49 protein-coding genes, 1 tRNA gene and 1 pseudogene (1 of these 51 only partly in view) are annotated in these 56,922 nt (G+C 65.7%); 10 read left to right on the top strand and 41 right to left on the bottom strand.

Features of this window, described 5'->3' with window-relative positions:
* Both ABLE91_RS15885 and ABLE91_RS15880 read left to right on the top strand, forming a co-directional pair.
* On the top strand, window positions 1–317 hold the 3' portion of the coding sequence (locus ABLE91_RS15885) for a cytochrome C oxidase subunit IV family protein (RefSeq protein WP_348932183.1). The gene continues 40 nt to the left of window position 1, outside the view; the window shows 317 of its 357 coding nt (coding positions 41–357); its start codon lies beyond the left edge, outside the window; it ends in the stop codon at window positions 315–317.
* 42 nt (window positions 318–359) lie between these two features.
* The gene (locus ABLE91_RS15880; protein WP_348932182.1) at window positions 360–749 is read left to right on the top strand and encodes a c-type cytochrome; all 390 of its coding nucleotides are present in this window, start codon (window positions 360–362) and stop codon (window positions 747–749) included.
* Between the two features lie 42 nt (window positions 750–791).
* On the opposite strand, the gene ABLE91_RS15875 is transcribed toward ABLE91_RS15880, so the two are convergent.
* The 10 genes and pseudogenes from ABLE91_RS15875 to fdnG form a co-directional block, all read right to left on the bottom strand.
* On the bottom strand, window positions 792–1,229 hold the full coding sequence (locus ABLE91_RS15875) for a hypothetical protein (protein ID WP_348932180.1): 438 nt from the start codon (window positions 1,227–1,229) through the stop codon (window positions 792–794).
* A complete protein-coding gene (locus ABLE91_RS15870; RefSeq protein WP_348932178.1) occupies window positions 1,216–1,671 on the bottom strand; it encodes a hypothetical protein in 456 nt (151 codons plus the stop codon). The genes ABLE91_RS15875 and ABLE91_RS15870 overlap by 14 nt, the downstream gene beginning before the upstream one ends.
* Before the next feature lie 63 nt (window positions 1,672–1,734).
* Window positions 1,735–1,830, bottom strand: a tRNA-Sec gene (locus ABLE91_RS15865).
* A 153-nt stretch (window positions 1,831–1,983) separates the two neighbouring features.
* Window positions 1,984–3,804: pseudogene (gene selB, locus ABLE91_RS15860) on the bottom strand (selenocysteine-specific translation elongation factor); the annotation flags it as partial.
* Window positions 3,801–4,595 (bottom strand): tetratricopeptide repeat protein, encoded by a 795-nt coding sequence (locus ABLE91_RS15855; protein ID WP_348932176.1) that lies wholly within the window; start codon window positions 4,593–4,595, stop codon window positions 3,801–3,803. The pseudogene selB and the gene ABLE91_RS15855, both read right to left, overlap by 4 nt.
* A complete protein-coding gene (selA, locus tag ABLE91_RS15850; RefSeq protein WP_348932173.1) occupies window positions 4,582–6,006 on the bottom strand; it encodes an L-seryl-tRNA(Sec) selenium transferase in 1,425 nt (474 codons plus the stop codon). The genes ABLE91_RS15855 and selA overlap by 14 nt, the downstream gene beginning before the upstream one ends.
* 7 nt (window positions 6,007–6,013) lie before the next feature.
* Window positions 6,014–6,931, bottom strand: coding sequence for a formate dehydrogenase accessory protein FdhE (fdhE, locus tag ABLE91_RS15845; RefSeq protein ID WP_348932172.1), 918 nt, complete (start codon window positions 6,929–6,931; stop codon window positions 6,014–6,016).
* A gap of 139 nt (window positions 6,932–7,070) precedes the next feature.
* Window positions 7,071–7,760, bottom strand: a complete 690-nt coding sequence (locus tag ABLE91_RS15840) for a formate dehydrogenase subunit gamma (RefSeq protein ID WP_348932170.1) — start codon at window positions 7,758–7,760, stop codon at window positions 7,071–7,073.
* On the bottom strand, window positions 7,757–8,698 hold the full coding sequence (gene fdxH, locus ABLE91_RS15835; protein WP_348932167.1) for a formate dehydrogenase subunit beta: 942 nt from the start codon (window positions 8,696–8,698) through the stop codon (window positions 7,757–7,759). Before fdxH ends, ABLE91_RS15840 begins: the two co-directional genes overlap by 4 nt.
* Window positions 8,699–8,713: 15 nt before the next feature.
* Window positions 8,714–11,803 carry a formate dehydrogenase-N subunit alpha gene (gene fdnG / locus ABLE91_RS15830; protein WP_348932165.1) on the bottom strand — a complete coding sequence of 1,030 codons (3,090 nt, stop codon included), beginning with the start codon at window positions 11,801–11,803 and terminating at the stop codon, window positions 8,714–8,716.
* 454 nt (window positions 11,804–12,257) lie between these two features.
* On the opposite strand from fdnG, the gene ABLE91_RS15825 reads away from it, so the two are divergent.
* The 4 genes from ABLE91_RS15825 (at window position 12,258) to ABLE91_RS15810 (ending at window position 15,529) form a co-directional block, all read left to right on the top strand.
* The gene (locus tag ABLE91_RS15825) at window positions 12,258–12,815 is read left to right on the top strand and encodes a TlpA family protein disulfide reductase (protein WP_348932163.1); all 558 of its coding nucleotides are present in this window, start codon (window positions 12,258–12,260) and stop codon (window positions 12,813–12,815) included.
* A complete protein-coding gene (locus ABLE91_RS15820) occupies window positions 12,812–13,912 on the top strand; it encodes a transglutaminase-like domain-containing protein (RefSeq protein WP_348932161.1) in 1,101 nt (366 codons plus the stop codon). The genes ABLE91_RS15825 and ABLE91_RS15820 overlap by 4 nt, the downstream gene beginning before the upstream one ends.
* 172 nt (window positions 13,913–14,084) lie before the next feature.
* Window positions 14,085–15,134: a selenide, water dikinase SelD gene (gene selD, locus ABLE91_RS15815; RefSeq protein ID WP_348932159.1), complete on the top strand. Its 1,050-nt coding sequence runs from the start codon at window positions 14,085–14,087 to the stop codon at window positions 15,132–15,134.
* A 65-nt stretch (window positions 15,135–15,199) separates the two neighbouring features.
* Window positions 15,200–15,529, top strand: a complete 330-nt coding sequence (locus ABLE91_RS15810; protein WP_348932156.1) for a hypothetical protein — start codon at window positions 15,200–15,202, stop codon at window positions 15,527–15,529.
* Between the two features lie 3 nt (window positions 15,530–15,532).
* Here the strand turns inward: ABLE91_RS15810 and ABLE91_RS15805 are convergent, their stop codons facing one another.
* The 15 genes from ABLE91_RS15805 to ABLE91_RS15735 form a co-directional block, all read right to left on the bottom strand.
* Window positions 15,533–17,026: a carboxypeptidase M32 gene (locus ABLE91_RS15805; RefSeq protein WP_348932154.1), complete on the bottom strand. Its 1,494-nt coding sequence runs from the start codon at window positions 17,024–17,026 to the stop codon at window positions 15,533–15,535.
* Window positions 17,027–17,165: 139 nt separating this feature from the next.
* Window positions 17,166–17,528, bottom strand: a complete 363-nt coding sequence (locus ABLE91_RS15800; protein WP_348932152.1) for a hypothetical protein — start codon at window positions 17,526–17,528, stop codon at window positions 17,166–17,168.
* Between the two features lie 229 nt (window positions 17,529–17,757).
* A complete protein-coding gene (locus tag ABLE91_RS15795) occupies window positions 17,758–18,153 on the bottom strand; it encodes a hypothetical protein (protein WP_348932151.1) in 396 nt (131 codons plus the stop codon).
* Between the two features lie 345 nt (window positions 18,154–18,498).
* Window positions 18,499–18,795, bottom strand: coding sequence for an FmdB family zinc ribbon protein (locus ABLE91_RS15790; protein ID WP_348932148.1), 297 nt, complete (start codon window positions 18,793–18,795; stop codon window positions 18,499–18,501).
* Between the two features lie 33 nt (window positions 18,796–18,828).
* Window positions 18,829–19,353: an AmiS/UreI family transporter gene (locus ABLE91_RS15785; RefSeq protein WP_348932147.1), complete on the bottom strand. Its 525-nt coding sequence runs from the start codon at window positions 19,351–19,353 to the stop codon at window positions 18,829–18,831.
* Window positions 19,354–19,409: 56 nt separating this feature from the next.
* Complete coding sequence (gene fmdA, locus ABLE91_RS15780; RefSeq protein WP_348932145.1) at window positions 19,410–20,639, bottom strand: formamidase; 1,230 nt, start codon at window positions 20,637–20,639, stop codon at window positions 19,410–19,412.
* Window positions 20,640–20,841: 202 nt separating this feature from the next.
* Window positions 20,842–22,017: a helix-turn-helix transcriptional regulator gene (locus ABLE91_RS15775; RefSeq protein WP_348932143.1), complete on the bottom strand. Its 1,176-nt coding sequence runs from the start codon at window positions 22,015–22,017 to the stop codon at window positions 20,842–20,844.
* A gap of 568 nt (window positions 22,018–22,585) precedes the next feature.
* Window positions 22,586–22,927 carry a nitrile hydratase gene (locus tag ABLE91_RS15770; RefSeq protein ID WP_348932141.1) on the bottom strand — a complete coding sequence of 114 codons (342 nt, stop codon included), beginning with the start codon at window positions 22,925–22,927 and terminating at the stop codon, window positions 22,586–22,588.
* The gene (locus ABLE91_RS15765) at window positions 22,924–23,598 is read right to left on the bottom strand and encodes a nitrile hydratase subunit alpha (protein ID WP_348932139.1); all 675 of its coding nucleotides are present in this window, start codon (window positions 23,596–23,598) and stop codon (window positions 22,924–22,926) included. Before ABLE91_RS15765 ends, ABLE91_RS15770 begins: the two co-directional genes overlap by 4 nt.
* A 3-nt stretch (window positions 23,599–23,601) precedes the next feature.
* Window positions 23,602–23,949: an SH3-like domain-containing protein gene (locus ABLE91_RS15760; RefSeq protein WP_348932137.1), complete on the bottom strand. Its 348-nt coding sequence runs from the start codon at window positions 23,947–23,949 to the stop codon at window positions 23,602–23,604.
* Window positions 23,950–24,110: 161 nt separating this feature from the next.
* On the bottom strand, window positions 24,111–25,052 hold the full coding sequence (gene kdgD / locus ABLE91_RS15755; protein ID WP_348932135.1) for a 5-dehydro-4-deoxyglucarate dehydratase: 942 nt from the start codon (window positions 25,050–25,052) through the stop codon (window positions 24,111–24,113).
* Between the two features lie 111 nt (window positions 25,053–25,163).
* Window positions 25,164–26,054: a LysR family transcriptional regulator gene (locus ABLE91_RS15750; protein ID WP_348932984.1), complete on the bottom strand. Its 891-nt coding sequence runs from the start codon at window positions 26,052–26,054 to the stop codon at window positions 25,164–25,166.
* A 139-nt stretch (window positions 26,055–26,193) separates the two neighbouring features.
* The gene (locus ABLE91_RS15745; RefSeq protein WP_348932133.1) at window positions 26,194–27,696 is read right to left on the bottom strand and encodes a tripartite tricarboxylate transporter permease; all 1,503 of its coding nucleotides are present in this window, start codon (window positions 27,694–27,696) and stop codon (window positions 26,194–26,196) included.
* 7 nt (window positions 27,697–27,703) lie between these two features.
* On the bottom strand, window positions 27,704–28,153 hold the full coding sequence (locus ABLE91_RS15740) for a tripartite tricarboxylate transporter TctB family protein (RefSeq protein WP_348932131.1): 450 nt from the start codon (window positions 28,151–28,153) through the stop codon (window positions 27,704–27,706).
* A gap of 5 nt (window positions 28,154–28,158) precedes the next feature.
* A complete protein-coding gene (locus ABLE91_RS15735; protein WP_348932129.1) occupies window positions 28,159–29,142 on the bottom strand; it encodes a Bug family tripartite tricarboxylate transporter substrate binding protein in 984 nt (327 codons plus the stop codon).
* 343 nt (window positions 29,143–29,485) lie between these two features.
* Here ABLE91_RS15735 and ABLE91_RS15730 point away from each other — a divergent pair, with 343 nt between their 5' ends.
* Window positions 29,486–34,054 (top strand): response regulator, encoded by a 4,569-nt coding sequence (locus ABLE91_RS15730; RefSeq protein WP_348932127.1) that lies wholly within the window; start codon window positions 29,486–29,488, stop codon window positions 34,052–34,054.
* Window positions 34,055–34,067: 13 nt separating this feature from the next.
* Here the strand turns inward: ABLE91_RS15730 and ABLE91_RS15725 are convergent, their stop codons facing one another.
* From ABLE91_RS15725 to ABLE91_RS15675, 11 genes are all read right to left on the bottom strand, one after another.
* On the bottom strand, window positions 34,068–36,392 hold the full coding sequence (locus ABLE91_RS15725) for a PAS domain-containing hybrid sensor histidine kinase/response regulator (RefSeq protein ID WP_348932125.1): 2,325 nt from the start codon (window positions 36,390–36,392) through the stop codon (window positions 34,068–34,070).
* 4 nt (window positions 36,393–36,396) lie between these two features.
* Window positions 36,397–37,035, bottom strand: coding sequence for a chemotaxis protein CheX (locus tag ABLE91_RS15720; RefSeq protein ID WP_348932124.1), 639 nt, complete (start codon window positions 37,033–37,035; stop codon window positions 36,397–36,399).
* A complete protein-coding gene (locus ABLE91_RS15715) occupies window positions 37,035–37,418 on the bottom strand; it encodes a response regulator transcription factor (protein ID WP_348932123.1) in 384 nt (127 codons plus the stop codon). The genes ABLE91_RS15720 and ABLE91_RS15715 overlap by 1 nt, the downstream gene beginning before the upstream one ends.
* A gap of 79 nt (window positions 37,419–37,497) precedes the next feature.
* Window positions 37,498–37,746 carry a hypothetical protein gene (locus tag ABLE91_RS15710; protein ID WP_348932121.1) on the bottom strand — a complete coding sequence of 83 codons (249 nt, stop codon included), beginning with the start codon at window positions 37,744–37,746 and terminating at the stop codon, window positions 37,498–37,500.
* On the bottom strand, window positions 37,743–39,944 hold the full coding sequence (locus ABLE91_RS15705) for a chemotaxis protein CheA (protein WP_348932120.1): 2,202 nt from the start codon (window positions 39,942–39,944) through the stop codon (window positions 37,743–37,745). Before ABLE91_RS15705 ends, ABLE91_RS15710 begins: the two co-directional genes overlap by 4 nt.
* Window positions 39,941–40,330 carry a response regulator gene (locus ABLE91_RS15700; RefSeq protein WP_348932118.1) on the bottom strand — a complete coding sequence of 130 codons (390 nt, stop codon included), beginning with the start codon at window positions 40,328–40,330 and terminating at the stop codon, window positions 39,941–39,943. Before ABLE91_RS15700 ends, ABLE91_RS15705 begins: the two co-directional genes overlap by 4 nt.
* On the bottom strand, window positions 40,323–41,171 hold the full coding sequence (locus tag ABLE91_RS15695) for a CheR family methyltransferase (RefSeq protein WP_348932116.1): 849 nt from the start codon (window positions 41,169–41,171) through the stop codon (window positions 40,323–40,325). Before ABLE91_RS15695 ends, ABLE91_RS15700 begins: the two co-directional genes overlap by 8 nt.
* Window positions 41,164–41,778 (bottom strand): HEAT repeat domain-containing protein, encoded by a 615-nt coding sequence (locus ABLE91_RS15690; protein WP_348932114.1) that lies wholly within the window; start codon window positions 41,776–41,778, stop codon window positions 41,164–41,166. The genes ABLE91_RS15695 and ABLE91_RS15690 overlap by 8 nt, the downstream gene beginning before the upstream one ends.
* On the bottom strand, window positions 41,769–42,857 hold the full coding sequence (gene cheB, locus ABLE91_RS15685; RefSeq protein ID WP_348932112.1) for a chemotaxis-specific protein-glutamate methyltransferase CheB: 1,089 nt from the start codon (window positions 42,855–42,857) through the stop codon (window positions 41,769–41,771). Before cheB ends, ABLE91_RS15690 begins: the two co-directional genes overlap by 10 nt.
* A complete protein-coding gene (locus ABLE91_RS15680) occupies window positions 42,854–44,389 on the bottom strand; it encodes a chemotaxis protein CheW (protein ID WP_348932110.1) in 1,536 nt (511 codons plus the stop codon). The genes cheB and ABLE91_RS15680 overlap by 4 nt, the downstream gene beginning before the upstream one ends.
* On the bottom strand, window positions 44,382–46,088 hold the full coding sequence (locus ABLE91_RS15675) for a methyl-accepting chemotaxis protein (RefSeq protein ID WP_348932108.1): 1,707 nt from the start codon (window positions 46,086–46,088) through the stop codon (window positions 44,382–44,384). The genes ABLE91_RS15680 and ABLE91_RS15675 overlap by 8 nt, the downstream gene beginning before the upstream one ends.
* 499 nt (window positions 46,089–46,587) lie before the next feature.
* Here ABLE91_RS15675 and ABLE91_RS15670 point away from each other — a divergent pair, with 499 nt between their 5' ends.
* On the top strand, window positions 46,588–47,307 hold the full coding sequence (locus ABLE91_RS15670; RefSeq protein WP_348932105.1) for a transporter substrate-binding domain-containing protein: 720 nt from the start codon (window positions 46,588–46,590) through the stop codon (window positions 47,305–47,307).
* A 97-nt stretch (window positions 47,308–47,404) separates the two neighbouring features.
* On the opposite strand, the gene ABLE91_RS15665 is transcribed toward ABLE91_RS15670, so the two are convergent.
* The 3 genes from ABLE91_RS15665 to ABLE91_RS15655 form a co-directional block, all read right to left on the bottom strand.
* Window positions 47,405–50,281: a DUF4114 domain-containing protein gene (locus tag ABLE91_RS15665; protein WP_348932102.1), complete on the bottom strand. Its 2,877-nt coding sequence runs from the start codon at window positions 50,279–50,281 to the stop codon at window positions 47,405–47,407.
* 212 nt (window positions 50,282–50,493) lie between these two features.
* On the bottom strand, window positions 50,494–51,951 hold the full coding sequence (locus tag ABLE91_RS15660; RefSeq protein ID WP_348932099.1) for a DHA2 family efflux MFS transporter permease subunit: 1,458 nt from the start codon (window positions 51,949–51,951) through the stop codon (window positions 50,494–50,496).
* A 306-nt stretch (window positions 51,952–52,257) separates the two neighbouring features.
* The gene (locus ABLE91_RS15655; RefSeq protein WP_348932097.1) at window positions 52,258–52,455 is read right to left on the bottom strand and encodes a DUF4167 domain-containing protein; all 198 of its coding nucleotides are present in this window, start codon (window positions 52,453–52,455) and stop codon (window positions 52,258–52,260) included.
* Between the two features lie 738 nt (window positions 52,456–53,193).
* On the opposite strand from ABLE91_RS15655, the gene ABLE91_RS15650 reads away from it, so the two are divergent.
* Both ABLE91_RS15650 and ABLE91_RS15645 read left to right on the top strand, forming a co-directional pair.
* On the top strand, window positions 53,194–54,117 hold the full coding sequence (locus ABLE91_RS15650; RefSeq protein WP_348932096.1) for a tripartite tricarboxylate transporter substrate binding protein: 924 nt from the start codon (window positions 53,194–53,196) through the stop codon (window positions 54,115–54,117).
* Between the two features lie 38 nt (window positions 54,118–54,155).
* Window positions 54,156–54,833 (top strand): hypothetical protein, encoded by a 678-nt coding sequence (locus tag ABLE91_RS15645; RefSeq protein WP_348932094.1) that lies wholly within the window; start codon window positions 54,156–54,158, stop codon window positions 54,831–54,833.
* A gap of 410 nt (window positions 54,834–55,243) precedes the next feature.
* On the opposite strand, the gene ABLE91_RS15640 is transcribed toward ABLE91_RS15645, so the two are convergent.
* Both ABLE91_RS15640 and ABLE91_RS15635 read right to left on the bottom strand, forming a co-directional pair.
* The gene (locus tag ABLE91_RS15640) at window positions 55,244–56,371 is read right to left on the bottom strand and encodes a CRISPR-associated endonuclease Cas3'' (protein ID WP_348932093.1); all 1,128 of its coding nucleotides are present in this window, start codon (window positions 56,369–56,371) and stop codon (window positions 55,244–55,246) included.
* 454 nt (window positions 56,372–56,825) lie between these two features.
* Window positions 56,826–56,922 (bottom strand): IS3 family transposase (locus tag ABLE91_RS15635; protein WP_348930610.1); only part of this gene is annotated, 97 nt, incomplete at its 5' end.

Raw genomic sequence — 56,922 nt, 5'->3', positions numbered from 1 at the left:
AGGCGCATACACAGCAGCATCCCATCAAGCTCTACATCGTAGTGTGGATCCTGCTGTTCGTCCTGAGCACGTTTTCCTATCTGGTCGACTATTTCAGCCTTCAGGGGGGCCTGAGATACGGGCTTATCCTGTTGTTCATGATGCTGAAGGCCGGATTGATCGTCGCCGTCTTCATGCATCTGGCCTGGGAGCGGTTGGCCTTGAGCTATGCCATCCTTGTTCCTTTGGGCGCGGTGCTGGTGTTCGTCGCGATCATGGTGTTCGAGGCCGACTATACCTTCCTCAACCGCATCCTCTATTTCAGCCCGCCGGCATAGGAGTGCCCGGAAATGCCCGCTCTTCACCTCAGGGGATTTGCGATGCGCACGATCTCCCTCATCGTCCTTCTGTTCCTCCCCTCCTTGCTGGCGCCGCCTGCTGAGGCCCAGGACGTCGCCGCCGGCGAGCGCGTCTGGAACAAGTGCAAGCCGTGCCATCAGGTGGGCGAGAACGCCAAGAATATGGTCGGCCCCGTACTGAATGGGCTGTTCGGGCGCCACTCCGGCAGCATCCCGAGCTTCAGCTATACGGATGCCAACAAGAATTCGGGGATCGTCTGGGACGAGGCCGTATTCGCGGAATACATCAAGGACCCCAAGGCGAAGATCCCCGGCACCAAGATGACTTTCGTGGGGCTGAAGAGCGACCAGGAAATCAAGGATGTGACGGCTTTCCTGAAGCAGTACGGAGCGGACGGGAAGAAGCAGTAGGCGCTCCAATCCCACTCGTCCCGCGCTGGCGCGGCCTTGGCATCACATGGGCGTCGCCGCTTCCACCTTCAGCCGGCGGCCCCAGGCATCGAAGAATTCGCCATCATTCAGCGTCAGCCGGTTCTCCTGCACGCGGGTTTCAAGTGCGCGAAGGCGGGCGCGGGCCTCTGCGTTCAGAAGCAGGCCGCCCGCATCCAGCACGGGGAAGAAAGCCGCCCCGTCCCACGCCTTTCCCGAGCCCGCGAACAGGCCGACAATCTCCGCCCACCGCACCTCGTCGCCGATGATGTTGAGGAAAGTGGAGGCCAGCGGCGTCACTTCCAGCGCGCCGATGCGCACCAGCACCACCAAGGCAGTGAAGGCGCCTTCCGCGGCGAAGGTTTCCGAGAGCCAGGCGTCGAACTCCACGCCCGCTCCGGGCCCGCCGGCCTTGTCCTTCTTGAACCGGGGCTTGTCCGGCTTGCGCTTAGAAGTCGACAAGCGGCGTCTCCCGCATGTAGTGCTCAAACAGGTACCAGAACGAGCTTTCCCGCGTCTGCGCGTACCAGTCCTCGAAGGTCGCCATGGCGGCGGGGGCATCCTCGGTGCCTTCGGGCGGCTCGCCCTCCGCCAGGGCGAAATGGATCGCCAGCGCCACCGGTGCGAAGCGGGTCAGCACCTCCTCGCGCGCAGGCGTCGTCTCGTCCCAGCCCAGCCGGGTGCGCAGATAGGCTTGCGCATGGAGAACGGCCACGTCCGGGCTCTCCGCGCCGCCCACCATCTCCGCCAGCGGCCGCAGGAAATTGATGCGCCGGTAAGCCTCCGACCGCGCGGCGGCGAGCGCCTTGGTGCGTGCCTCGGCCTCCGTGCGGAAGGCGCGTTCCGCGGCTTCGGCGGCCTCCGCCGCCTGCTGGAGTGATGAGAGATAGGTGGCAAGGCTCATGTCAGCGTCTCCTCACCTTCGGCCGCTTTTCGGCGCGGCTTTCTTATCGGGGGCGTGGGAGCGTGGCGGAAGAGAGTGGGAGTCGAACCCACCAAGGACCGGCTCGCGGCCCCTCCCGGATTTGAAGTCCGGACGCCCCACCAGGGACGCTTCTCTTCCTTTGGCGTCAGCCGGCGGAACCGCGCCGGCAGATTCTTGTGTCGGCGCATCATCCGCTGGCGGGCGGAACAGGTCTAGCCTGTGCGGGTTCACGCGCCGCAGGTCTCCCCGGCGCAAGGTGACCCCGTGGCGGTCGAAGAATTCCAGGATCTGGATGGCCACTTTCCGCCCGTTCTCCACCTCGTCGCGGAACTGGGCGGCGGCGAACTGGGTGTGGGCGGCGCCGAGCCTCACGAGGATGGCCACCATCTCCGCCACGGTGCCGCGCAGGAAGAAATGGTCGTGCGCCACCTCGTCCACGCGGCCCATGCGCCCTAACAGCTTCATCATGCGGCGGATGTCGGGCTCCGGCTCCCCCAGCACGCCGGCAATGTCGCGCACGCGGGGCGGGCGGAAGCGCTCGGTGCCGCCGATGAGCGGGCGGGCGCGGGACCAGAGCGCCTCGTCGCGCTCCGTGAGGCGCACCGAGAAGCCGGCGCGGCGTACCCAGGCGCCGTCCAGCGCGATCTCCCCCTCGCGCGCCAGATGGTGGAGCGCAGCGGCGAAGACGGGGGCGGGTAGGCGGGGCTCGGACTGAAGGCGCAGCCGCTCGATGCCGAGGCCCGGAAGGTCGGGATTCTCCACATGGAAGGTATCGAGGCGGGCGAGGAGCGCCGCATGGAAGGCCTGCCAACGGACTGCGGAGAGCACATGGAGCGCGTCTCCCACCGGCAGGCGCGCGAGGCCGAGCCGTTCCGCGATCCCGTCCGCCTCCTCCGCAGCCAGGGCGCGGTCGCGCACGAAGGCGGTGAGGTTGAGGACGAAGGGGCTGGTTTCGAGCAGGCCGGCGACGGCGGCCTCGGGCTGGGCCTCGGTGCAGGCCGCGAGCTGGGCGAGGCGCTCCGGCGTGCGGCGCTTGCGGGCGGGGGCGCGCAGGTCCAAGAGCCGGCCGCCGCCAATGGTGCGCCGGGCCGAGGTGTCGCGCACCACATAGCGGTCGCCCGCCGCCGCCGCGATGGGCCCTTCCAGCACCAGTTGCACGAGCCCCGAGCCGCCCGGCGCGATGGGATCGCCCAGGAGCACCACGCGCGCACCCACCTCGCAGGAGGCGGTATGGAAGCGCACCGGAAGCCATTGGGCGATGGCCTTGCGCTCGCCGGGAAGCACGTTCAGCGTGGCATCGATGCGGTCGGTGGGGGCGTGAAGCGCCGGGTCCAGCACCACGTCGCCCCGCGCGATGGCGTCCTTGGAGATGGCCTCGCCCGCAAGGTTCAGGCCGCAGCGGTCACCCGCCTTGCCGATCTCGGCCGGCGTGTCCTGGGCGCGGATGGAGCGCACGCGGGCCTGGAGCCCGGCGGGGCTCACCATGACCCGGTCACCCGCCCGGACGGTGCCGGAGAGCACGGTGCCCGTGACCACCGTGCCGGCGCCGGACAGGGTGAAGGAGCGGTCCACCGCGAGGCGCAAGCGCCCCGTGGCGGCGCGGGAGGCGAGGGTAAGGGATGCCTCGATGAGCCGTGCCCGGACCTCGTCGATGCCCAGGCCCGTGGCGCTGGAGACGGGGATGATGGGCGCGCCGTCCAGCGCCGTCCCGGCGAGGGTGGCGGCGATCTCCGCGGTCACAGCCTCCAGCCGGGCTTCGTCCACCAGATCCGCCTTGGTGAGCGCGATAAGGCCGTGGGAGATGCCGAGCAGATCGATGATGGCGAGGTGCTCGCGGGTCTGGGGCATCACGCCGTCATCGGCCGCCACCACCAGCAGCGCGAAATCGATGCCGCTGGCGCCCGCCAGCATAGTGTGCACGAATTTCTCATGCCCCGGCACGTCGATGAAGCCCAGCGTCTCGCCGCTTTCCTGGGGCAGGTAGGCGAAGCCGAGATCGATGGAGATGCCGCGCGCCTTCTCCTCCTTCAGCCGGTCGGTATCGACGCCGGTGAGCGCGCGCACCAGGGAGGTCTTGCCATGGTCGATATGCCCGGCCGTGCCGATGATCATGGCGCCGGCTCCGGCAAGGGCGCCTTCGCGCGGCGCTCGGCGTCCGCCAGTTCCTCCGCCGAGAGCGCGGCACGCACCGGCTCCAGGAACGGCGTGGCGAGGCCGCTGCCACCTTCATAGCCGCGCAGCAGCCATTCATAGGCAGCGGGCGGATCGCGCGGCACGCCGGAGCCGAGATGGAGCGCGGCGCCCAGCATGGCCTGGCCGTCCGCATCGCCCCGCTCCGCGCCGCGCCGCCACCAGCGGGCTGCCTCGGCCGGGTCGCGCTCCACCCCGAGCGCATTGTGGTGGAGCATGCCGAGGCGCGTCATGGAGGAGGCGATGCCATGCCCGGCGGCGGCCAGCGCCCAATGGCGGGCTTCGATCACGTCGGTGGCGATCACCTCGCCTTCCAGCAGCATCCAGCTCAGCATGTCCTGGGCCGGCCCGTCATCCTGCTCGGCGGCGGCACGGTAGAGCTCGGCGGCGTGGACATAATCCTGCGGCGCGCCTTCGCCCTTGAAATAGAGCGCGGCGAGGTTGCGCTGGCCCACGGGATCGCCCGCCTGGGCCGCCGCCGACAGCCAGCGCTGCGCCAGAGCGGGATCCCGCTCGACGCCGATGCCCTCGGCGAAGCAGGCACCGATATTGTTCTGCGCCCGGGCATTGCCCTGCCGGGCCAGCTTCTCCCAGAGGTTGAGGGCGGTGTCGTAGTCGCCTGCCTGCGCGGCGGAGAGCGCCTGCGCCATGGCGGCGGCTTCATCGCGGGGCTGCGGGGACGGCGTCCGCCGCAGGCGGTCAAGCCAGCCCATCGGGAAGCTCCAGGGCAGCGAAGGCGGCGAGGAAACCGGCCTCGTCCTCCAGGCAGCGCAGGTCCAGCACCAGCGCGCCATCCTCCATGCGGCCGATCACCGGCACCGGCAAAGCGCGCAACGCGCGGGCGAGGGCATCCAGCGCATGGCCGCCGCCTTCGGGGCGCAGTGCGAGGCCGAAGCTCTCCAGCGTCGCGGTGGGCAGCGCCCCGGAGCCGATCTGGCTGCGGCAGGGGCGGGGGGTCACTGTTACGTGGGGGCCGAGCTTCGCCTGGAGGGGCGGGGCGAGGCGGCCGGCTGCGGCCTCCATTTCCCCGGCCTTACGGGCGAGCAGGCGCAGCGTGGGCAGGCGCGCGGCGAGCCGGTCGGGGTCGCCATAGAGCTTCAGGGTGGCTTCCAGCGCGGCGAGGCGAATCTTGTCCACCCTGAGCGCCCGCTTCATGGGGTTCTTGTTGATGGCGGCGAGGAGGTCGCGGCGCCCCACGATGAAGCCGGTCTGCGGGCCGCCTAGCAGCTTGTCGCCGGAGAAGGTGACGATGTCCGCCCCGTCCGCCACCGTCTCGCGCACGGTGGGCTCATGGACGAGGCCGTAGCGGGCGAGGTCGCACAGCGTTCCGGAGCCGAGATCGTGGAACAGCGGCACGCCTTTCTCGCGCGCGATGGCGGCCAGTTCGCGGGGCTCCACTTCCTTGGTGAAGCCCTCGATGCGGTAATTGGAGGTGTGGACCTTCACCACGAGGCCCGTGTCCGGCCCGATGGCGCCCAGATAATCCTTGGGATGGGTGCGGTTGGTGGTGCCCACTTCCACCAGCTTCGTGCCGGCGCGCGCCATGATATTAGGCATGCGGAAGGCGCCGCCGATCTCGATCAGTTCGCCGCGCGAGACGATGGATTCCTTGCCCAGCGCCAGTGTGTTCAGCACCAGCAGCACCGCGGCGGCATTGTTGTTGACCACGGTGGCATCTTCCGCGCCGGTCAATTCACAGAGCAGGCCGCGCACATGGTCGTCCCGCTCGCCCCGTCCGCCTTCCGCGATGTCATATTCCAGCGTCACCGCCTGCCGCATGGCGGCGAGCGCCGCCTCCGCGGCCTCCTCGGCCAGGATCGCGCGGCCGAGATTGGTGTGGAGCACCGTGCCGGTGAGGTTGAAGACCGGGCGCAGGCTCGGTGCGGCATCGATTTCCAGCTTCGAGAGCGCGGCCTCCGCAATGTCGTCCGCGCCGGAGGGATGGCCTGCGCCCGCGCGCACCGCCGCGCGAGCCTCGTCCAGCACCCTGCGGACGGTCGCGGTGAAAGGCTCGCGCCCGTGCCGGTCGATGCCGGCGCGGGCGGTGGCGCTCTTCAGCACCTGATCCACCGAGGGCAGGGCGCGGAGCGCCGCGGTTGGCGCTTGGGGCTCTGGCGCGGACATGGCTGTCTCAATAGCCGAGCAGGAAGGGATTGAAGGCGGCGCGGCGGTATGGCCCTGGCCGCATCAGCAGGTCGAGCGCCAGGGAGGCGACGTCGTCCGCCATGGGCTCCACGCCTGTATCCTTCGCCTGGTAGAGCACCTTCACATAGGAATGGCACTCGTCGCAGGTCTCCGCCTTCACCGCGCCGGAGCTGCCTTCCACCTCCTGCAGGCCGATGCCCTTGGTGGAGCCGCACACCACGCAGCGCACGCGCACATGGTTCCAGAGCGTGCCGCAGAGCGCGCAGGCGCAATAGCGGGCGCCGGGAGCGGTGGGCCAGTCCACCACGAGGCTCGCCAAAGGCGGGCCGCCGCAGCAGGGGCAGACCCCCTCGGCGATGCGGGCGAGGCGACCGACATCGAGCCCGGCTGCAAGGCGGGCGAAATGGACCTGGAGGGCGGCGGCCACATAAAGGTGCTCCGCCAGCGCCTCCATGGGCAGGGAATCGGCGAGCACGTTGCGCACCATGGCATCGCGCGCGGCGGGGCCGGCGGTGATGACGCGCTCCAGCGCCTCCTCGGCGAGGGCGGGCTTGTCCACGCTCCGCGCCCCGTTCAGCAGCCGTTCCAGCGTGGCGTCGAAAGCGGCGTCAAGCGTGAAGCGGCCCCGGTCGAGCGGCGGCATGGCGAATTCGGCGGCGCGGGCAAGGCTTTCCGCGTCCGGCCCCTCGGCGGGGGGCAGATCGTCGAGGATGCGATGCTGCACCTCCACCAGGGCGGAGAGGAAGACGAGATACGGCTTCAGCTCGCTGCCCTCGGCGAGCGCCGCGAGGCGCCGGGCCCGCGTCTCGAATAAAGTGGAGGGATCGGGGAGCTTGGCATAAGGCGGCTGGGCGATGCCGCCGATCATGCTGGGATCGGGCTGGATTTCAGAGGGACGCGACATGGCTTCCTCACGAACCCCACGGGTCACGTGGTGCGATGGCCGCCGTGCCAGCCAGCCGGCACGGCGGAACGATTAAACCACACTCCAACGCGGGAATGCGGAGCGAGAAAGGCGGAGGCTTGCCTCCTCCACGCCGCGCCTATTCCGCGGGCGTACCTTTGGTGCGCTTTCCAACCAGTTCGCGCAGCCATTTGCGGTGGTGGCGCCAGGCCCAGCCGCCGGTCACCTGGCCCTTGGTCATGGCGCCGATGGTGCCGCGCACCCAGATGGCCGCATAGACGTGGATGATCCACACGCAGATGATCGCGACCGCAGCCATGGCGTGCACCAGGATCGCCACGCGCTTCTGCGGAATGGTGGTGAACTGGTAGAAATACTGATCCCACACGGCAAAGCCCGAGCAGATCAGCACGATGATGAGGAAGGACATGCCCCAGAAGACGAACTTCTGGCCGGCATTGTACTTGCCCAGCTCCGGCAGCCTTTCCTCATGGCCCGCCAGCACGTCGCGGATGCGGCGCAGCCACGTGCCGTCCTCGCTCTTCCAGAGATTGGCCTTCCAGAAGCGCAGGAACAGCCCGGCGAAGGAGAAGAACAGCACCACGCCGATCCAGGGGTGGATGGCGCGCGTCGCCTGTCCCCCGCCGAACAGGACGGTGAGGAAGAACAGCTTGGGGTGGAACAGCGCCATGCCCGAGAGCGCCAGCAGGATCAGGCTGATGGCCGTGATCCAGTGGTTGATGCGCGCCGCCAACGTGTAGCGGTCCACCGTGACGGGGTGGCCCTTATGGACCCCGTCACCCTTCTCGATGTCATACGGTGTCGTCATGACCGGTCGCTCCCGGTCAGCTTCTCGGCATTCGCCTCATCCTCCGCGCTGACCCTGTTGGCGCCGGCCACGAGGTGGTGGAGGACGCCGGCAACGGCCGCGAGGCCGATGAACCCGAAGCCGACATATTTGGTGACGCCCTTCCAGATCTCCACCACCGGGCTGATGCGGGGATTGTTGGGAAGGCCGGCATAGATCTCCGGCTTGTCGGCATGCTGGAGCACGTACATCACGTGCGTGCCGCCGACGCCTGGAGGATCATAGAGCCCCGCATTCTTGTAGCCGCGGGACTTCAGGTCGGTGATGCGGCCCTCGGCCCATTTCGTCATCTCGGCCTTGGTGCCGAATGCGATGGCCTGGGTGGGGCATGCCTTGGCACAGGCGGGCCACTGGCCCACCGCCACGCGGTCGGAGCACAGCGTGCACTTGTAGGCCTTGTTGTCGACCTTCGAGATGCGCGGGATGTTGAACGGGCAGCCCTTGATGCAATAGCCGCAGCCGATGCAGTTCTCGTGGACGAAATCCACGATGCCGTTGGAATATTGCACGATGGCACCGGGCGCCGGGCAGGCCTTGAGGCAGCCCGGATCCTCGCAATGCATGCAGCCGTCCTTGCGGATCAGCCATTCCAGATTGTCGGTCTCGGGGTTCACCCATTCGGTGAACCGCATCAGCGTGAAGCTCGCCGGAGTGAGGTCCGGCGGGTTGGTGTAGGTGCCGTTGAAGGTGCCGATCTCCTCATGGAGATTGTTCCATTCAAGGCACGCCGCCTGGCAGGCCTTGCAGCCGATGCATTTGGACACATCGATCAGCTTGGCCACTTCCGTCTGGCGCGGGGACGCCGGCGTGATGGTGGACGCCGAGCGCCGGATCAGGTCCTTGTCCCCGAACTTTGCCTGGGTCGGGGCGACCGGGGGATTTGGGGCTGGGGGAAACATTTTATCTCACCTCCCTCATGCCACCGCAGGCCCGGTCGAGGCCTCGATGTTGACGCAGAACGCCTTGTATTCAGGCGTCTCGATGTTCGCGTCGCCCACGAAAGGCGTCAGAACATTCGCTCCGAAGCCCTTCTTGGCCGCGCCGACAAAGCCCCAATGGATGGGGATGCCGACGATGTGGACGGTCTTCCCGTCCACGGTCATCGGGCGGATGCGCTTCGTCGCATAGGCCTTGGCGAGGACCGAGCCGCGCTTCGACCAGACGCGCACCCAGCCGCCGTTCGTGATGCCCTTCTCCTTGGCCAGCTCCTCCGAGATCTCCACGAAGAATTCCGGCTGCAGGACCGAGTTCACATGGTTGTTCTTGGTCCAGTAGTGGAAATGCTCCGTGAGGCGGTAGGAGGTCGCCGCATAGGGGAAGTCGGGCGAGGCGACTTCCGCAAACTGGGCGAAGTCGTCCTTGAACACCCGGGCCACGGGATTGCCCCGCACCTTGGGCGCGATGGCGTTCGCCACCGGGCTTTCGAACGGCTCGTAGTGAACCGGGAAGGGGCCTTCACGCATCATGCCCCGGGCGAACAGGCGCGAGACGCCTTCCGGGTTCATGATGAAGGGGCCCACATCCTGCGGCTTCGACGCCGGCGCGATGTCCGGGATGTCGTAGCCGGTCCACTTGGCGCCGTCCCACCACAGGAGCTTGCGGGTGTCATCCCACGGCTTGCCGTTTATGTCCGCCGAGGCGCGGTTGTAGAGGATGCGCCGGTTGGCGGGCCAGGAGAACGACCAGTTGGAATAGGCGCCGGTATCGCCCGGGTCGGAATTGTCCCGGCGCGCCATCATGTTGCCGGCCTCGGTGAAGGAGCCGGAATAGATCCAGTTCCCACACGCCGTGGAGCCGTCATCCCGCAGCACGCCGAAGCCGGACAGCTGCTTTCCGGCCTCCAGCAGCTTCTTGGTCGGATCGTTGGGATCCGCCACGTCGCTCACGACATAGCCGTTCATTTCCTTCGCGAGCTCCGAAGGGGTGGGCTCGTTCGGGTCCTTGTAGTTCCAGGTCAGGTTGAGGATGGGGTCGGGGAACGCCCCGCCTTCCTTCTGGTAGAGCGCCCTCAGCCGCAGGGTGATCTGCGACATGATCCACACGTCGGACTTGGCCTCGCCCGGAGGCGAGCCGCCCGGCCAGTGCCATTGCAGCCAGCGGCCGGAATTCACCAGCGCGCCCTCGTCCTCCGCAAAGCAGGTGGAGGGCAGCTGGATCACTTCGGTCTGGATCTTGGCGGGATCGGCCTCGTTGTAGATGCCGTGGTTCTCCCAGAACCGCGCCGTCTCCGTCTCCAGCGGATCCATGATGACCAGCAGCTTCAGCTTGCCGAGGGCTTCCGCGAGCTTGGCCTTGTTGGGGAAGGCCTGGAGCGGGTTGAAGCCCTGGCAGAAATAGGCCGTCATCTTGCCCTGCTTCATGAGCTCGAAGGCCCGCAGGATGTCGTAGGATGGCACATCCATCTTCGGCAGCCAGTCATAGGCGAAGCTGTTCTCCGCCGTCGCTGCCGGGCCGAACATGGCTTTCTGGAAGCTGACGAAGAACTTCTTGTAGTTCTGCCAGTAGCTCATCTGGTTCGGCCGCAACGGCTTGAAGCCGCGGGTCGACATGTAGGTGGCGAGGTCGGGTTCCCGTTCCGTGGCCAGGGTGAGGTAGCCGGGGATCAGGTTGGACATGAGCCCGATGTCGGTCAGCCCCTGGATGTTGGAGTGACCGCGCAACGCATTCATGCCGCCGCCGCGCACGCCGATATTGCCCAGGATGAGCTGGAGCATCGCCATGGTGCGGATATTCTGGGAGCCCTTGGAGTGCTGCGTCCAGCCCAGCGCGTACATGGAGGTCATCGTCTTGGTGGGCGATGAGCACTCGCCGATCATCTCGCACACCTTCAGGAACTTGTCCTTGGGCGTGCCGGTGATGCGGGAGACCATGTCCGGCGTGTAGATGGAGACGTGCTCTTTCAGCAAGTTCCAGACGCACCGCGGATTCTGGAGCGTATCGTCCACCATGGCATAGCCATCGGGGCCGATCTGGTAGTCCCAGGTCGAGCGGTTGTAGTCGCGCTTTTCCGCGTCATAGCCCGTGAACAGGCCGTCCTGGTAAGTGAAGCCATCCTTCACCAGATAATTGGCGTTGGTGAAGTTCTTCACATACTCCCACTGCACCTTGTTGTTCTGGATGCAGTAATTGATCACGCCGTTGAGGAAGGCGATGTCGGAGCCCTGGCGGACCGGCGCGTAATAGTCCGCGACCGCCGCCGACCGCGTGAAGCGCGGATCGACCACGACAAGCTTCGCTCCACGGGTGGCTTTCGCCTCCGTGACCCATTTGAAACCACACGGGTGCGCTTCGGCGGCATTGCCGCCCATGATGACCACAAGATCCGTGTTCTTGATGTCAGTCCACGAATTGGTCATCGCACCACGGCCAAAAGTCGGGCCCAAACTGGACACCGTGGGGCCGTGTCAAACCCGCGCTTGGTTGTCGAACACCAGCATGCCGGTGGAGCGTACAGCCTTGTACGTACACCATGCGGTTTCGTTGGTGGTCGCCGAGGCGGCGAGGAAACCGGTGGTGATCCAGCGGTTCACCGTCACGCCGTCATTGTTCTTGGCGATGAAGTTCTTGTCGCGATCGTCCTTCATGACGCGCGCGATCTTGTCCAGCGCCACGTCCCAGCTCACCCGCTCGAACTTGTCGGAGCCGGCCTTGCGGAGCATGGGATACTGGAGGCGCGTCTTGGAATGGACGATGTCGAGAAGGGCCGCGCCCTTCGGGCACAGGGTGCCGCGATTTGTGGGGTGGTCGACGTCACCCTCGATATGGGTGATTTCGGCCTTCTCGCCCTTCTTCAGGTCACCCTTGGAGAAGATGAGAATGCCGCACGCCACCGAGCAATAGGTGCAGGTGTTGCGCACCTCGGTTGTGTTGGTCAGCCTGAATGGTCGGATCGCGTCCGCGTAGGCTTCTTCCACGCCGCCGAAGCCGAACGCTCCAAGCGATGTCCCCGCGATCCCCGCACCCGCCGTTCTCAGGAACTGGCGCCGCGAGAGTTCCATATTCATCGAAGATGGCCTCCGATAGAACGCCCCCACCGGGGGACTTTTTGAAAGGCATCAATGCCTTTTGCCGGGATTCCGACGAGCTATCGACGGTATTCTGGAAATGGAATCATGTCAAACTGGCAACGAGCAAAAGCACGTGTTCAACAAGGCTTTGCTCTCATACTTTCGGATCATTTTCCGATGTCTTTGCATATTCCGCTGCGGAAGCGAACGGGTAGTCATGATTTTTGCTGCGAGTGCGAAATAAAACGCAACGTATAGCCGGCTGAACCAGCCGGGTTTGTATTTCAGCGCGGCACCGATTGACCGTTTCGATGCCGCGGCGCAAAGTCATTGCGTGAGCCGAGACAATGCTCCCGGGGTCCGGGGCGTGCCACGCTTGAGGTCAGCCTTTTACGGCCTGCTGCATCAACGCCGCGCCGCCGCACGGGGATCCATGGGCGCGGGCGGGGGCATGCTTTTCGGGGCGATGGTCTCGGCCTGGGCGACCGCCGTCATGGGCGCCCCCGTCGCGCTCCAGCCCTATGAAGGGCCTGCACCGGACTTCACCCTGGACAGGCTGGCGGCGGAACAGGCGCCCCCGGAAAAGATACAACTCGCGGACCTGCGCGGGCGCATCGTGCTGGTGCATTTCTTTGCAACCTGGTGCGAACCCTGCCGCGAGGAATTGCCCGCCCTCGCGCGTTTTGCCGAGCGCTTCGCCGGCCGCCCCGTCGTGATCATCGCCGTGGATGTGGAGGAGGTGGATGCCCGGGTGCGCCGCTTCCTTGCCGAGACGCCGGTGCCGTTCGCCGTGCTGATGGACCGGGACCGCGCGGTCACCAAGGCGTGGCAGGTCTCGGCGCTGCCGAGCACCGTGGTGCTCGATGCGGATTTGCGCCCCCGCTTCATGGCGGAAGGGGATGTGGACTGGGATCGCCGGGAGGCGGATGTCCCGCTCTCGGCGCTGGCGGACGAAGCACGGCTCAAAACCACAAACACGACCGAACAGACCGGAGGAAAGCTGCAATGATCACGCGTCGTATGCTTCTCGCAGGCGGGGCCGCCCTCACCGGCGCCGCGCTCCTGCCCCGCTCGGGCCGTGCGCAGGCGCTGTTCGCGCCCCAGCCCGGCGCGTGGCGCAATTTCCAGGTGGTGACGCGCCTGGAAGTGGTGAAGACCGGCGGTGCCGCCAAGGGCTGGGTGCCGCTTCCCGCCTTCAGCGAGGCCGATTGGTTCAAGCCCGCCGGCAGCACCTGGACCACCAATGCCGCCTCCGCCAAGACGGTGGGCGATCCGGCCCATGGCGCGCAGATGCTGGAGCTGGAATGGGCCGCGAGCGAGGCCGCGCCGGTGGTGGAGATCACCAGCAAGTTCGCCACCCGCGACCGGGCGGTGGACCTTGCAAAGCCCGGCTCGGCGGCTGCGCTGAGCGACAAGGACCGGGCCTACTACCTCGCCGCCACCGACTTCATCCCCACCGATGGCATCGTCAAGCAGACCTCCGACAAGATCGTGGCCGGCGTGAATGGCGATCTGGAGAAGACCCGCGCCATCTATCAATGGGTGGTGGAAAACACCTACCGCAACGCTTCCACCCGCGGCTGCGGCGTGGGCGATGTGGCCTCGCTCCTGAAGAGCGGCAATCTGGGCGGCAAGTGCGCCGATATCAACGCGCTGTTCGTGGGCCTCGTCCGTGCGCAGGGCATCCCCGCGCGCGATGTCTACGGCCTGCGCGTGGCGCCCTCCAAGTTCGGCTATAAGAGCCTCGGCGCCAATTCGGACGTGGTGACCAAGGCCCAGCATTGCCGCGCGGAGGTCTATCTCTCCGGCTTCGGCTGGGTGCCGACCGACCCCGCCGACGTGCGCAAGGTGATCCTGGAGGAGCCGCCGGGCAAGCTGGCGGTGGACGATGCCAAGGTTGTGGCCGCCCGCGCCGCTCTGTTCGGAAGCTGGGAAGGCAATTGGATGGCCTACAACACAGGCCACGACATCGCGCTGCCGGGCTCCAGCGGGCCCAAACTCGCCTTCCTCATGTATCCCCAGGCGGAGACGGTTGCGGGCCGGCTGGATTGCCTCGACCCGGATACGTTCAGATACTCCATCAAGGCGACTGAGATTTCGGTGTAGCCGGTGTACTCCCTCTCCTGCTTGCGGGGGAGGGGCCATGAAGCATGGGATCCGTCATGCCCGGGCTTGTCCCGGGCATCCACGGCCATCCCTTAAGCTCCATCTAGCGGAGCCCCGTGGATGGCCGGGTCAAGCCCGGCCATGACAGCTTTCATATGATCAGGAAGACCCCATGACCGACACCCCCTTCCGCCTCACCAGCCTCGCCCATGGCGGCGGATGCGGGTGCAAGCTTGCGCCGTCCGTGCTTCAGGAACTGCTCGCCGGCCAGCCCCTGGCAAAGCCCTTCGAGCGCCTGCTGGTGGGCACCGAGACGGGGGATGACGCGGCGGTGTGGGAGTTGGAGGGCGACACCTGCATCATCGCCACCACGGACTTCTTCATGCCCGTGGTTGATGACCCCGACCATTTCGGCCGCATCGCCGCCACCAACGCCATCTCCGACGTCTATGCCATGGGCGGCACGCCCATGATGGCGCTGGCCATCCTGGGCATGCCGCTCGGCAAGGTGGAGACGTCCATGGTGCGGGCCATCCTCCAGGGCGGGGCGGCGGTGTGCGCGGAGGCCGGCATTCCGGTTGCGGGCGGCCATTCCATCGACAGCGTGGAGCCCATCTATGGCCTCGCCGTCATCGGCACGGTGAAGAAGGGCCATATCCGCCGCAATGCCGATGCGAAGCCGGGCGATGCGCTGATCCTCACCAAGGCGCTGGGGGTCGGCATCTATTCCGCCGCCTTCAAGAAGGAAGCGCTCTCGCCCGACGCCTATGATGAGATGATCGCTTCCACCACCTTGCTCAACAAGGTGGGTGCGACGCTGGCGAAGGAGCCGGATGTGCACGCGGTGACCGACGTCACCGGCTTCGGCCTCCTGGGCCATGCGCTGGAGGTGGCGCGGGGCTCCGGCGCGGCCATCGAGGTGGATGCGGCGCGGCTGCCCCTGCTTTCCCATGCGGAGGCGCTGGTGCGCCAGGGCTTTGTCACCGGCGCCTCGCTGCGCAACTGGGCGAGCTATGGGGAGGGCATTCGCCTGCCGGAGGGCTTTGCCGACTGGCAGAAGCACCTTCTGACGGACCCGCAGACCTCGGGGGGCCTTCTCGTCTCCTGCGCGCCCGAGGCCGCCGATCGGCTGGTGGAGCATATCGTGGCGGCGGGTTATCCGGCGGCGCGCCGTATCGGCCGCGTGCGCGAAGGCGAGCCGGTGGTGGAGGTCAAGATCTAGCCGGAAAGGAACGGCGGACGATCACGGGCGTTTCCCTCCAGCGGGGAAGCCCAAGGACGTTTGCCATGAAAACCGAGAATGCACTCCTCTGCGCCCTGTCCTGCGCCGCGCTGCTGGCAAGCGCGCCTCTGGCGCCTGCGGCCGCCCAGACCTCGGGCCCGTCCTCGTCCGGATGCGAGGTCGCGCAGGGAACGGCGCCCACCCCCACTGCGCACGGCGCGCATTCCGGCACCCAGCCGGGCAGCTCCGGCTCCACCGCCTGGAGCGGAGGCACCGGCGGCTCGAACATCGGCACCACGCCCGGCGCGCCCACACCGGGCTCGCCGACCGATCATCCGCCTACGGTGCAGGGCGTCTCCCCCTCCGTGGTCGGCCCCGTCCGCAAGGATTGCTGAGCCTTACTGTTCGCCGGCATAGCGCCGGCGCAGATGGGTGATGAAGACCGAGGCGTCCAGCGGGCGGCCGGTGGCACGGGTGAGCAGTTCGTCGGTCTCGAACAGCGAGCCGTTGCCGTGGATGTTGGCCCGAAGCCACGCCACCAGCGGCGCGAAATCGCCCTTGGCGATGCCCGGCAGCACATCCGGATCCGCGCGGCGCGCTGCATCGAACACCTGCGCCGCCGTCATGGCGCCCAGCGTATAGGTGGGGAAATAACCCCAGCCACCGCTCGGCCAGTGGATATCCTGGAGGCAGCCCACGCGGTCGTCCGGCGGGGTGATGCCCAGCAGCTCCTTCATCATGGCGTTCCAGGCGGCGGGAAGGTCCGCGAGCCGCATTTCATCGCCGATGAGCGCCTTCTCCAGCCGGTAACGCAGGATAATATGAGCCGGATAAGTAACCTCGTCCGCATCCACGCGGATGAAGCCGCGATGCACCTTCGTATAGTGCCGCAGCAGCGCGTCGGCCTCCCAGGCCGGGCCGCTCCGGCCGAACGCCTCCCGCATCTTCGGCGCGGCGAAGGTGATGAATTCGCGGCTGCGGCAGGCCTGCATCTCCATGAGCAAAGACTGGCTCTCATGCACGCTCATGCTGCGCGCCGCACCCACCGGCTGGTGCAGGAAAGCCTGCGGCCGGCCCTGCTCGTAGAGGGCATGCCCGGTCTCGTGCATCACGCCCATGAGCGCACGGGCGAAGTCCGCCTCGTCATAGCGGGTGGTGATGCGCACATCATTGTCCGCCCCACCGCAGAAGGGATGGGCGGAGACGTCGAGGCGCCCACGCGCGAAATCGAAGCCCAGCACGCCCATCATGGCGATGCCGAGCGCGCGCTGCGCCTCCACGGGGAAGGGGCCGTCGGGGGAGGGCGTCTGGGGCTGGCGCGCCTGATGGGCGATCACCTCATCGGTGAAGGCGGGAAGAAACGCCGCAAGGTCCGTGAACAGCCCGTCAATGCGCGCCGAGCGCCCGCCAGGCTCATAATCGTTCAGCAGCGAGTCATAGGCGGAGAGGCCGAGCTTCTCGCCCTTGGCTGTGCCGATCTCGCGCTGCAGCCGCAGCACTTCTTCGAGGAAGGGCAGGAGGGCCGGGAAGTCCGCATCCGCCCGCGCCTGGCGCCACGCCATCTCGCAGGCGGACACCGCCTTGCTGGACGCTTCCACGAGGTCCGCCGGAAGGGCCGTGTCCACGGTCCAGATGCGGCGGATTTCCCGCACATTCGCCCGCTCCCACGCGCCGAGGTCCGTATCCGTGTCGGCCGCCGCGAGCCAGTCGCCGATGCGCGGGTCGGTCATGAGGCCGTGATGCGTTACGCGCAAGAAGGCGAGGCTTTCCGCCCGCGTGCCCACGGCGCCCTTGGGCATCATGGTGTCGCTGTCCCATTGGAGGATGCCGATGGCGTTGGACAGCGCCGAGGCGCGGGCAAAATGCGACGAGAGCTCGGAATAGGCGGTCATGGTGTCTCCCCGCCGGCCATGGCCGGAGCCGCGGCTTGGCGCCGCTTCAGGTTCATTAGGAAAGCGAGAAAGGGAAGACAAGCGGCGCCGCGGGGCGGGTGCCTGCGCAGGTCGCGCACAGGCCCCGGTCTGGCGGGATCTAGGCGGCCTTCTTTGTGCCCGCGATCTCCCGAATGCCGGCTTCGATGGACTGCACCAGCCCGGCGAAGGCTTCGGGGTCGGTGGCGGACTTGGTCAGCTCCGTCGCCCAGTTGGGATGGCGCAGGGTATAGGTGGTGAAGGCCGAATGGGCGTTGGTCTTCTTCAAGAGGTGGTCCGACACGCGCGCGGGCAGCGCTTCGTCCACGAAGAACAGAAGGGTGGGGTGCTCCTTCGCGAATTTCGCGATGGCCTCGCCCGCATCCGTGTATCGGTCCTCGCTGATGAGCCCCGAAATCTGCTCGATGAACACCACGAGTTCGGGCTTCCGAGATGTTTTTCCCGCAGGGCTAGGCTTGACCATCCGTGTGTCTCCCAATTTTCCGATGCAAATGAAGCCAGACGCCTTTGTGCCGCAGAGCGAGGCCCGCCCGCACGGCACATGACGATGATCTCCGCGATGGCGTGATCCGGATCATCCCATAGCCTGTGCGAAGGCGCGGCGGATCGTCAATGGCCCGAGCCGGGCCGGGTGGCACCAATCCTCCTTAGGGGAAGGTCTGATTCACTCAGAATCGAGCTGTCGCTCCGCTTTATGCGGCCGAGATGATTTGGTTCGAAAGCCAGTCGATAAGCTGCTCCTGGTTGTAGACCGGGCCTGAAGGGCTGACTTCGTCACTTTCCCTTTGGCCTCCGACAACGATCTTTGTGCGATGAACACCAAATTTGAGCACTTTACTTTTCCCGAGAACTGTAACGTGAAGACGTACCTCAAGTATTCTACTCGCGCGATGGACTGTATTAAATCGTTCGATTGAACCCATGGACTTTGTACGCAAAGTGCGATCGAGATTGTCTATAAAAACCAACGTTTCTCGGATGATCGCCTCCGACATGTTCTTAATATCGATTTCTTCCTCTGCAGATTTAAGGGACTTACGTTCAAGCTTTTCGATCACGCTGTTGACAGCTCGGGTCGTATCGATCATTTTCGCCACGTAGTTCCTATGTTCTTTGGGTCCATTTTCTAAGACGGATTATAGCTTCTCGGAAGTAATTTTTTAAGCTGCGGCGAAACGCACCTTTAATAATTGGAAGGGTCGCTTACTTTCGGACGACCCAGCGCTTTCTCATCTGAAATCCATGGTTTTTGAAGGGCGAAAGACCCTCAATCTAAAATCCATGCGTGTGCGTCCAAACGATGTGGGCACAGGTTGTGGAGCCGCCGCCGCCCCAGAGCGTGCCGCTCCGTAAATTCGGCGGCAATGTCAGGGGTGAATCTTGCGTGGCGCTGACCCCGGCAAGGGGCCTTTGATCGCGGGCGGGACCACGGCTCAATGGCCGTGAGCGTGGTGGTGACCGTGCGAATGCAGGTACGAGTCCGTTTGCCGAAGCCGGCCCTCGCGCACCCAATCCTCATGCCGAACCACACGGGGCTCATGCGCGCTCTTCTCGTTGCGTTCGTGGGCGCGACGGATCGCGGGATTGAGGCGCATCAGATAAGGCGAGGCCACGGTCCGGTTCGCTTCGGCTCCGCAGGCCGGGCACGCGGCCGGCTCGGCGAATGCCGCCATGGAGCGGAGCGCCGTGAAGATGCCGCACCGATCACAGCAGAAAGAATAGAGAGGCATGGTCCGCTCCGTTCGGTTGCTCGGCCCTGTTCCTCATGAGGTCGACATGAGGCCGCTCAGCAGCAGATACCCCGGAATCCAGCCGGTATAGATGCCTTGCAGGGCGCACAGCGCACCCGTGAACGTGGCCAGCTTCGTCCAGCCCTGCGCCAGGATGAGGAAGAAGAGAAACCAGAGGATGCCCCAGGACAGCCAGTTGATCGCGAGCCAATAGTCCCAGTTGGTCTGCGCGCCGGCGAATGCCTGAAGGAAGACCGGCACGGTCGTGATGGCCACGAACAGGCAGAACCACCCGAGGCCACGCCCGTCCGCGCCGTTCCAGCGGTTCCACGCCACCCAGAAGTAGGTGAAGGAGAACATCAGCGTCAGCGTCGCGGCCCTGATGGACGCGCCGTCTGCGGCTGGGCCGAACGCCAGATAGATGGAGATGATGAGCGTCAACGCTCCGACGAAGACGTCGATGACTGCGATCTCCCGATCGCCGACGCGGCCCAGAAGCCACATGCCGTTGAGGAAGAGGACGGCCCCCACCCAGAACAGAGCCATGCCGAGGATCACGGTGCAACACTCCTCAAAGGAGGGAGCGGCGCCGGCAGCGCCGGCGCGCGCTGGCCTCAACTCGTGGCAACTACGTCCACACCGGCCGTCACGCTCCGGGTCGGTCCCGATGCGTTGGGACGGATATCGAAGTCGAAGATCTCGGTGGGGATCGCGAGGGTGCAGCAGGCATTGGGGATATCGACGATCCCGCTGATGCGGCCCTCGACCGGCGCGGTGCCCAGCAGCACATAGGCCTGCTCGCCGCTATAGCCGAACTTCTTCAGATACTCGATCGCATTGAGGCACGCCCGGCGGTATGCCACGTGCGCGTCGAGGTAGAATTGCTTTCCGCTTTTCTCATCCACGGAGATTCCTTCGAAGACGAGATATTCCGAGAAGTGGGGTTCGATGGGGCTCGGCTGGAAGATGGGGTTGACGAGGCCGTATTTGTTGACGCCGTCCTTGATCAGATCGATGCCGATATCCAAGAAACCGGCCATTTCGATCGCGCCGCAGAAGGTGATCTCTCCGTCACCCTGCGACCAGTGGATGTCTCCCATGGAGAGCCCCGCGCCTTTGACATAGACCGGGAAATAGACCCGCGAGCCGCGCGACAGGTTCTTGATGTCACAGTTTCCGCCATGCTCGCGTGGCGGCACCGTGCGCCAGGCTTCCTTCGCCGCATCCTGGGCCTTCTTGTCCGTCATCTGGCCCATCAGCGCGGTGTCGGCATAGGGCGGGACGGCCAGGGGAGGCACGCGGTTCGGGTCGGTGGCGATCAGTTCCGCCTCGCGCTTGTTGCAGCGTTCAAGCAGTTCGCGTGAGGGGAGGGTGCCGATCAGCCCGGGATGGATGATGCCGGCCCAGCGTACGTTGGGCACGTGGCGCGAGGTGCAGTAGATGCCGTGGAAGTCCCAGATGGCCTTTCGGGCCTTGGGAAAATGGTCCACCAGGAAGCCGCCGCCGTTCTCGCGGGCGAAGATGCCGGTGAAGCCCCATGGGGACTCCGGCAGGGCGCCGACATCGAGCAGATCCACCACGAGGATGTCGCCGGGCTCGGCTCCTTCCACACCGAACGGTCCGCTGAGATAGTGCACCCGCGTCAGGTCGACATCGCGGACATCATTGGCACTGTCGTTGTTCGTGATCTGGCCACCCGTCCAGTCGAAGCACTCCACGCGGAACTCGTCGCCGGGCCGGAACATCTCAACCATGGGAATGTCGGGATGCCATCGATTGTGCGTCTTGATCTTCGCCTGTTCCGGTGCGCGCGAGAGATCGGCCTTGAACGCTGTCTTCGGCATCTGGACGTCTCCTCTGTCTGATGGCTTCCCGCGGCGTCTCCGCTCCGCAGGCGTGGCGTCATGGAGCCGTGCCCGCCGATGGACGTTCGCGAACGGGACGGTCCATTGGTCATGCCGCCGGTGCCGAACCTTCTCCGCCGTCGGCTGCTCTCACCACACCTCCGCGGGGGAATGCCATCGTTCCCAAAGCTGAGTTCTTAGCCTAGCTGGCGGATCGCGAGGCCGCGTCACCCCTTGGGGTGAGGCCGCCGAGGCCCGTGAGCCGGTTCGAGGGAGGGTCGAGCGTGCTCGGTTCGAGCAGCCGGCGCAGATCCTGCTGCCGATGGAGGTCGCTCTTGGCATAGATGTGCTTCATGTGCGTGCGCGCGGTATTCTTCGATATGTGCAGGGCTCCGGCCGCTTCCTTCAGGCTGGCGCCGCCGAGGATCAGCCCGGTGAGCCCTGCCTCGGCCCGCGTCAGGCCAAACAGGGAGCGGAGCTGGTTCGCCGAAACGCCGATGCCGCCGAGCTTGCTGCGCGTCGAGAGGACGGCCAGTCCCTCTTCCCCCTTCTCCGGGCCGGGAAGCGGCCTGACCACCAGCAGCAAGGGCGCGTCTCCGGCGCCTGCCCGCGTGACCAGCATGCATTCTCCCGATCCGCCTCCGCCGGCGTTCCTGGCGATGAGCTCGCGCAGGTCGCGGTTTTCTCCCGCATCGGTCGCGACGACCCGATCGTGCGTCCATCGCAGTCCGTCGGCGAGCCCAAGAAGCGCCTTGGCCGCCAGGTTGCACTCGCGGATTTCACCATTCCTGTCGACGACCATGATGGCCTCGGGAACGGCATCGAGGACGGCGCGCACCACGCCTGCCCGGCGCTGCGCAATCTTGATATGTTCCGCCGCCTCCCGAGAACGGCGGAGGCCTGGCAGTATTTGCTTGAGTAAATTCACGTCGTCCGTGGAGAATTGCTCGCCCTGCCGATGGCGCATGACAAGCAGGCACGTCAGCTTGTTCCGGTCGCGGGCGATGACGCCGATCAGCGCGTGCAGGAGATTCTGCGGGCGAAGCCACGCGCGATAGAAGTCTGTCAGCACCAGTTCACGGACCGGGACGAGTTCGCTGCCCGGCACCGCCGCACCTGCGGGGAGCAAGGCTGCCTGCCTGCACCAGAGGTTCTGGCAGGCCTTCATCTGCGTGTAGCGGGCCGTGAAGTTCGGCGGGATTCCGGCCGCGGCTTCGATCACGCCCCGTTCGACGTCCCATTGGTGGTGGCACAGGCCGATGCTGGATGCCCGCAGTTCGCGTCGGGCCTGTTGCAGGAATGGGGTCCATATCGATCCGCTGAGGGCCGTTTGATGCCCCAACTCGACGAGCGTTTCCGATTGCCGGTTCCCGTCCATCACCTGCTCTTATCGAAGGGCACCTTCGCGGGTGCCGGCCTCCGGAGCGGGCTAAGTCTGGCTGATCCTGGTTCCGCGCCGGATTAGTGTCGGTGTGCGATGCAGAATTCCTGCACCCACTGAATATTTTCCGACTAAAAATTCAGATAGGCATCCATTGCATGAGGCATATCATGATGTTCAGACCAAATGCTTCACTTCGACCAGTCATAAGAAATGATCTCGCCACCACGGCGTTCGGATGCACCCGCTTGGTCCCGATCTTGGCACCAAGCTTCGAAACGTAACAGCTCCCACAATTTTACTGCAGAGCGGACTGTGGCGCCAGTCCAGGTGCAAAAAGGACGCTACCCCAAGAAGGCTTAGGCGCAATCGCGGCTCATCCGTCTTCGCGGATTGTGCTTCCACTTTTGGTCGATCCCGCTTGCGGGCTCCGCCTCGTGAGTCACACTGCTCCGAGCGGAAGCGATCGATGCGTCGGGATCGAGCCGGGCGGACCAAGACCCCGCGGCGAGGGGAGCCCGCCGCCGGGTCACGCCAAGCAGGTCAGGCGCCCGCGGGCTTCGCCTCATGGCCGGGCCGGCTCGGCGGGCCAGCGCGCCTCCACCTTGTCCATCTTCCGCGCAAGCTCCTCCGGGGTGAGAATGCCCTTCTGGAACAGGATGTTGGCAAAAGCCGCGACCCAGCGCTCGTAATAGGTCAGCTTGCCGACCATCTCGGCGCCGAGGGCCTCGACGCCGCGGCGCTTCTCCTCGGTGTTGACGATCTTGTGGAAGTCGAGAACGTCAGCGAGCGCATGGCACCTTTTCTCCCACGGCTCAAGGTCGTGCTCGGTGCGGTCGATGGGCGCCGCCGGCAGGCCGCCGATGTCGTTGGGCAGCCGCTTCAGGAGATGCTCGGTCTCGCTCATTGGACGCTCCCCGTCTGGATGCTCGCCGGAACCACGCCGATCATGGCGTCGCGCGTGACGAGGGCGGCAAGCTGCTCCTCGCTAAAATCCTGCGTGCCGTCCGGCCGCTTCGGCAGGACGAGATAACGCACCATGGCGGTGGAATCGCTGACGCGGATCTCCACATCGTCGGGGATGATCGTGCCGAATTCCGCAAGGACAGCGCGCGGCTCGGACACGGCCCGCGCGCGGAAGGGCTTCAGCTTGTACCAGTCCGGCGGGAGGCCCAGAACGGGGCGCGGATAGCAGGAGCACAAGGTGCACACGATCAGATTGTGAACCGTGTCGGTGTTCTCGAGCACGATGAGGTGGGTGTCGTCATAGAAGCTGATGCCCAGCTCCTCGCACCCCTTGCGGCCATTCTCCAGGAGGCGGGCCTTGAAGGCGGGGTCCTGCCAGGCACGGGCGACGACCTTCGCGCCGAGGGCAGGCGTGCGGGAATCCAGCACCTCGATCTGCCGGCGGATCTCGTCGGCTCCGAAGTATTTCTTCTCGATCAGAAGCTCCCGGACCGCCGTTTCCATGATGTCGTAATACCCTGGACGCTCGGCTTGGGCGATCTCGGCATGGGGGTGGTCGTGCGGATGGTCATGATCGTGCGGATGATCGTGACCGGATGCGCCTTGGCTCATAGTTCAGATCCTCTCAAGCCAGGTCTCGAAGACTTCGATGCGCAGCCCGTCCCGCGATGAGCCGGCATAATCCTGCCAAATCTCGGTCATGGGGATGGCGATGCGGTAATAATGGCGCTTGGCCCCGGCATTCCGCCCATAGGCTTCCTGCTCATTGTCCACGCCCGCCGGCTCGATCACCCGCTCGACGGTCCCGCGCTTGCCGCGCAGATAGGTGGGGACGCGATAATGCCCCACGGGCGTGCGCGTGAGGATCCGCACCGCATCGCCGGGCCTGAAGATTGGCTGCTCGCCGAAAGCGAAGACGATGCCGGCCATCGGCACGCCATCCTGAAGCGTCTCGCTTGCCATCTCCTGGTCTCCCTGCCGGCCGCAGCCGCTAGCGAATAGCAGGCCATTATAGCGCAATGACGACGGGGGCCGCCTTATCGAAATAAGGATTCGGCGCCCGTGCGCCTGCGTGCCTTCACGCGGAACCAGGGACGAGACGGCTGAGCGTCTGCGAGCCGGGCCTATTCCGCCGCCGCGCGGCGGTCTGCTTCGTCCAGGGACGCGACGAGCGCCGCCAGCTGGGCGAGTTCGTCCGCGTCCAGATCGGTGAGCGGGGGACGGACCGGTCCGCTGTCGCGGCCGATCACCTTCATTCCCGCCTTGATGATGGAGACGGGATAGCCCTTCTTGCGATTGCGGATCGCCAGAAGCGGCAGGATGAACGCCTTGAGGCCGGCCGCCACCGCGTCGCGATCGCGCCGCCGGACAGCGGCGTAGAAGCGGGTGGCAAAGCCAGGAATGAAGTTGAACACCGCCGAGGAATAGGTGGTGACGCCCATTTCCAGATAGGGCAGGGCGAAGGTCTCCGCGGTGGGCAGGCCGCCAATATAGGTGAGCCGATCGCCGAGGCGCGACTGGATGCGGGTCATCAACTCGATGTCGCCGATGCCGTCCTTATAGCCCACGAGATTGGGGCAGCGCCCGGCGAGGCGGGCGACGCTGTCCTCGTTCAGGATGGCATTGTCGCGGTTATAGACGATGACGCCCAGTTTGGTGGACGCGCAAACCGCCTCCACATGGGCCATCAGCCCCTCCTGCTCGGAATGGACGAGATAGGGCGGTAGCAGCAGGAGGCCGTCGGCTCCGGCCCGTTCCGCAGCCGCGGCGAGATCCTTGGCGATGGCGGTGCCGTAACCCGCCCCGGCGATCACCGGAACCCGGCCCCGGGTCTCGGCCACCGCGACGGACACCACTTTCTCCACCTCTGCTGGGCTGAGCGAGAAGAATTCCCCCGTTCCGCCCGCCGCGAACAGGCCGGCCACGTCATAGCCGCACAGCCAGTCGAGGTTGGAGCGGTAGCGCGCCTCGTCGAACGCGAGGGCGGCATCGAACGGTGTCACGGGAAAGGAGAGCAGCCCCGCGCCTATCGCCTGGGCCATCTCGTGAGGGGTCATCTTGCTCATGGCGCCGTCCTCCATTGATCATGCGTCGAAGGACAGTTCTAGCTTCAGGATCGATGCGAGATAGAATAAAGCACGCATCGATCCATACAAAAACTATATGGACTTAAGAGCCTAAGGAAAGCCGTAAAGGCTGCGCGCGATATTCGCGATAATCGGCAGGAGCGGATTGTCGTTGTCCTTGCGCCAGACAAGAAACAGTTCGACCGGGCGGGGGAAGGGGAAGTCGAGCGGGCGCAGCACGACCCCTTTCGCATGAAGGTTGACGGCCGCTTCGGGCACCAGGGCCATGCCTATGCCTGAGCGCACGAGTGCCAGCATGGTGTGGATCTGGGACAGGTGCTGGACATATTTCGGCTGGCAATCGCCGCGCGCGAACAATTCGGAGACCAAGTCGTAGAAGTAGCGCGCCTCGTAGGGCGTATACATGATGAAGGGCTGGTCGGCGAAATCGGCCATGGCGAGGCGTTCGCGGGCTGCCAGCGGGTGCATTTCCGGCACCGCGGCCATGAGCTGTTCGGATGCCATGCGCACCCTCTCCATGCTGCGCGGGATGGGCGGACGCAGCAGGCCGGCATCGATCTCTCCGGCCCCCAATTCCTCCACCTGGGCGCTGCTCACCATTTCCTTCAGCGCGAGATCGATGTCCGGAAGATGCGTCAGGCAGGCCGCCGCGAGATCCGGCAGGTGAGAATAGGCGGAGGCGGCCGTGAAGCCGATGCGGATGGAGCCCGCCTTGCCGGCGGCCACGCGCTTCGTCATCAGCGCGGCGCTGTCCGCCAGCTTCAGGATTCTCCGGGCTTCGGGCAGGAAGCTCGCGCCCGCCGGCGTCAGGTGCACCGAGCGGCTGGTGCGCTCGAACAGGGTCACGTCGAGGATGCGTTCGAGGATCTGCACCTGCCGGCTGAGGGGTGGCTGGGTCATGTTCAGCCGTTCGGCCGCGCGGCCGAAATGCAGTTCCTCGGCGACCGCAACGAAGCACCGAAGCTGGTTGAGATCGAACATGGGGCGGCTTCCGACGATGCGCGCAGGCCCCGCCTGCGGCCACGCTGTCGGCGCGGTCGCCATGGACCCTTTACGCTGCATGGTCACGCGCGCCCCTTCCGTCAAGTCTCATGCCATCCCGCAGGCCACCGCTGCCGTGTCATTCGGCCAGCGCCTCTTTCCGCTTGCGCAGCACCGCCGGCGACAGCAGGGCCAGAAGCAGCACCACCACAACGCCGAGGAGGATGGCGCTGATGGGGCGCTGGATGAACACGGCGAAATCGCCGTCGGACAGCAGCATGGCGCGGCGGAAATTCTCCTCCAGCTGCGGGCCGAGGACGAGGCCGAGCAGCAGCGGGGCCGGCTCCACGCCCACCTTGATGAAGAAGTAGCCGATCACGCCGCACCCCAGCATGAGCCAGACATTGAACAGCGAATTGGCGATGCCGTAGGTGCCGATGCAGCAGAACAGCACGATGGCGGGGAACAGAAGGCGGTAGGGAATCTTCAGCATCGACACCCACACGCCCACCAGCGGCAGGTTGATGATGAGGAGCATGAGATTGCCCGTCCACATGGAGGCGATCACGCCCCACACCAAAGCCGGCTGCTCGGTCATGATCTGCGGGCCGGGCTGGATCCCTTGCATCATCAGCGCGCCGATCATCAGCGCCATGAGGGCGTTGGAGGGGATGCCGAGGGTCAGCATGGGGATGAAGCTGGTCTGGGCCCCCGCATTGTTGGCCGCCTCGGGGCCCGCGACCCCTTCGATGGCGCCCTTGCCGAAGCGGCTGGGATCACGGGCGATCTTCTTCTCCAGGGCATAGGCCGAGAAGGGCGGCAGCGCTGCCCCGCCACCCGGCAGGACGCCGAGCACCGAGCCGATGAAGGTGCCGCGCACCATGGCGGGGAAGGCCGCCTTCATGTCGGCGCGGCTGGGAATGAGATCGCGGATCGACTGGCTGACCACCGCCCGCTGAGGCTCGGGCCGCTCCAGGTTGGCGATGATCTCGCCGAGCCCGAACAGGCCCATGGCGACGGGAACGAAATCGATGCCGTCGGCGAGTTCTGGAATGTTGAAGCTCATGCGGGCGATGCCCGAGCTCACATCGATACCGATGAGGCCCAGAAGCAGGCCCAGCAGCACCATGGCCAGCGACTTCATCACCGAGCCATGGGCGAGGATCACCGCCGCGAATAGGCCCAGGACCAGGAGGCTGAAATACTCCACCGCCGTGAATTTCAGCGCCAAGGCGGAAAGCGGCAGGCTCAGCACCGCGATGACCACGGTCGCCACCGTGCCGGCGAAGAAGGACGAGATGGCGGCGATGGCGAGCGCCGGTCCCGCCCGGCCTTGCTTTGCCATCTCATGCCCGTCGATGCAGGTGACGACGGAGGATGTTTCCCCCGGCACGTTGACCAGGATCGCCGTGGTGGAGCCGCCATATTGCGCCCCGTAGAAGATGCCGGCGAGCATGATGAGCGATGTGGCCGGATCCAGCCCGAAGGTGAGCGGCAGCAGCAGCGCCACGGTGGGGATCGGGCCGATGCCCGGCAGCACGCCGATGGCGGTCCCGATCACGGCGCCGATCAGGCAGAACAGGAGGTTCTTGAATTGCAGCGCGGTGGAGAAGCCGAGCAGGATATTGTCGAAGAATTCCATTGCGCCCTCACCACGGCCAGACCGGCACCGGCAGCGCCAGGAATTTCACGAACAGCAGCACGGCGCCCGCGCTGATCACCATGCCGAACAGCAGGTTTTCCAGCGGGCGGGTCTCGCGGCTGGCAAGGCCCGCCACGACGATGGTGGCGATGGAGGCGAGCGCGAGGCCGGCGCTCGCGGCCAGCACGGCGAACACCGCCACCGATCCCGAAATGGCGACCACGGGGCGCACCCGCAGCCGCTCGATGCCCTGATGGCGCCTCACAAGCCCCCGGACGGTGAAGAACAGGCCAAAGGCCAGCAGCGCCATGGAGACCATGCGCGGCATGTAGCCGGCGCCCATATCCGCCGCAGTGCCCACCGTCAGATGGCGCGTTGCGACGAGGGCCGCCGTCGCAACGAATACGAGGAACAGGCCGAACAGAATGTCCGGCAGATCGAAGCGCCGAGCGGTCATGTCGCTCACTCGACCTTGATGCCGGCTTCCTGGATCGCGGCGCCCCACGACTTCATGTTCGTGGCCAGCCACTCCTTGAAGGCATCCGGCGTGCCGGTACGCACTTCGCCGCCCTGGTCGGCGATCTTCTTGGCGATATCCGGATCGGCCAGGATCTTGCGCAGCTCGGTGTTGAGGCGTGCGATCACCGCCGGCGGCGTGCCGCTGGTGGTCAGGAGGCCCTGCCAGGTGCCGGCATCGGCGGCGGGCAGGCCGGCTTCCTTGAAGGTGGGCAGATTGGGCGCGGCCGCGAGGCGCTCATCGCCCGTGACGGCAAGGCCCACGAGTTGCTTGCTCGTGACGAAAGGCAGGGTTGCCGAGGTGCCGTTGATGATAACCGTGCTCTCGCCCGCCACCACCGCGCGGGACGCTGCGGCGCCGCCCTTGTAGGGCACGTTCTTCCAGGTGATGCCGAGCGCCTTGGCGATGATGACCGCCGTGACGTGATTGAGCGCGCCGACGCCCGAATTGGCCACCGCGAGCTTGCCAGGATTGGCCTTGGCATAGGCAACGAGTTCCTGGACGGACGTCGCCGGCACGCTCGGATTGATCGCCAGGACATAGGGGCCGAACATGACCATGCTGATGGGCGCGAGATCCTTCTGCACGTCATAGGAGAGGTTGGGGAACAGGCTCGGCGCGGTGGCGAGCGAGCCCACATCCATGAGCAGCAAAGTGTGGCCATCGGGCTGGGCCTTCGCCACGACTTCGGCGCCCACATTCCCGGCGGCGCCGGGCTTGTTCTCCACCACCACCGCGACGCCGATGGCCTCCGACAGCTTCGGCGCGATGAGCCGGGCCAGGATGTCCGACGTGCCACCCGGCGCGAATGGAACCACGAGCCGGACGGGGCGGGCAAACTCCTGCGCAGCAGACGGCAACGCCGCCGCGAAGGTCAGAGACAGAACTGCAGCAATACTTGCAATGTTTGTGAAGGCGCGGAAGCGCATTGGCGTTTCTCCCAGATGTCACGAGCCCCGCTGACGCATGGGTGCGGGATCTAGAAGAGCGGACTTTCTGCCGCTCATTATGTGACCCTATTGAAACTTTGATGCCGAAAAACCCTCGTTTCGGCATCAATCAATTTATTTTTTGTATCGGCCGCATCCGGCCATTTGGCCCCTGAGACCCGCAGGAGGATCGTGCGCCCGGCTCTTTTCAAGGTCGTGCCAACGGCGGTGGTTACTGTTCAGGTCAAGTTTTAGCTGAATCGATTCTTCACAGTGAACCTATGGCGCACTGAGTAGTTTTCGGTTAGGGGACGAACAACGTCTTCTAATTCCAGCGTCCGCCATGACTGATGCAAGGCTGCCCAAGGTGGAAAACCACACGAATGGGCCGATAAATTTCCTGGCGGGCGGAGGCGAGATGGGCTCGCTGCTCCGTGCCTTCGAGTGGGACAGCACCCTCGGGCCGCCGGAGCACTGGCCGCAAAGCCTGAAGACCGCCATCCGCATCATGCTGACCTCGCGCCAGCCCATCTGGATCGGCTGGGGCCGTGAGCTGATCTTCTTCTATAACGACGCCTACAAATCGATTATCGGTGGCAAGCATCCCGAGGCGCTCGGCCGGCCAGCAGCCGAGGTGTGGCGTGAGATCTGGTCCGACATCGGCCCTATGCTCGCCACAGCCATGGGCGGCATCGAGGGCACCTATGTCGAGGAGCAGCTCCTGATCATGGAGCGCAACGGCTACCCCGAAGAGACCTATTACACGTTCTCCTACAGCCCCATTCCCGACGATGACGGCAATCCCGGCGGCATCATCTGCGCGAACACCGACGACACGAAGAGAGTCATCGGCGAACGCCAGCTCGCATTGCTACGCGACCTGGCCGCCCGCACCAGCGAGGCCCGCGCGTGGAAGGACGTTGGCCAGCAAGGCGCGGCGGCGCTGGCCGCGGACGCGCGGGATCTGCCATTCGCCATGATCTACATGGCCGACGAGGAGCAGAAGACACTCGAACTCGTTGGGGCTGCGGGCATCGTCGCGGGCCATTTCGCAGCGCCGGCCAGCATCCGGGTCGCCGATGCCGCATGGCCCTTCGCGAAGGTGCTCGAAACCCATGAGACCAGCGTCGTGGAGCTCAATGGCCAGGCCGGGGGTTTTCCGACGGGCGCCTGGAGCGAGGCCCCGGCCGCGGTCGCCTTGCTGCAGATTCCCGCCGCGGGCGAAACCGGCCGCACGGGCGTCCTGGTGGTGGGGCTCAACCGCTTCCGCCTGTTCGATGCGGACTACCGCGCGTTTCTCGGTCTGGTGGTGGGCCAGATCGCCGCCGCCATCGCCAATGCGGATGCCTACGAGCAGGAGCGGCTCAGGGCCGAAGCCCTGGCGGAGCTCGACCGGGCGAAGACCATCTTCTTCTCCAATATCAGCCATGAATTCCGCACACCCTTGACCCTCATGCTCGGGCCGCTGGAGGAAAGCCTCGCCGAGGCGACGGCATTGGCGCCGGAGCAATACGAGCGCATCGCGGTCGCGCATCGCAACGGCACGCGGCTGCTCAAGCTGGTGAACGCCCTGCTGGACTTCTCCCGCATCGAGGCCGGGCGGACTCAGGCGAGCTTCGAGGCCACCGACCTGTCGGCCCTCACCGTGGAACTCGCGAGCAATTTCCGCTCCGCAACACAGAAGGCGGGGCTCGCCCTGACGGTCGATGTCCCGCCGCTGCCGGAGCCGGTCCATGTGGACCGGGACATGTGGGAGAAGATCGTCCTCAACCTCCTGTCCAATGCCTTCAAGTTCACGTTCGAGGGTGAGATCGCGGTGACCCTCACGGCGCAGCGTGGCGCTGTGACGCTTGCCGTGCGCGACACGGGCACGGGCATCCCCGAGGACGAGCTGCCCCATCTGTTCGAGCGCTTCCGGCGGATCGAGGGCGCGCGCGGACGCAGCTTCGAAGGCAGCGGCATCGGCCTCGCCCTGGTGCAGGAGCTGGTGAACCTGCACAGCGGCGCCATCTCCGTGGAGAGCGAGGAGGGCAGGGGAACCACCTTCCTGGTGACCATCCCCATGGGCACCGCCCATCTGCCGGCGGACCGGATGCGCGGGGCGGGCACGGCCGTCGCCACTTCGGGTCGCGCGCAGGCCTTTGTGGAGGAGGCGCTGCGGTGGCTCCCCGGCGGGCCGTCGGAAAACGCCATCGGCGACATTGCCCCGGAAACACCAGTGGAAGCCGCTGCCGGGGATGCCGTAGCGCGGGCGCGCATCCTCGTCGCTGACGACAATGCGGACATGCGGGACTATATCTGCCGCCTGCTGGGCGGGGGCCATGGCTGCGTGGCGGTGGAGGATGGCGCGGCGGCTCTCTCGGCCATCCGTGCCAACCGCCCTGATCTGCTCGTGACCGACATGATGATGCCCCGGCTCGACGGCTTCGGGCTGATCCGGGCCATCCGCGAGGATCCGGAGCTGCGCGACTTGCCCATCATCGTCCTCTCCGCCCGGGCCGGCGAGGAGGCGAGCGTCGAGGGGCTTGCGGCAGGCGCCGACGATTATCTCGTGAAGCCCTTCTCGGCGCGCGAGCTCGCCGCGCGGGTGGACGGTGCGCTCGCCATGGCGCGCATGCGCCAAACCATGAACGAAGCGCTGCGGGAAGAGGCGTCCACGCTTGAGACCCTCAACCGGGTGGGGATCGCGGTCGCCGGCGAACTCGATCTGGCGCGCGCCGTGCAGACCGTGACCGACGCCGCCACCAGCCTGACGGGCGCCGCCTTCGGATCGTTCTTCTACAACGTGATCGACCAGAAGGGTGAGAGCTACATGCTCTACACACTCTCTGGCGTGCCGCGCGAGGCCTTCTCCCGGTTTCCCATGCCGCGCAACACCCAGGTGTTCGCGCCCACGTTCAACGGCGAGGGCGTGGTCCGCTCCGACGACATCCTGACGGACCCGCGCTACGGCAAGAACGACCCGCATTTCGGCATGCCGAAGGGCCATCTGCCGGTGCGTTCCTATTTGGCCGCACCTGTCGTGTCCCGTTCGGGCGAGGTGCTTGGCGGCCTGTTCTTCGGCCATCCCGAGCCGGGCGTGTTCACCGATCGCGCGGAACGTCTGCTGCTGGGCATTGCCGCGCAGGCGGCCATCGCCATCGACAATGCGCGCCTCTACCGGTCCGCCCAGAGCGAGATCGAGGAACGCAGCCGCACCGAGGCCGCGCTGCGCGAGAGCGAAGAGCGCCAGATGCAGCTCAACCAGACTCTTGAAGCCAAGGTAGTGGCGCGCACGGCGGAGCTGGAAGCCGCCAATGAGCAGCTGCGCACCCAGGCCGACGAGCGCGAGAAGATCGAGCAGGTGCTGCGCCAAGCGCAGAAGATGGAAGCGGTGGGCAAGCTCACCGGCGGCGTGGCGCACGATTTCAACAACCTTCTCCAGGTCATCGGCGGCAATCTGCAACTGCTTTCGAACGATGTGGCCGGCAGCGAGCGGGCGGAACAGCGCTTGCGCAACGCGCTCGCGGGCGTGTCGCGCGGCTCGAAGCTGGCGGCCCAGCTGCTGGCCTTTGGCCGCCGCCAGCCGCTGGCCCCGAAGGTGGTCAATCTCGGACGCTTCGTGCGCGGCCTCGATGATCTGCTGCGCCGCGCGCTTGGCGATGGCATCGAGATCGAGACCGTGGTGTCCGGCGGGCTGTGGAACAGCCTGGTGGATCCCACCCAGGTGGAAAATGCGCTGCTCAATCTCGCCATCAATGCGCGCGATGCCATGGCGGGCCATGGCAAGCTCACCATCGAGGCCGGCAATGCGCTGCTGGACGATGTCTATGCGGCGCTCCACCCCGATGTGAAGGCCGGCCAGTACGTGATGCTGGCCGTGACCGACACGGGGTGCGGGATGACGCCGGAGGTGATGGAGCACGTCTTCGAGCCGTTCTTCACCACCAAGCCGGAAGGGCAGGGCACCGGCCTTGGCCTCAGCATGGTCTACGGCTTCGTCAAGCAATCCGACGGGCACATCAAGATCTACAGCGAGCCCGGCCAGGGCACCACCATCCGCATCTACCTGCCGCGGGTGCGCGAGGCGGAGGACGTGGCGACCGAGACCGAGGCCGGCCCCATCACCGGCGGCACCGAGACGGTGCTGGTGGTGGAGGACGACGAGCAGGTGCGCAGCACCGTGGTGGACCTCTTGTCCGACCTTGGCTACGGCGTGCTGAAGGCGAGGGATGCGCAAAGCGCGCTCGCCATCATCGAGAGCGGCGCGGCCATCGATCTCCTGTTCACAGACGTGGTGATGCCCGGCCCCCTGCGCAGCCCGGAGCTCGCCCGAAAGGCGCGCGAGCGCCTGCCGGAGGCGGCGGTGCTGTTCACGTCGGGCTATACCGACAATGCCATCGTCCATGGCGGGCGGCTCGACGAGGGCATCGAGCTTCTGAGCAAGCCGTACACGCGCGAGGCCCTGGCGCGGAAGATCCGCCACGTGCTGCGCAACCAGCAGCAGAGGAACGCGGCGGCCGCCGCGCTCCAGCCGGACTACGGGCGCGGCAAGGCGCCGGCACGGCCCGAGCGGCTGCTGCGGGTGCTGCTGGTGGAGGACGACGCGCTGATCCGCTTCGCCACCGCCGAACTTCTCAAGGATATGGGGCACACCGTGTTCGAGGCGGCGGACGGCCCGGAGGCCTTGGTGCTTCTGGCAAACGAGCCGGTCGAGGTTCTCCTCACCGACGTGGGCCTGCCGACCATGTCCGGCAGCGTGCTCGCCGTGGAGGCGCGGCGGCGCCTGCCGACGCTGCGGATCGTCTTCGCATCGGGACGGAACATCCTCCCCTCCGAGGACAATGAGGGCCTGCTGGCGGACGCGGTCCAGCTGGTCAAGCCATACGATTCGGAGCGGCTGGCGGCGGCGCTGAAGGCGGTGATGCGCTAAAGGGCGTCCCGCCTCAGGCGCCGCCGATCATCTCGCTGATCTTCAAGGCCAGCGCATCGAGCGTGAAGGGCTTGGAGACCATCTCCATTCCCGGCCCCAGGAACCTCGCCTGCTCGACGGCCCGCTCGGTATAGCCGGTCACGAACAGGATCTTCAGGTTCGGGCGTTGCTCGCGCGCGATAGCAGCCAGCTGGCGGCCGTTCATTCCGGGCAGACCAACGTCGGTGATCATCAGGTCCAGGCGAACGTCGGATGACAGGATCGGCATCGCGGCCTGGCTGTCGCTCGCCTCGACGCACCCATAGCCGAGATCGCGCAGCACCTCGCCGATCAGCAGGCGCACTGAAGGATCGTCTTCGACGAGCAGAACTGTCTCGCCCGCGCCCTTCGGCATCTCGGCCAGCCCGCCCTCGGCTGCATCGTGGAGGTCGCCTCTGTGTCTTGGCAGATAGAGGCTCACGGTGGCGCCGGCGCCGGCCTTGCTTTCGATGCGTACATGCCCCCGGGATTGCTTGGCGAAGCCGTAGATCATCGAGAGCCCGAGGCCCGTGCCCTGGCCGATGGGCTTGGTGGTGAAGAAGGGCTCGAAGACCTTCGCGAGCACCTCCGGCTCCATCCCGACGCCGGTGTCCCGCACGCAGATGAGGGTATATTCCCCCGCCTCCAGAACGTCCTGCCTTTGCCGTTCGGCCTGGGCGATGACGGTGTTCGTGGTGGAAATGGTCAGCTTCCCGCCGTCCGCCATGGCATCGCGCGCGTTGATCGCCAGATTGAGAACGGCGTTCTCCAGCTGGTTCGCGTCGGAAAGGGTGGGCCAGAGATCGGGCGCGAGTTCGATCTGAAGCTGGATTTGCTCGCCCAATGAGCGATTGAGCAATTCCTCCATCCCGAGGATGAGCTCGTTCGCATTCACCGCCTGCGGATCGAGAGGCTGGCGGCGCGCGAAAGCGAGCAGGCGGTGCGTGAGCGCGGCCGCGCGGTTCGCCGAGGCGGAGGCAGCATCCATGAAACGCTGCACGTCGCTGTACTGGCCGGCCTTGATCCGCCGCTTGACGAGGTCCATCGCGCCGATGATGCCAGTCAGCAGATTGTTGAAATCGTGCGCGATGCCGCCGGTGAGCTGGCCGATCGCCTCCATCTTCTGGGATTGCCGCAGGCCTTCCTCGGCTTCCTTCAACGCCTGCTCGGCCTCGCGCTCGGCGGTCACGTCGCGTCCCACCGCCTGCAGGAGGCCGTCAGCCGCAACCGCACTCCAGGCCACCCGTCGGAAGCCGTGGTCCCGGGTCCGTATGCGCAATTCGAACAAGCGCGGGGTATGGAACTGGGAGAATGAGTGAAGAATGGCCCGGAAGCCGTCCCGGTCCTCATCGGCGACGAAGTCGGCGATGTCCGCGCCCACAAGGGTCTCTTCGGTCCAGCCGAAGAGCGGGCCCCAGGCGGGATTGATGGCGTTGATGGTGCCATCGAGCTGCGCGACCATCATCACGTCGGTCGAGAGGCGCCACATGCGGTCGCGGTCGGCCGTGCGCTCCGCAACCCGGCGCTCCAGCGTCTGATTGAGGTTTCGCAACGCTTCTTCGGCGGCGCGGCGCTCGTTGACGTCCCGCAGGATCGCGGTGACGAACACCCGCGAATTGCTGAGCCACCGCGAGGCGGATGCTTCCATATAGCTGAGGGAGCCATCCTTGCGCCGAACCACGACCTCGATGGGGTGGTGGAAGGTGCCCTCGGCCAGGACGGTTTTCCAGGCCGCCGACCAGGCCTCCCGATCGTGGAGAAGCGGGCCGATGGGCTGGTTGAGCAGATGCTGCGGCTCATATCCGAGCTTGCTGGCCGCCGCGGTATTGGCGAACTGAATGTTCCCCTCGGCATCGAGGGTGAGGATCGCGTCAGAGGCGCTGTTCATGACCGCGTCGTAGCGCGCATCCTGGCGCTCGCGGAGCACCCGCTCGCGATGGACGGCCGTGGTGATGTCGGCAATCTGGATCAGGCACCAGGAATAGGGCTTCTCGCCCACCGGCCGGACGGTGACGTTATGGAACAACTCGGCTCCAGCCCGCGTCCTGAGAGGAAACAGCTTTGGGTGCAGGCTGTGCGTCAGAAACGCGGACGTGCCCGCGTCAAAGGCCTGGGAGATGGCGGAGGAAAGCCAGCGCGCGTCTCTGCCCGGAAACAGCTCGTCCAGCGTCCTGCCCATGGCCTTCGCCGCTATGAGCCCGCTCGCAGCGGCAAGCCACGCGTTCCATGCAATTACGCGATGGGTCGTATCGACGACGATAAGGCCGGTGTCCTGGGCATCGACCACATCGGCCCAGAAGGTGTTCCCAGGTCCTGGCATGGTCTCAGCTGGGTGCGCCGACTGTTCGCTCGATAAATTCACCGAGCAGCTCCTTCAGCGCCGCCAGGGAGGGCATGTCCATCAGCATAGCGATATAGCCACGAATGTCCCGCTCCCGCACGGCAAAATCTATATATAGGAACATTACGATATCATCGGCCTCGGATATGGGGCTCAGGTTGAAAAAATCAGCCCCTTCTCCACGCAGGATTTCCGGCAAGGACATCTTGAGGCTGCGTTGCAGCAGGTTGGCGATGGTGGCAAGGCAGCTGTTGAGGATGATATTGCCGGTTTCGGCCAATGCCTCCTGTTCCAGCTCGATGATGTCTTCCAGCGGCAATTCCCCGCCGGTGACCGCGCGCACCAGCTCCAGGCTCTTGGTCTCGGGGAAAATCAGCATGACGCGCCCGGCAATATCGCCTTCGAACGCCTGATGGACGGCAACGAGATTTCGATCCTCCCGCTCCCTCAGGATTTCCACCGCCCGCGCAGAACTGACAAGCGCGAGGGTTGGAACCGACAGCAGCACCTGCTCGCCGATCATTTCGCGCAAGCTGACGGCCGCGCGGCTCACGCCGAGATTCACCAGTTCGGTGAGGGCATCCAGTTCCAGGTCAGATAAGGCCGGCGCGGTATTTCCCATCACTTTGCCGCCGGCTTCAGGTGCCCCGCAGCGCCGTTCAGGAACTCCGCCAACAGCTTTTCAGTCAAAGGTTTTGCAAGAAAGGTGGCGCCGATGTCGGTGGCCTTCCTGACGATCTCCTCCTGGTGATTGGCCGACACCACCGCCAAGGGAAGATCGGAATTGATGGCCTTCAGCTCGGCCGCCAGGGTGAGGCCGTCGCGACCCGGCATGTTGAAGTCCAGCAGCGCCAGATCGACTTTCTTCTGCTGCACCTGCGCGAGGGCCTCATCCGCATTGGCGGCTTCGAGATGAGACCAGTCGGGATGAAGCGATCTCAACGCCTTGATGACGGACATCCGGGCCAGTTTGCTGTCGTCGACGATCAGGACGGTGAAGCTCATGAACTCTCCGGAAGGCACGGATGAAGCATCAGAAATCGAGTTTCTTCTATCTCAACTCCACGCAGTCCACAAAGATGCATCAGATAATGCGGCTTGTGAGCGCGGGCGCGACCCAGGTTCGCAGGAAGGCTCCCGCCGGCGGACCCTGCAGCGCAACGCCAGTGGCGAAGAGGACCTGGACGACGGCGGCATGGGCCTGCTCGCACCCGCGCCAGTCCACGCGGGCGGCGGGGCGGGCGCAGAGATGCGAAAGCAGCGTCTCGGCATCTTCCGCCGGGCATTCCCCCTCCAGGAGGAGTGTATCGGGCTCGACGAGGCGGACGGTCATTCGAGCATCTCCTGCACGTCCAGCACCAGCAGCACGCGCCCATCGCCCAGCAGGGTGGTTCCGGCGATACCGCGCATGCCGGTCAGGATGCCGTCCATGGGCTGGAGGATGACATCGAGCCGTTCGCCGAGGCTGTCGACTTCAAATCCGCCCAGTTGCGCGCCCATGCCGACCACCACGATATTTGCGTCCCCTGTCGCGGGGCGGTGTCGGGCCTCGCCGAGCGCCCCTGTCAGCGACACCAGCGGCACGGTCCGGTTGCGCAGGGCGAACGCCTCGGCCGCCCCGATGCGCACGATGCGTCCGCGCGGCACCCGGACCGTCTCCACCACCATGTCCATGGGGATGCCGAAGGCCTGCCCGCCCGCATGCACGGTCATGACGCGCGTGACCATGACGGTGAAGGGCAGGGTGAACCGCACTTTTGTGCCTTTTCCCGGCCGGGTTTCAACGCCCACCCGGCCGCCCATCCGCGCCAGGGAGGTCCGCACCGCATCCATCCCGACACCTCGCCCGGAAAGGTCCGTGACGGTGTCCGCGGTCGAGAAACCGGGCCGGAAGATCAAATCGAGCACCTCGGCGTCGCCCATGGCGGTGACCGCCTCGGCCGTGGCGACGCCTCGCTCGGCAGCGATCTGGCGAATGCGCGCGACATCGATGCCGCCGCCATCGTCCTGCACCTCCACCAAAACATTCTCGCCTTGGCGCACCGCGCGCAGATGCACCGTTGCGAGGTCGGGCTTCCCCGCTGCCGCCCGGCGCGAGGCGGGTTCGATGCCATGATCGACGGCGTTGCGGATGACATGAAGCAACGGCTCGAAGAGGGCCTCCACGATGGCCTTGTCCGCCTCGGTGGCGTCGCCCTCCGTGACCAGCTGCGCCGGCTTCCCGAGCTCCGCCGAAATCTCCCGCACCAGCCGGGGAAATCTCTGGAAGACGTGGCGCAGGGGGAGAACCCGCAGGCGCAGGACCGCGCCCTGGAGTTCGTCCATCAGCCGTTCCAGCAGCGCGTGCTGGTCCTTCAGGCCGGCGGCGATGGTGGGGAGGTCCGCGCCCTTATGGGCCAGCCGCGAGAGGTGCCCCACCGCATTCTTCGCGATGGTCAGCTCCCCGGTGAGCTTCACCAGGGCATCGATCCGCTCCACATCCACCCGGAGCGTCCGTGCCACGGTCTCCTGGGGGCTCGGCGCCCCCGATCCTTCGGCTTCGACCGAAGGGGCGGCGGGGCCGGCAAGCGCCATGCCGATGGCCGAGGACAGGAGGCCGGCATCATTCGCCTCTTCGCTGGCCGCCAGGGCCCGGGATACGCTCTCCGCCAGGATAGCCTCACCCACATGCCGCAGCACGTTCACGGCCACCCGGCCGGCCGAAGAGAGCCGCCCGGAGGCGCCCTCGCCACCATGGCCCGCCAGCAGCCGGACTTGCGCTTCCAGCAGCGCCCGCGCCGGGGCGGGCAGCGAAGATCCCTCCGGCTGGTCCGCCGTGGGCTCATCGAGCGGAACGATGTCCACCTGATCGCGCACGGCTTCCAGGAGCCCTTCCACCGTCTCGGGCGGCCCGGACAGCAGCGCCAGAAAGACCAGGCGGCAGGTGAAGGGGTCGAGTTCCTCCGGGATGGGCCAAGGCCCGGCCGGCTCCAGGCGAAGGGCGAGCAAGCCCGGAAGGGCCTCCACGCGCTTTAGCGGATCCTCGCCCCGGAAGAAGCTGTCGGGGGCGGGGCGATAGCGCAAGGCGGTTCGTGCCGTGCCCGCCGCAGTCGACCCTTCCAGCAGGTCGCGCACCCAGCGATCACCCGGAGCCGCCGCTGCGGGCGCGGGCGCTGGCACCTCGCCAAAGCGGCGCGCGATGGCGGCGGCGCTCGCCTCCGCATCGGTCGGCGGCTCGCCGGTTGCTTCCATATGGTCGAGCCACTGCACCACCTGATCAAGGCAGGTGAGATAGTCGCCGACCCGCGCGGGCGTTATCGGCTGGGCTTGCGCGCGGGACTGGGAAAGTGCGTCCTCCGCCGCGTGCAGCGCGCGTGCCATGGCATCGAAATCCACGATGCCGGCCGCGCCCTTGAGCGTGTGGAAGGCACGGAATGCGCTGTCGAGGCGGCCCGCATCGCCCGGCGTGTGTTCGAGCGCCAGCAGATCATCGGTGGCTTGCGTCACCAGCTCGCGCGCCTCGATGAGGAATTGCTGGAGCAGTTCGTTCACGCGCCCGCTCCGCACATCAGGGCGGCATAGTCCGCAAGAATGCTCTGGCTCACCGGCTTCACCAGATAGAAGTTCGCCCCTGCCGCCTGCGCCGCCGCGAAGTCCTGCGGGCCGGCCTCCGTGCTGATCACCAGCGCCGGAATGGCGCATAGCGGCCGAGCCTGCCGCCGCAGGGCTTTCAGGAAGGTGAAGCCATCCATTTGCGGCATGTTCACATCGACCACCACGAGGTCGGCGGGGGTGAGAAGCAGCTTCTCCAGCGCTTCGAGGCCGTTCAGCGCCTCGTCGACCTCATAGCCGGCACCTTCGAGTGCTTCGCGATAATAGAGCCGCACGAGGCCGGCATCGTCCACCACGAGGACCCGTTTCCTCACGTTCTCAGCCATCGGCGCCTCCTCCCGGCTTCTGGTAGACGATGGCATCCGCATATCGGCGCACTTCGAACAAAGGCGATATGCGGCTCATGGATTCCGTGTGCCCAAGGCAAAGATATCCGCCGGGCGCGAGGTTCTCGAACAGATTCTCGGCCGCGACCCGGCGCGACGCATCATCGAAATAGATCAGGACGTTCCGGCAGAAGATCACATCGAAGACGCCATGGCTCCTGGTCTGCCCGGGCTCGGACAGGTTGACGGGCGTGAAGCGAACCGACTGGCGCAGCTCCTCGATGATGTGCCAGCTCTCCGGCCCGGCCTGGACGAAATACTTCTCCACCAGCGCGTCCGACAGCCGCATCAAGGCCCGCCGGCCATAACGCCCGGCGCGCGCGGCCTCCAGGACGGCGGTGTCGATGTCGGAGCCGATGATCTCCACATCGTGCTCATCCACCTGCGGCCAGTTCTCAAGCAGCCACATGGCGATCGAATAAGGCTCCTCACCGGTGGCGCAGGGCGCAGACCAGATGCGGATCGCCTCGCCCGGGGCCTTGTCTTTCAAGCGCCTGTTCAACAGGTCGGTGGTGAGGCAACGGAACTGGTGATCTTCCCGGTAGAAATACGTCTCGTTGACCGTGAAGGCATTGATGAACTGCTCGGTCTCGCCCGCCACGTCGCTGCGCAGCCGGGCGAAGTAGCTGGCGAAGGACGCGGACCCGGTGGCGGCCATGCGCTCGGCGATCCGCCGCTGCACGAAGTAGCGTTTGCTGTCGGAGAAGATCATTCCGGTTCGCCGGTAGAGGAAGTCGCAGAGCCTGCGGAATTCCTCGTCGGTCTCGCCCGCTTCATTCACGTTGGTCAGGTCTTTGCGAGGCGATACGCTGGATGGCGACCTTGATCGAAAAGGCAAGGAAGGGGTCGTTGCCGAAGCGGTTCGCGCATTGGGAAAGGGCAGGGAGCATTTCCCGCCCTCCGCAATCGGCGAGCACGTCCACGGCTGCGGCGCAGACATTGGCCTCGCTCTCCGTCGCCAGCAGTCGCCCGAGCATCTCGTGCATTTGGGCGAGCGGCACGCTGCGGCAGAGTTCGCAGGCAAGAAGGCGCACGTCGGAATCCGGATCGCTCAGCAATGCCGGCAGATGGCCGGCGGTCCGCTCCGGCATGGCGCGCAGCGCGTCGAGGGCGCCGGTCCGCACGCGGGCATCGTCCGAGCGCACATGCTGGAGCACGGCCCTCACGCTTTCATCGGTGTTGATGAGGGCCAGGCTCGTGAAGATCGCCTCGCGCACACGGGGGTCCCGCTCTTCCGAAAGCGCGGCCTCGAGGGCCGCCACGTTCCCCGCGGAGTTGGCGGCGGCGCGCGCGGCGGCCCACCGCTCCTCGCTCGTGCCGCTCGTCAGGCCGGCGTGCGACGGCGGCGGAGCGGATGGCTTTTGAGAGGTGTTGCGGATCAGCGGCATGAGGGGACCAATCCAAGCAGGCAGCCGGAAATGGCGGGAAGGGGCACGACGAAGTCCGCTCCATCCCTTCGGACCAGTTCACCCGGCATGCCCCAGACAACGGCCGTCTCCTCGGCCTCCGCGATGGTTCGCCCGCCCTGATGATGCAGCAGCGCCATTGCCTCGGCGCCGTCATTTCCCATTCCCGTCATCAGGATGCCTATGAGCTGGCTTGCGGGCAGGTGGTCCATCGCGCTGCGCACCAGACGGTCCGCGCTCGGGTGCCAAGGATATCCAGCCTGGGACGGTGCCGCCATGGCCATCAGGCCCGCCGCCCGCCGCGCAACGATGAGATCGGCATCGCCCCGCCCGATATAGACGTGGCCGGGCTGGAGGAGGGTCGGTTGGGCGGCCTCCATGACCGTGACCGCGCACAGAGTGTCGAGGCGCTGCGCCAGCGGCCCGGTGAATGTTGCCGGCATGTGCTGCGCCACCAGGACCGGCCAGGGGAAACCGGCGGGGAGGGCGGTCAGGAGGGCTTCGAGGGCCGGCGGGCCCCCGGTGGAGGTGCCCACCAGCACGAGGCCTTCCCCGGACGCCTGTGGAACAGGGGTTCGCCGGGGGGATGATTCACGCTTCGGGCTAGCGGCTGCGCGGGTGCCGATGCGGTGGCGCACGCGCTCCTTCAGCCGCAGGCTGGCCCTCAGCTTTGCCTGGGCCGCCCCGCGCACCTTCGCGACCAGCTCGGCCGCCATCTTCTCGATATGCAGCGAGACGGCGCCCGTGGGCTTGGCGACGAAGTCCACCGCGCCCAGACGAAGTGCCTCCAGCGTGGCGTCCGCGCCTTCCGCGGTCAGCGAGGAAACCATCACCACCGGGCGCGGCCGCTCCACCATGATGCGGTCGAGGCACGCGAGCCCGTCCATCTGGGGCATGTGGACGTCCAGGGTGATGACGTCGGGCTCGAAAACCGCCAATTGATCGAGGGCCTCGACGCCGTTCCGGGCGAACCGCACCTCGAAGTCGGGCTCTGCGGCCAGAACCTGGCCCAGAAGTTTCCGCACCAGGGCGGAATCGTCCACCACCAGGATCTTGATCACAAATCGACGCGCCCCGTGCGGGCGGCGAACGCGTCCAGCAGACCTTGCTCGGTCCGCGTCAGAAGCTCCTGCGGGTCGAGCAGCAGAACCATGCGCCCCTCTTCCGGCAGGTTGACGACGCCGTGGACCAGGCGGGTCTCCTCGCCCGCAAGGTCCGGCGCCGGCTCGATCATGTCCTGCGACGTGCGCAGGACATGGGAGACGCTGTCGACGATGATCCCGGCGCGGTGGCGCGCAGTGCGGGTGACCACGAGCCGGCGTCCGGCGCCGCTCTCAAGCGGCGGCATGCCGAACCTGCGGCGTTGATCCACCACGGGAAGAACCTCGCCGCGCAGGTTCACCACGCCTTCCAGGAAGGCTGGCGTCTTCGGCACCCGCGTGAAACGCGTCGGCACCGATGCCACCTCATCGACCGCGTCCACGGGAAGGCCGAACTCGTTCTCACCCAGCCGGAACACCAGGAAGTGCAGCGGCTTTTTTTCCCCGGCCGCAGCTTCGGCCGCCACCGGAGATGACGCATTCCCCGCCGCTAAACGCTGCATGACGTCCTCCCCGAACAGATGCTCGGGCGCGAGGACCGAGACCAGCCTGCGGCCCTCCTCCGCACGATAGATGGACCTGATCCGCGCTTCCCCCCCGGTGCGGGCTGCGAGAACGGACGGCACAGGTTCCATCAGCTCCGGATCGATGGGCAGGACGGAGCGCATGCGGTCCACCATCAGCCCCACCATCGCGCCGTGAACGCTGGTGACGATGACCTTCTCGCGTTCGTCCCGCTCGCCCTCCGGCAGGCCCAGCAGGCCCCGCAGCGAGAACAGGGGCAGGAGGGTGTCGCGATAGGGCATCATGCCAAGCACCAGGGCTTCGGCCCGCGGCATGAGGGTGAAGCGCCCGGGGACGGGGACGATCTCCCGCGCATCCTCCAGCGCGAGGGCAAACTCCTGGCCCGCGACCTCGAATGTCACCATCCGCCCGCGATGCGCCGTGCCCTTCTCGCCATCCCAGGCGACCTCGAGATCAAGCCCCTCGCGAACGGGTCGGCGGTTTGATGCGCGCTGTGCGAAGGCGCTGCCGATCAGCCCCGTTATGTCCAAGATCTTGGCGACCGTTCCGCTTTCGCCGGCGCCATAGGGAAACGCACCGTTCAGCCGCTCTCCCGGCGCAGCGGCCAGTTCCGCCTGGCGGGTTTCGATGCCGTCGGCATCCACCGCGACAAGGGCCTCGACCTTGTCCACCGTGAGCGCGATGGGCGCGCCGCCTTTCAGCACTATGGCAACGCCGGCGGGCTGGGGGCTGTCGGTTTCCCGCGCCAGCAGCCCGCGCAGGCTCGCCACCGGCAGTGCGGTGCCCCGCAGGTTGCCGATGCCGAGAAGGCTCTTGGGGGCCATGGGCACCCGCGCCACCTGCGGCACAGAGATGATCTCGCTCACCATCTCGACCGGCAGGGCATAGAGGTCCGCGTCCGACCGCAAGGTCAGGAAGCGTCGCCGGTCGCCGGCCGGCTTCAAGGCGGGCTGAGCGCGGTCAGCCATTTTGTGTCTTCAGCTCATCTGCGAGCGAGGCGATCTCCTCGATGGCGGCCGCGAGATCCTCCGCGCCCTTGGCCTGCTCCGTCGCGGCCGTGGCCGCCTGGCGGGCCGCGGCGCCGGCTTCTTCGGCGGCGGCGGAAATCTGCCGCGCGCCGGCCGCGGTCTCTTCCACGGCGGAAAGAATGTCGCTGGCGCCCTGCAAGATCTGCGTGGCTGCCGCGCTGAGCGCGGCCACATCCCCGTCCAGCTTCTGCAGGGTGGCGGAGATGACGGTGTTGTTCTGCAACTGGGCTTCGGCGGATGTGATGAACTGCTCGAGATCGCGCTTCAGCGCATTCACCTGATCGAGAATGCCCTGGACCGTGTCCTTGACGCTCCCCATGCTGTCCGACGCCTCGTGCGCCAGGGAGCGGATGTCTTTGGAGACCACGGCGAAGCCCCGGCCGAACTCGCCGGCCCGCGCTGCTTCCACGGCCCCGCTCACGGCCAGCATGGTGGTTTGGACGGCCACCAGCGCGATGGCGTCGACGGTCTTCTCGATGGTCCGCCCCAGGGTTTCGATGCGCAGGATGGCGCTGAGGTTGCCGCGCGCCGCCTCCAGCCCCGCCGTCATTCCGCGGGACAGGCTTTCGACCGAGGCGCGGCTGTCCTGCAGCGCGGCGATCATGAGCTGGATGCGGTCGCCTGCAACGGTGGCATTCTTCTGGGCCAGCTTGGCGCTGTTCTCTATCTGCGTGAGCGCGGCCGAGGTCTGCTGGGTGGCGGCCGCCTGCTGCTGGGATCCACGATTGATCTGATCGACCGCAGCCATGATCTGGCTGGCGGCGCTCGACAGCTCCTGGATGGTGGCGGAAAGCTCCTCCGCCGTCGCGCTGATCTGCTCGGCGGCAGTGCCGTCCGCCCCGCCGGAGCGCACGGCTTCGCTCAAGGTGGCGAGCATCTGCGCCGCGGTCAGGCCCTGATCGAGCGACTGCGCCTGCTGGGCGATGGCCTGCTGGGCCTCGGCCGCCGCAGCGGACTGCTGCTCGGCCGCCGACGCGACTTGCTCTGAACCCCGCTGGGCCTCCGTTGCGGAGCGTTCGGCCTCAATGGATCCGGTGAGCGTATCCTCGCTGCCCTGGGATATCCGGTTCATGTCCAGGCGGATGGCGTCGAGCGTTTCGACCACCAGCAGGCCCGCCTTGGCCTCCTCGGTTGCTGTCTGCGCCGATGCCTGGATGGACACGGCCACGCCGCGCACGTCGGCGCTGATGCGTTCCGCGAGCCGCTGGACCTCCTGTGCGCTCAAGTCCGACTGCTCGGCAAGCGTACGCACCTCCTCAGCGACGACGGCAAAGCCCCGTCCGTGATCGCCGGCCCGCGCCGCTTCAATGGCGGCATTCAACGCAAGCATGTTGGTCTGGTCGGCGAGGCCGCTGACGGTCCGGCTGATCTCGCCGATGGCCAGTGCGCGCTGCTCCAGCTCCGCGATGACCGTGACGGACCCGCTTTGGCGCTCGGCATTGTGCTCGATGGCCCGCACCGTGGTGGCGATCTGCACCGTGGTCTCGGACAGCACCTCCTGGACGGCCTCCGTCTTGCGCCGGGAGGATTCCGCATGGGTCCGGGCAGTGCCGAAACTGCGGGATATTTGAAAGATGGCCGCCAGTTGCTCCTGCGACGCGCCGGCGGCTTCCTCGGCGCCGGCTGCGGTCTGCTCCATGGCCTGGCGGAGCTCCTCGGCCGCGGCTGACGCTTCGCTCAGCCCGCTCGCCAATTGCTCCGTGGCCGCCGCCAGACGTTCGGAGAGCTTGTCGTGCGTGGTTTTTGCCGGGCTTTTTCGCCGCGCTGCGGGAGCGGTTGAGGCTGGTGACTTCGTTTCCGGATCAGCGTTCCGCGCCCGCGTGGCAATTTTGGAGCTTTTGACCAGAGCCATGCTGCGCTCGCTTCAGGAGGGGCCTCGACGACAAGCGTCTTGGTTACCACGTGAAGATCATCACGTACAAAAGGGAAAGGGGAATGGCTGGAGCCGCCTGGAGGAGGACACGCGCCATCTCCGGGCTGGATCAATGCCGTAGTGGCTCCAGCCTTTGGCATGGCCGAACTGTGCCCTGCTTGCTCCTGTGGGTGATGGCCATCTATCGTGGTTGGAACCTGCCTTCGGCGCGCCCAAAGGCTCCCGGCCCGGGTTGGGCAAACCGATGAGCGCCAGGACGCCTCCCATGACCAACATCATCTTGCAGGACCTCGCACCGACCGGCGTCCTGCGCGCCGGCATCAACCTCTCCAACTTCCTGCTGGTTTCCGGCCGCACCTCCTCCGGCGACCCGGAAGGAGTCTCACCCGATATGGCGGCGGCCATTGCAGAGCGGCTTGGCGTGCCGGTGCGCTATGTGCCCTTTCCCCGGCCAGACGCGCTGGCTGAAGCGGCCGGGCAGGATGTTTGGGACATCGCCCTCATCGGCGCCGAGCCGGCGCGGGCGGAGAAGATCGCCTTCACGGAGGCCTATGCCGAGATCGAATCCACCTATCTCGTTCCCGCCGGCTCGCCGATCGGCGCGCTGGCGGAGGTGGACCGGGAGGGTGTGCGCATCAGTGTGAGCGGTGGCAGCGCCTATGATCTCTGGCTGGCGCGCAACATCCGCCATGCGGAAGTCCGGCGCGCACCGAGCATCGATGCCTCCCTCCAGCTTTTCATCGATGAGAAACTGGATGCCCTTGCGGGCCTGCGTCCCCGTCTGCTGGCGGACGCCGAGCGCCTGCCCGGATCGCGGGTCCTGGAGGGAGGCTTCACCACCGTGCAGCAGGCCATCGGCACCGCGCGGGCGAATGCGGCAGGGGCGGCCTTCTTGCAGGATTTCGTCACGGAGGCGAAGCGCAGCCGCCTTGTGGAACGCCTGATCGACCGGCACGGCGTCAAAGGGCTCACCGCGGCGCGCTAGCCCGCCGTGACCCTCGGGCGATCGATCCTTTAGAGGCGAATCCGCTGCCTCGGGGTCTCAATGGTGCGCCGTCGATCACCGAGGCGTGGCTATATCGTCAAACCAGCCATTGGTGGCCGGTGGCGCTTGTGAAGTCGAGTTGGACGACGAGATCGTTGTAGTCGAGATCGCCGCCGCCCACCTGGTCTTCCCAGCCCCAGGTGTTCAGGCCGTAATTCCAGATATGGCCCACGTGGAGGCCGTCCGCTCCGGTTTCGTTGGCCTGCGCGAATGCCGAGAAGACCTGCTTGTCGGACATCAGCTCCATGGCGATGAGGTCGCCACCGTTCACGCCGGTGATCTCGGCTTGCGCGTATTTCCCGTAGCCCGCGCCTTCGACCCAGGTGTGGCCCTCCGTCGTCTGATAGGCGCGGGCGTGGGCCGCAGCCTCGTAGCCTGCGTCGCCCGGCTTCAGGCCATCGATGGTGCCGGCGTAATCGTCCACCCGGTAGAACAGAACGGCGTTGGACTGCGTGCCGTTCTGGCGCATGCGCACCACGGCGGTCTGGTCGTCCGCTGCATCCACGGTCTGCGCGACCGCGACCACCCGCGCCACCTGCACCTCCCCCGCATCGGCGCCGAAGGTCACGAAGCCGTACGGGTTCGACAGCGACGCCTGCGGCGCGGAGGCCGCCATCCCGCCGATCTCCACGCTCAGGCTCGCGCCGGCATCGATGTTGGCCTGGAGCGCGCGCCCATGGGAGAGCTGGTCGAACGCGGTGACGAGATCTGAGGAGAAGTCTGGCTGGAGCACCTGCTGGGCGAACTGGTTCGACCACGCATAGGCACCCGCCTTGTGGATGTCGAACGAGAGCGTGGTTCCATCAATTCCAATGCTCACTTGGGACTCGCTCGAGAGCGTGGACTGGAAGATCAGGCTCTCCGATACGCCGCCGGTCCATCCGGTGCTCGCATTGCCGGCGAGCACGCCCGGCGTGTCGAACGACCACTGGGCATGGGCGATGGCGGTGAGTGCCCGCGCCAGCAGCAGACCGTTGGGCGTGCCGAGGCCGGTCGCATAATCGTAGCCTTGGCCGGCCTCGTAGCCATAGCCGGTCGGCGTGATGCTGCTCGTGCTCTTCGAGCCGTCTTCGTTGTAGATGATGCTGGTCGTGGAGCCGCCACCAAAGTAGCTGGATGTGTTGTTGCCGATGGTGATGTCGTTGAACGATGCTGGCGCCACCACGGCGGCGATATAGAGCAGGTCGTTCATGTAGCCGGGGCGCGGCAGGCCCTGATCCTCGAAAATGGTCTGGATCTGGAGCGTGAGCGCGGCCCAGAGCGGCGTCGCGGCACTGGTGCCGATGTCGCCTCCATGGCTGGTCATGTCGCCGCTGGGCAGATCGTATCTGAGGTTGCCGCCTGACGCCGCCGAGACGTCGGGGACGCCGCGTCCCGTGCCGCCGTCCGGCCCGGCGGAGATTGGATGAAGGCCATAGTCGGTCTGATAGCCGGGCGTCGGCTGGGTGGTATCGACGCCGCCTCCGCCGGCCTGGACGGGAGAATTGAAGCCCGGATTGAGCGTGTCGATGCCCGCATCATATTTGTAGCGGTTCCACACCGTCTCAACCAGGACGGCCCATGTCTCGTCATCGTGGGGCAGGTCCTTCAGACCCGCCTGGACCAGGGTGTGAAGGACATCGAGATTCCCGTTCTTCGCGCGGCTGACCAGATGGCTGAGCGTGGGATCGTCGAGCGCGGTTCCCAAGGTGCTCAGCGAGGTGCCGCCCACCATGATGCCATAGAGGCTGGTCTGGTCCTGAAGCACGTTCGGCAGGCCGTTTGCGATCCTGTGGCTCGATCCGACGTCGCCTGCCGCCGTGAATGCGGCGATGTTGCGTAGCGCGGCATCCACGAACAGTTCGCGATAAGCGGCGAGGAAGGGGGAATCCGGAGAGTTCGACATCCAGTCCGTATAGGAGGACGAGATCACCCCGGGATTGTTGACCAGATCCCAGATGGCTCCCTGGAAGGCCGTGTAATAGCTCATGTCGGCGAAGGACGACCCGGTATAGAGCCCCACCTGGCTGCCGGGATTGATCCCGGCGACGACGCCCACATCCAGCGAGCGCTCGCCCGAATTGGTTCCCCCATCGAGCCATTGCTGTGGGGCGCCCACGACGTAGTAGCCGGCTTGCTGCGCGTTCGTGAACTTGGCAAGATAGCTATTGAGCAGATCCTGGAAGGAGCCCGCGGGCAGCGCAGCGCCGATAAGGGGTTCCACCAGGGCGAGAGGGTCGGTCACCGCGCTGGAGTCGGTCAGCGGGAAATTGTAGAGCTTCGCGATCGCGTCAGGATAGAGCACCGCCGAGGTCGCGGCGTAATTGCCAATGACCTGCGCTCCGTCCTTCGGCGTCGCGGGCGTATTGGTGCCCGGCATCGCCATCTCGTTGGGCGAGGTGATGTAGTCCACCCACAGACCCGAAATGGCCGAGGCCCAGGGTTGGGACAAGGAGAGGTTGCCGTCCCAATAGAGGACGTTCGGCATGTCGCCGGTATTGTCCGAGGCGCGGAGGCCGAGCAGGGGCGTGCCGAACAGCTGATTGAACTGGCTGCTGTCGAGCTGCACCCAGATGGTCCGCGATTCCGGAGAGCTGACATAGCCCTCATCCGAACCGAGGATGGTGATCCCCTGCAATTTCAAGCTCTCGGCGACCGTCGCATATGTGCCGGCATCGGCGCCGAAGGTGTTCCAGAGCGTGCCCGAGGCGTTGAGCAGGGCGAGAGACTTCTGGCGGTCGGCCCAGTCCGCGCTGAGGAGCGCGGAGGGATCGTTTGCCCGTTCCAGCGTCAGCCCGACTGTCATGGTGACCGTGTTGCCGGTTACCGTATAGGCGTCGCTGTCCGCGTAGCCATAGGCGGTGGGAACGTCGGTCGTGGTGGTCCGATTCCAGGCTGAGAAATCGAGAAAGGACGAATTGGGAATTTGCGGCATTAGAAAAACATGACTCACACCGACATCAATGGCCGCATTATGTGCGGCTGCGAAATGCGCCACAAGAAGCCCGGGGCCTACCAAGCCCGTGCCGGCTGCATTTTGAACTCCAGGCTCATAACCAATAACCGACGATTGCGCGGTGCAGACGGCGACCATGAAGTTACGGCGGGGCGGTCATCGTGTCTGGTGATGCGCGCGGCTAGACCAGCTTATCCGCCGGCCTCGTTCTTCCTGCTGCCCGCATGGCCGCTGACGGTGGCGCCGTCCTCGGGCCGGAGCTGGAAGAACCCCGGCACACCGAGGAGCGGGATAATCCCGATCATCAGAAATGCCTCGTGGAAGCGCTCCGTGGTGAGTGGCAGGCCGTCTTGGGTGAGGAGGCCGAGCAGCATGGCAGCGACAGACACGCCAAAGGAGACGCTGAGCTGCTGGAGCACGCCGCCGAGGCTGGTGGCGCGGCTGAGCTGGGCTGCCGGAATCTCCGCGTAGGACAGCGTGTTGGACGTCATGAACTGCGCCGAGCGGGCCAGCCCGAAGATGATGACGTAGAGGCAGATGAACCAGTGCGGCGTGTCCGGTTTCATGAAGGCGAAGCCGGCGATGATGAGCGCAGAGGCGACCGCGCTCCAGGTGAGGATGTGTCCGAAGCCGTAGAGCCGCATGAGCCAGGACAGGGACCGGCGCATGAACAGCGCGCCGAAGGCGGACACGAAGGTGAGGGAGCCGGAGACGATGGGGCTCATGCCGAAGCCGAGTTGAAGCATGAGCGGCAGAAGGAAGGGGACTCCGTTGATGCCGATCCGGGTCAGCCCGCCGAACACCGTACCGATGCGAAAGGAGCGAACCCGGAAGAGCGTGAGGTCCACCGCCGGGGCCTTGGCGGTGCGGGCATGCCGGGCAAACAGCAGGAGGAGGACCACCGCAACGACGATCACCGCGACGATGGCCGGCACGGGGATGGTGGGCCGACCGATGTTCTCGATGCCGTATTCCAGCAACGCGCAGCCGACGCCGACCATGAGAAAGCCGGGAAAATCGAAGCTCGCCGAGCTTTCGCTCGTGCGCTCCTCGACGAAATGCAGCGCCATCAGCATGCCGATGATGCCGAACGGCACGTTGACATAGAAGATCCAGCGCCAGGACACATAGGTGGTGAGCACGCCGCCGAGCAGAGGGCCGATCACCGGGCCCATGATCGCGGGCACGGTCATGTAGGTCATGGCCGTGATGAGCTGGCTGCGCGGGAAGCTGCGGATCAGGATCAACCGGCCGACCGGTGTCATCATCGCCCCACCGATGCCCTGGAGCGCGCGGGTGGCGATCAGCATGGGAAAGCTGGTGGCCATGCCGCACAGCATGGAACCGAGGGTAAAGGTGAACAGCGCCAGGGCGAAGATGCGGCGCGCGCCGAAGCGGTCCGCAAACCAGCCGCTCACCGGGATGAACATGGCGAGCGCCAGCACATAGGTGGTCACCGCGAGATTCATGCTCAGCGGCGGTGTATCGAGGCTGTGCGCGATATCCGGGATGGCGGTAACAATGATGGTGGAGTCGAGTTGCTCCATCAGGAAGGCGAGGCCCACCACGATCGGGATGATCAGGCGCAGGCGGGGATCACGTTCCGTGGCGAAGGTCGGCCCTTCAGACGCTTTGTCCGAAACAGTCATTACGCAATGGCCCGGCTTCTTGCTGCCGACGGATAACCCGTCGGTTTGCCGCTGCCCGGCAAGCGGGCGCCTTCTGCGTTCCAATCATCAGGCTGGCGTGGGCGCAATACCTCGTGGCGCATGGCTCTGAAGAGGCATCCGGCAGGATCGCGCATCTCCTCTAGCGTAAGAGGCACGGCGCCCGTGCATCACGCGCTCGGCCCGGTGCGCCGACGCGCGGGCACGGATGGCAGCGACGTGTTCAGCACCGGTCGGCTTGGCCGCGGGCCGAAGGAGCGCCGATCTATCGTCGTTCAGGTTGGATCATCAGTGAATGTTGGCCATCGAGCGATAATAGTGCTCTGCATATTGCAGATAGTTCTCCGCTGCGATGGCGTCGCCTTTGGCCGTCTCTGCGCGAGCAAGCTCGGTGAAATGCTCGTATTTCCGACGGGCATCGTCGCCGCTGCCTGATGGGGGACGGGCCTTCCGGGGCGCCCGTTGTGCTTTCTGTTGTGTGTTCATGGATCTCTAGCCGATCTGGTCGGCAATGATTTTCCTGAGCTCTTCGCGAGACAGTCCGCAGGGTTGTGGCTGCCAGTCGGGGCTGGAACGAAGAGGCGTGGGTGCGGGTCGAGGCGCGATGCGCTGTTCAGTCGTATTGTTCATGGGTCTCCAAGGCGGTGGCGCACAGTGCTGCCACGGCAGACCTTCCGGATGTGCCGGTGGTCGAAATGAGTTTGGGAGTTTGGGGCTCGGGCGCCGTGCGTCCGGTAAGCCGAACTTGGTCGGCTGATGGGAATGTGGGGGCAGACTGAGTCTTTTGAAAGGCCGGCGCGCCAGATTATCCGCTTCTAGTCGGCAGCTTTAGCCTCCGTCGCGCCTTGCGTCTTGGGGGCAGTCGCAACGCCCCGTGACCACACCTCAGCGGCCCGCCAGCGCTCGTGTGACCTGGGCGACGCCACCGGGCGGCTGCCGAATGGGCAAGGAAGGAATGTCGAGGCTGGCCGCGCTACATGTCCGCGGAGCACACAGGTGTGTAGGCCGCAGCGACAAAGCGCTCACATGCTGATGTCCGAATCTCCTCGCTGCAGCCCCCTGGGGAAGCGGCAGCCTCCGTCCGCGGTTGGCACGACCTTTGCGGGATCATGCAGCGCCTTCGATGGCGCTGAATAACAACGCTGCCGATCAAAAGAAATAGGCAGCGGCAGGGAGGGAAGAATGCGCTTCGTGCGTCTTGCCGCGAGCCTTGCGCTCGCCACCATGGTGCTGCCGGGCAGTGCCTCAGCCCAGTCCTATCCCAATAAAGCCATTGATCTCATCGTCCCATTCGCACCGGGTGGCTCAACCACCCTGAGTGGGCGCGCCGTGGCGCAGGCATTGGAGGAATATTGGAAGGTCCCGGTTCGCGTGGTCTCCAAACCGGGAGGAAACACCATTCCGGCGGTTGAGGAAGTCATGCGGGCCCCTCCAGACGGCTACACGCTTCTGATCGATTCCGCGGCATCCGCCTCCATGCTGGAGGTGGTGGTGAAGAACCCTCCAACTCCGGTCATGAACCGCACCTTCGTGGTGTCGGTCGCCCAGACGCCACAGGTTTTTGTGGTGGCGGCGGACTCGCCATTCAAGACCATGCAGGAGGCCATTGATCAGTTGAAGAAGGACCCCGGGAGCTTCACCTGGACCTCGCTGGGTGGCGCGGGCGGACAGGATTTCGCGTTCCGCGCTTTGTTCAAGGCGGCGGGGGTCGACATCAAGCATACGCGGCCCGTCGCCACCAAGGGAGGCAGCGAGCCTGGAACCATGGCCGCGGGTGGGCACGTGATGATGGGCGCCGGCTCCTGGGTCTCCATGGCGCCGATGCTGCAGGCGGGCAAGGTGCGGGCCTTGGCGGTGGCGTCTCCAGAACGCTTGCCCAACTTGCCCGACGTGCCGTGCATGGCGGAACTGGGCTATCCCTCGGTCCAGATCCTGTTCTGGACCGCCGTTTCCGGGCCTCCCGGTCTGCCGGCATCGGTCACCAAGGTGTGGGACGACAGCCTGAAGGCTGTTTCTAAGGATCCGAAGTTTCTCGATGCCATGAAAAATCTTGGCATGGTTCCCTTCCTGAAGGATTCCGCCGAATTGCGGTCCTATGTCCAAGAAGAAAAGAAGACCGTCGAGGCTCTTTGGGCCATCGGCCCATGAACCGGGCACGGCATACAAACTTATCTGGGAGAAACGAGATGCCAGCAACCGGACGGACGAAGACCGTTCTGTGCACGTTCATGGATATAGCGGCGGAAGAGGAGCCGGGGTTCAAGGACTGGTACAATCGAGAGCATATGCGCGACCGCATTCTCGGATTGCCGGGGTTCGTGCGTGGGCGTCGCTATATCAATGTCAGCCCCGGCCCGAAATACTTCGCTTTCTACGAGGCGGAGGACAAATACATCCTGCAATCACCGGACTATCTGAAGCTTGTGACGAATCCGGACCCGGCGAGCCGCCACTACATCACGCGATTCAAGAACGCCATCCGGACTGTCGCGCGGGTGTCGGGCTCCTTGGGCGAAGCCGAGGGAACAGCGCTTGCGGTGATTCCGTTCTCTCCCTCTTCGCAGGAGGAGGAGGGCCTGCGCAGCCACCTCCTGGAGCAGGCGGCACCCTTTCTGATGCAGCAGCCCGGCATCATCGCGTGCCAGCTGCTCGAGCGGGACGAAACCCTTTCTGCCAGCGCAAGCGGACAGCATGTGCGGCGGGGCGACCGCACGCTCGATTGGGCATTGCTGGTCGAGGGAAATGACGTCGAGGATTTGCGCGATGCGGTCTCAAAGGCCGGATCGATGCTGGGGAGCGTGAGTACCGCGCCTCTTGCCGGCGTCACCTACCTTCGGCAGCTGTACCGCGTCTCTCCAAACTGACCGGGCGCCGACGATAAGACTGAGGCGATCCATGGTTTCCCCCATGGATCGCCTCAGCGGCGCCCAAGCCTGTGCGCGCGTAGTTGCGCGGGCGAGGGGCCACCTGTTCAGCGATGGTCGGCTTGGTGGCGGCCTCAAGGAGGGCCATCTCTCTGCGATGGGGCCGGGCAGCTGACCGCAACCTGATTTGCGGGCGCATGTTCTGCACAAGCTAAGCGCGGATAGCATCGGAGCGGCGCCAGCCTCCCGAAACACGATTGCTGGCGCCAATCCGGCCGAAGCCAAAGCGGCCATGCGCCCCGCTGGGCTCCATCTCAGCGGGGCGCAATTGCAAAGGTGGAAAACCGAAGACGGGGAGGCACCAAAAAAGTCGTATCGGTGGCGGTTTCGTTGGCGGCGGCATGTGAGCATCAAGGGTCGCTTAGCCAAAACCCTTGAAAAGATTGGTGGCCCGGCAGGATGAGCGATGGAAGGCGTGTGGGCGGATCTGATTCTTGTGCGATTTTAGGTTGGTCGCCTGTACCCCAGAACGAGAAGATCCTCCCGCGGAACTCCAGAGAACCGTTGGCTGGAAAGGTTTCGATCCGCGCCTCTGCATGAGAGGCGACCCGCCGCGCGCTCTCCGAGGACGGAGGTGCGTCATGTTTCGATCCACGCCTCTGCATGAGAGGCGATGCGGTCCATGTTCCAATGCCGCGCATGCTCCAATGCGAACGCGAAGGAAGCCAGCGTCTTGCCCCCGCCCGTGGGCACCTCCAAGGTGAAAATGCCCTTCGGCATGTGCGCCTTGCCGCGCCGTGGGCCAAGATGTCCCGGCGGAGCAGGTTCAGCGGAGCCTGGCGCCGGTCCTCGGGCAGTTGCTCCAGCTTCTCCGTCATATGGCGGTCGAATGCAGCTATCAGGCAGTCCACATGCTCGCCCAAAAGAGGCCATGTGCGATCGACAATTCGCCCTTCGGTCTCAACGTAATGAGCCTTGGTATCGAGAAAATCCGCGTCTACCAAACAGGAGAAAATCGCCCGGCCGAGAAAGGCCATCTGGAACGCAATCCGCTCTTTGTCCTGGATAAGGCTGAATCCGGTCGGCATCAGGTTCATGGCCTGCGGCGCCACCTCATCCCGCCAGTGAGGGAGGAGCGAGGGAATTGCCCGTGTCCTGGGGTCCAGCCGGTCGTTCAGCGAACCCGATATGCCGGCACGATCCGGCAGTCCGGCATGATGGCCGGCAATAGCATAGCTCAGCAACTCCGCGACAAGTTTGGCGGGCCGAGACTCGGCGAGCCGAAGCACCTCCCGGGCGCCAGCCGTTGAGTGATCGACGCTATTGCCACGCCCCTGAATATAAGACTGGAAAGGCTCGGAATATTTCCCGAGATCGTGCAGGAGGCCGGCCAGGCCTGCCGCCTCCGACGCTCCAAACTTGCCTCCAAATCTGGCGGCCTCTTCGGCAACATTCTCTAAATGTTTAAATAGTGGCTGCCAATCAGAACGATCAGTGCGAACTGTAGAATGTGCGTAACACATATTTCGAGTGTACATGGTGATAGATCTTCGATCATATTATTTTATTATTGATATCATACCCTAAATCTAATTGATGATTACTATCAAGGTGCTGCAGAAATTTAATAAGCGAAAAACTAGCAGCGCTTCCATGAGGGTTTATTATCGGTCAAGCCTAAAGCATGCAGTGTATGTCTCATGATTGTGCTGAGTGTGCATAATTTAAAAATTTTGAGACACAACTGCGCATACAGCAAACGCAATAGCTTAGGCATCTCTGTTCTTAGTCTCAAAACTCACGCAATTTCAGTGAGCTACATTCGCAGCGGCTTCCGCCCTTGACCCATCTCAGAAGTTCGTAACGTCCGCTAAGTAGAGTTACGGCAGCGATTCCTCGCTCCTGCTCTTGGTTCGAAGCGCCAACAAACGTCCGGGATTTGGTTCCACACGCACGCCGCGCTGGCCTGCCGCCGGTTTTGTGGACACCAGGTTAAGCTAATTTAGCTCGCTCCTCGAACTCGATCGGGCTCAGATAGCCTAGCGTCGAGTGCCTGCGTCGGCGATTGTAGAAGCGCTCGATGTAGTCG

The organism is Aquabacter albus (assembly GCF_040049275.1).
Lineage (GTDB): Bacteria > Pseudomonadota > Alphaproteobacteria > Rhizobiales > Xanthobacteraceae > Aquabacter.
Note: the sequence above shows the minus strand (reverse complement) of the source record. Positions and strands in the feature narration are given on the sequence as shown.

Excerpts from the sequence above, each read along its gene's own strand:
- ABLE91_RS15880 (WP_348932182.1), top strand. The coding sequence starts at position 360 with ATGCGCACGATCTCCCTCATCGTCCTTCTGTTCCTCCCCTCCTTGCTG.
- ABLE91_RS15870 (WP_348932178.1), bottom strand. The coding sequence starts at position 1,671 with ATGAGCCTTGCCACCTATCTCTCATCACTCCAGCAGGCGGCGGAGGCC.
- ABLE91_RS15855 (WP_348932176.1), bottom strand. The coding sequence starts at position 4,595 with ATGGGCTGGCTTGACCGCCTGCGGCGGACGCCGTCCCCGCAGCCCCGC.
- selA (WP_348932173.1), bottom strand. The coding sequence starts at position 6,006 with ATGTCCGCGCCAGAGCCCCAAGCGCCAACCGCGGCGCTCCGCGCCCTG.
- fdhE (WP_348932172.1), bottom strand. The coding sequence starts at position 6,931 with ATGTCGCGTCCCTCTGAAATCCAGCCCGATCCCAGCATGATCGGCGGC.
- ABLE91_RS15840 (WP_348932170.1), bottom strand. The coding sequence starts at position 7,760 with ATGACGACACCGTATGACATCGAGAAGGGTGACGGGGTCCATAAGGGC.
- fdxH (WP_348932167.1), bottom strand. The coding sequence starts at position 8,698 with ATGTTTCCCCCAGCCCCAAATCCCCCGGTCGCCCCGACCCAGGCAAAG.
- ABLE91_RS15825 (WP_348932163.1), top strand. The coding sequence starts at position 12,258 with ATGCTTTTCGGGGCGATGGTCTCGGCCTGGGCGACCGCCGTCATGGGC.
- ABLE91_RS15820 (WP_348932161.1), top strand. The coding sequence starts at position 12,812 with ATGATCACGCGTCGTATGCTTCTCGCAGGCGGGGCCGCCCTCACCGGC.
- selD (WP_348932159.1), top strand. The coding sequence starts at position 14,085 with ATGACCGACACCCCCTTCCGCCTCACCAGCCTCGCCCATGGCGGCGGA.
- ABLE91_RS15810 (WP_348932156.1), top strand. The coding sequence starts at position 15,200 with ATGAAAACCGAGAATGCACTCCTCTGCGCCCTGTCCTGCGCCGCGCTG.
- ABLE91_RS15805 (WP_348932154.1), bottom strand. The coding sequence starts at position 17,026 with ATGACCGCCTATTCCGAGCTCTCGTCGCATTTTGCCCGCGCCTCGGCG.
- ABLE91_RS15800 (WP_348932152.1), bottom strand. The coding sequence starts at position 17,528 with ATGGTCAAGCCTAGCCCTGCGGGAAAAACATCTCGGAAGCCCGAACTC.
- ABLE91_RS15795 (WP_348932151.1), bottom strand. The coding sequence starts at position 18,153 with ATGATCGATACGACCCGAGCTGTCAACAGCGTGATCGAAAAGCTTGAA.
- ABLE91_RS15790 (WP_348932148.1), bottom strand. The coding sequence starts at position 18,795 with ATGCCTCTCTATTCTTTCTGCTGTGATCGGTGCGGCATCTTCACGGCG.
- fmdA (WP_348932145.1), bottom strand. The coding sequence starts at position 20,639 with ATGCCGAAGACAGCGTTCAAGGCCGATCTCTCGCGCGCACCGGAACAG.
- ABLE91_RS15775 (WP_348932143.1), bottom strand. The coding sequence starts at position 22,017 with ATGGACGGGAACCGGCAATCGGAAACGCTCGTCGAGTTGGGGCATCAA.
- ABLE91_RS15770 (WP_348932141.1), bottom strand. The coding sequence starts at position 22,927 with ATGAGCGAGACCGAGCATCTCCTGAAGCGGCTGCCCAACGACATCGGC.
- ABLE91_RS15765 (WP_348932139.1), bottom strand. The coding sequence starts at position 23,598 with ATGAGCCAAGGCGCATCCGGTCACGATCATCCGCACGATCATGACCAT.
- ABLE91_RS15760 (WP_348932137.1), bottom strand. The coding sequence starts at position 23,949 with ATGGCAAGCGAGACGCTTCAGGATGGCGTGCCGATGGCCGGCATCGTC.
- kdgD (WP_348932135.1), bottom strand. The coding sequence starts at position 25,052 with ATGAGCAAGATGACCCCTCACGAGATGGCCCAGGCGATAGGCGCGGGG.
- ABLE91_RS15750 (WP_348932984.1), bottom strand. The coding sequence starts at position 26,054 with ATGTTCGATCTCAACCAGCTTCGGTGCTTCGTTGCGGTCGCCGAGGAA.
- ABLE91_RS15745 (WP_348932133.1), bottom strand. The coding sequence starts at position 27,696 with ATGGAATTCTTCGACAATATCCTGCTCGGCTTCTCCACCGCGCTGCAA.
- ABLE91_RS15740 (WP_348932131.1), bottom strand. The coding sequence starts at position 28,153 with ATGACCGCTCGGCGCTTCGATCTGCCGGACATTCTGTTCGGCCTGTTC.
- ABLE91_RS15735 (WP_348932129.1), bottom strand. The coding sequence starts at position 29,142 with ATGCGCTTCCGCGCCTTCACAAACATTGCAAGTATTGCTGCAGTTCTG.
- ABLE91_RS15730 (WP_348932127.1), top strand. The coding sequence starts at position 29,486 with ATGACTGATGCAAGGCTGCCCAAGGTGGAAAACCACACGAATGGGCCG.
- ABLE91_RS15725 (WP_348932125.1), bottom strand. The coding sequence starts at position 36,392 with ATGCCAGGACCTGGGAACACCTTCTGGGCCGATGTGGTCGATGCCCAG.
- ABLE91_RS15720 (WP_348932124.1), bottom strand. The coding sequence starts at position 37,035 with ATGGGAAATACCGCGCCGGCCTTATCTGACCTGGAACTGGATGCCCTC.
- ABLE91_RS15715 (WP_348932123.1), bottom strand. The coding sequence starts at position 37,418 with ATGAGCTTCACCGTCCTGATCGTCGACGACAGCAAACTGGCCCGGATG.
- ABLE91_RS15710 (WP_348932121.1), bottom strand. The coding sequence starts at position 37,746 with ATGACCGTCCGCCTCGTCGAGCCCGATACACTCCTCCTGGAGGGGGAA.
- ABLE91_RS15700 (WP_348932118.1), bottom strand. The coding sequence starts at position 40,330 with ATGGCTGAGAACGTGAGGAAACGGGTCCTCGTGGTGGACGATGCCGGC.
- ABLE91_RS15690 (WP_348932114.1), bottom strand. The coding sequence starts at position 41,778 with ATGCCGCTGATCCGCAACACCTCTCAAAAGCCATCCGCTCCGCCGCCG.
- ABLE91_RS15680 (WP_348932110.1), bottom strand. The coding sequence starts at position 44,389 with ATGGCTGACCGCGCTCAGCCCGCCTTGAAGCCGGCCGGCGACCGGCGA.
- ABLE91_RS15675 (WP_348932108.1), bottom strand. The coding sequence starts at position 46,088 with ATGGAGCAGACCGCAGCCGGCGCCGAGGAAGCCGCCGGCGCGTCGCAG.
- ABLE91_RS15670 (WP_348932105.1), top strand. The coding sequence starts at position 46,588 with ATGACCAACATCATCTTGCAGGACCTCGCACCGACCGGCGTCCTGCGC.
- ABLE91_RS15665 (WP_348932102.1), bottom strand. The coding sequence starts at position 50,281 with ATGCCGCAAATTCCCAATTCGTCCTTTCTCGATTTCTCAGCCTGGAAT.
- ABLE91_RS15660 (WP_348932099.1), bottom strand. The coding sequence starts at position 51,951 with ATGACTGTTTCGGACAAAGCGTCTGAAGGGCCGACCTTCGCCACGGAA.
- ABLE91_RS15655 (WP_348932097.1), bottom strand. The coding sequence starts at position 52,455 with ATGAACACACAACAGAAAGCACAACGGGCGCCCCGGAAGGCCCGTCCC.
- ABLE91_RS15650 (WP_348932096.1), top strand. The coding sequence starts at position 53,194 with ATGGTGCTGCCGGGCAGTGCCTCAGCCCAGTCCTATCCCAATAAAGCC.
- ABLE91_RS15645 (WP_348932094.1), top strand. The coding sequence starts at position 54,156 with ATGCCAGCAACCGGACGGACGAAGACCGTTCTGTGCACGTTCATGGAT.
- ABLE91_RS15640 (WP_348932093.1), bottom strand. The coding sequence starts at position 56,371 with ATGTACACTCGAAATATGTGTTACGCACATTCTACAGTTCGCACTGAT.